This window comes from Lelliottia jeotgali, assembly GCF_977070485.1.
In genome coordinates, this window is record NZ_CDRVFO010000020.1 from 56,739 (window position 1) to 104,219 (window position 47,481).

General features: G+C 61.4%; 43 protein-coding genes and 1 tRNA gene (1 of these 44 cut by a window edge). 24 read left to right on the forward strand and 20 right to left on the reverse strand.

Annotated features, from left to right (window positions below; all coding sequences use genetic code 11):
* The 4 genes from ACW4TB_RS23495 to ACW4TB_RS23510 form a co-directional block, all read left to right on the forward strand.
* Positions 1-299: the 3' portion of a 3-hydroxyacyl-CoA dehydrogenase gene (locus tag ACW4TB_RS23495; RefSeq protein WP_012313604.1), read on the forward strand. 664 nt of this gene lie to the left of the window's left edge; 299 of the gene's 963 nt are visible here — the last part of the coding sequence; the start codon falls outside the window, past its left edge; its stop codon occupies positions 297-299.
* Between the two features lie 50 nt (positions 300-349).
* Positions 350-1,276: a BKACE family enzyme gene (locus tag ACW4TB_RS23500; RefSeq protein WP_007913166.1), complete on the forward strand. Its 927-nt coding sequence runs from the start codon at positions 350-352 to the stop codon at positions 1,274-1,276.
* 110 nt (positions 1,277-1,386) lie between these two features.
* Entirely contained in the window at positions 1,387-2,757 is a 1,371-nt protein-coding gene (locus ACW4TB_RS23505) for an MFS transporter (protein ID WP_012313605.1), read from the forward strand.
* Positions 2,754-4,280, forward strand: coding sequence for a UxaA family hydrolase (locus ACW4TB_RS23510; protein ID WP_012313606.1), 1,527 nt, complete (start codon positions 2,754-2,756; stop codon positions 4,278-4,280). The genes ACW4TB_RS23505 and ACW4TB_RS23510 overlap by 4 nt, the downstream gene beginning before the upstream one ends.
* A gap of 63 nt (positions 4,281-4,343) precedes the next feature.
* Here ACW4TB_RS23510 and ACW4TB_RS23515 read toward each other — a convergent pair whose 3' ends face one another.
* Together ACW4TB_RS23515 and ACW4TB_RS23520 are read right to left on the reverse strand one after the other, a co-directional pair.
* Positions 4,344-5,036, reverse strand: a complete 693-nt coding sequence (locus ACW4TB_RS23515; RefSeq protein WP_279933630.1) for a GntR family transcriptional regulator — start codon at positions 5,034-5,036, stop codon at positions 4,344-4,346.
* Between the two features lie 196 nt (positions 5,037-5,232).
* A complete protein-coding gene (locus ACW4TB_RS23520; RefSeq protein ID WP_039601737.1) occupies positions 5,233-6,021 on the reverse strand; it encodes an SDR family oxidoreductase in 789 nt (262 codons plus the stop codon).
* A gap of 131 nt (positions 6,022-6,152) precedes the next feature.
* Here ACW4TB_RS23520 and ACW4TB_RS23525 point away from each other — a divergent pair, with 131 nt between their 5' ends.
* The 6 genes from ACW4TB_RS23525 to ACW4TB_RS23550 all read left to right on the forward strand — a co-directional run bounded on the left by ACW4TB_RS23525 (position 6,153) and on the right by ACW4TB_RS23550 (position 14,299).
* Positions 6,153-6,941 (forward strand): glutathionylspermidine synthase family protein, encoded by a 789-nt coding sequence (locus ACW4TB_RS23525; protein ID WP_455843087.1) that lies wholly within the window; start codon positions 6,153-6,155, stop codon positions 6,939-6,941.
* A gap of 235 nt (positions 6,942-7,176) precedes the next feature.
* Positions 7,177-7,659, forward strand: a complete 483-nt coding sequence (locus ACW4TB_RS23530; RefSeq protein WP_279933629.1) for a formate dehydrogenase subunit gamma — start codon at positions 7,177-7,179, stop codon at positions 7,657-7,659.
* Positions 7,653-9,212 carry a formate dehydrogenase beta subunit gene (locus tag ACW4TB_RS23535; RefSeq protein ID WP_279933628.1) on the forward strand — a complete coding sequence of 520 codons (1,560 nt, stop codon included), beginning with the start codon at positions 7,653-7,655 and terminating at the stop codon, positions 9,210-9,212. The genes ACW4TB_RS23530 and ACW4TB_RS23535 overlap by 7 nt, the downstream gene beginning before the upstream one ends.
* Positions 9,209-12,088, forward strand: a complete 2,880-nt coding sequence (gene fdhF, locus ACW4TB_RS23540; RefSeq protein ID WP_279933627.1) for a formate dehydrogenase subunit alpha — start codon at positions 9,209-9,211, stop codon at positions 12,086-12,088. Before ACW4TB_RS23535 ends, fdhF begins: the two co-directional genes overlap by 4 nt.
* Entirely contained in the window at positions 12,085-12,288 is a 204-nt protein-coding gene (locus ACW4TB_RS23545) for a formate dehydrogenase subunit delta (RefSeq protein ID WP_012313612.1), read from the forward strand. Before fdhF ends, ACW4TB_RS23545 begins: the two co-directional genes overlap by 4 nt.
* 193 nt (positions 12,289-12,481) lie before the next feature.
* Positions 12,482-14,299 carry an ABC transporter ATP-binding protein/permease gene (locus tag ACW4TB_RS23550; protein WP_279933626.1) on the forward strand — a complete coding sequence of 606 codons (1,818 nt, stop codon included), beginning with the start codon at positions 12,482-12,484 and terminating at the stop codon, positions 14,297-14,299.
* Positions 14,300-14,315: 16 nt separating this feature from the next.
* Here ACW4TB_RS23550 and ACW4TB_RS23555 read toward each other — a convergent pair whose 3' ends face one another.
* The 5 genes from ACW4TB_RS23555 to ACW4TB_RS23575 form a co-directional block, all read right to left on the reverse strand.
* Positions 14,316-15,005, reverse strand: coding sequence for an SOS response-associated peptidase family protein (locus ACW4TB_RS23555; RefSeq protein ID WP_254467431.1), 690 nt, complete (start codon positions 15,003-15,005; stop codon positions 14,316-14,318).
* A gap of 390 nt (positions 15,006-15,395) precedes the next feature.
* Positions 15,396-16,175: a c-type cytochrome gene (locus tag ACW4TB_RS23560; RefSeq protein WP_279933625.1), complete on the reverse strand. Its 780-nt coding sequence runs from the start codon at positions 16,173-16,175 to the stop codon at positions 15,396-15,398.
* Between the two features lie 9 nt (positions 16,176-16,184).
* A complete protein-coding gene (locus tag ACW4TB_RS23565) occupies positions 16,185-17,126 on the reverse strand; it encodes a copper resistance protein B (RefSeq protein ID WP_455843088.1) in 942 nt (313 codons plus the stop codon).
* A 16-nt stretch (positions 17,127-17,142) separates the two neighbouring features.
* The gene (locus ACW4TB_RS23570; protein ID WP_279933623.1) at positions 17,143-17,442 is read right to left on the reverse strand and encodes a hypothetical protein; all 300 of its coding nucleotides are present in this window, start codon (positions 17,440-17,442) and stop codon (positions 17,143-17,145) included.
* A gap of 14 nt (positions 17,443-17,456) precedes the next feature.
* On the reverse strand, positions 17,457-19,199 hold the full coding sequence (locus ACW4TB_RS23575; RefSeq protein WP_279933622.1) for a copper resistance system multicopper oxidase: 1,743 nt from the start codon (positions 19,197-19,199) through the stop codon (positions 17,457-17,459).
* Between the two features lie 297 nt (positions 19,200-19,496).
* Here ACW4TB_RS23575 and dmeF point away from each other — a divergent pair, with 297 nt between their 5' ends.
* Positions 19,497-20,492 (forward strand): CDF family Co(II)/Ni(II) efflux transporter DmeF, encoded by a 996-nt coding sequence (gene dmeF, locus ACW4TB_RS23580; protein ID WP_012313617.1) that lies wholly within the window; start codon positions 19,497-19,499, stop codon positions 20,490-20,492.
* On the opposite strand, the gene ACW4TB_RS23585 is transcribed toward dmeF, so the two are convergent.
* Positions 20,416-21,699 carry an arsenic transporter gene (locus ACW4TB_RS23585; RefSeq protein WP_455828431.1) on the reverse strand — a complete coding sequence of 428 codons (1,284 nt, stop codon included), beginning with the start codon at positions 21,697-21,699 and terminating at the stop codon, positions 20,416-20,418. The two genes, dmeF and ACW4TB_RS23585, sit on opposite strands and share 77 nt — an antisense overlap.
* Positions 21,700-21,939: 240 nt before the next feature.
* Between ACW4TB_RS23585 and ACW4TB_RS23590 the strand changes: the two genes are divergently transcribed.
* From ACW4TB_RS23590 to ACW4TB_RS23605, 4 genes are all read left to right on the forward strand, one after another.
* The gene (locus tag ACW4TB_RS23590; protein ID WP_279933620.1) at positions 21,940-24,180 is read left to right on the forward strand and encodes a TonB-dependent siderophore receptor; all 2,241 of its coding nucleotides are present in this window, start codon (positions 21,940-21,942) and stop codon (positions 24,178-24,180) included.
* Positions 24,181-24,306: 126 nt separating this feature from the next.
* A complete protein-coding gene (locus ACW4TB_RS23595) occupies positions 24,307-24,594 on the forward strand; it encodes a hypothetical protein (protein ID WP_012313620.1) in 288 nt (95 codons plus the stop codon).
* Positions 24,591-26,111: a PepSY-associated TM helix domain-containing protein gene (locus tag ACW4TB_RS23600; RefSeq protein WP_279933619.1), complete on the forward strand. Its 1,521-nt coding sequence runs from the start codon at positions 24,591-24,593 to the stop codon at positions 26,109-26,111. The genes ACW4TB_RS23595 and ACW4TB_RS23600 overlap by 4 nt, the downstream gene beginning before the upstream one ends.
* The gene (locus ACW4TB_RS23605; protein ID WP_012313622.1) at positions 26,108-26,440 is read left to right on the forward strand and encodes a DUF3325 domain-containing protein; all 333 of its coding nucleotides are present in this window, start codon (positions 26,108-26,110) and stop codon (positions 26,438-26,440) included. The genes ACW4TB_RS23600 and ACW4TB_RS23605 overlap by 4 nt, the downstream gene beginning before the upstream one ends.
* Before the next feature lie 29 nt (positions 26,441-26,469).
* On the opposite strand, the gene ACW4TB_RS23610 is transcribed toward ACW4TB_RS23605, so the two are convergent.
* Positions 26,470-27,069, reverse strand: a complete 600-nt coding sequence (locus ACW4TB_RS23610; RefSeq protein ID WP_279933618.1) for a biliverdin-producing heme oxygenase — start codon at positions 27,067-27,069, stop codon at positions 26,470-26,472.
* A gap of 141 nt (positions 27,070-27,210) precedes the next feature.
* On the opposite strand from ACW4TB_RS23610, the gene ACW4TB_RS23615 reads away from it, so the two are divergent.
* The gene (locus ACW4TB_RS23615; protein WP_279933617.1) at positions 27,211-27,750 is read left to right on the forward strand and encodes a histidine phosphatase family protein; all 540 of its coding nucleotides are present in this window, start codon (positions 27,211-27,213) and stop codon (positions 27,748-27,750) included.
* A 57-nt stretch (positions 27,751-27,807) separates the two neighbouring features.
* On the opposite strand, the gene ACW4TB_RS23620 is transcribed toward ACW4TB_RS23615, so the two are convergent.
* From ACW4TB_RS23620 to ACW4TB_RS23630, 3 genes are all read right to left on the reverse strand, one after another.
* Positions 27,808-28,593 (reverse strand): sulfite exporter TauE/SafE family protein, encoded by a 786-nt coding sequence (locus ACW4TB_RS23620; RefSeq protein WP_012313625.1) that lies wholly within the window; start codon positions 28,591-28,593, stop codon positions 27,808-27,810.
* A 161-nt stretch (positions 28,594-28,754) separates the two neighbouring features.
* Entirely contained in the window at positions 28,755-30,635 is a 1,881-nt protein-coding gene (mcpA, locus tag ACW4TB_RS23625; RefSeq protein ID WP_279933616.1) for a methyl-accepting chemotaxis protein McpA, read from the reverse strand.
* A gap of 140 nt (positions 30,636-30,775) precedes the next feature.
* Positions 30,776-31,654, reverse strand: coding sequence for a LysR family transcriptional regulator (locus tag ACW4TB_RS23630; protein ID WP_279933615.1), 879 nt, complete (start codon positions 31,652-31,654; stop codon positions 30,776-30,778).
* A gap of 101 nt (positions 31,655-31,755) precedes the next feature.
* Between ACW4TB_RS23630 and ACW4TB_RS23635 the strand changes: the two genes are divergently transcribed.
* Complete coding sequence (locus ACW4TB_RS23635) at positions 31,756-32,184, forward strand: PACE efflux transporter (protein WP_012313628.1); 429 nt, start codon at positions 31,756-31,758, stop codon at positions 32,182-32,184.
* A gap of 14 nt (positions 32,185-32,198) precedes the next feature.
* Here the strand turns inward: ACW4TB_RS23635 and ACW4TB_RS23640 are convergent, their stop codons facing one another.
* The 7 genes from ACW4TB_RS23640 to ACW4TB_RS23670 form a co-directional block, all read right to left on the reverse strand.
* A complete protein-coding gene (locus ACW4TB_RS23640; RefSeq protein ID WP_012313629.1) occupies positions 32,199-33,260 on the reverse strand; it encodes a hypothetical protein in 1,062 nt (353 codons plus the stop codon).
* A 75-nt stretch (positions 33,261-33,335) separates the two neighbouring features.
* Complete coding sequence (locus tag ACW4TB_RS23645; protein ID WP_012313630.1) at positions 33,336-34,016, reverse strand: GntR family transcriptional regulator; 681 nt, start codon at positions 34,014-34,016, stop codon at positions 33,336-33,338.
* A gap of 16 nt (positions 34,017-34,032) precedes the next feature.
* A complete protein-coding gene (locus tag ACW4TB_RS23650; RefSeq protein WP_012313631.1) occupies positions 34,033-34,737 on the reverse strand; it encodes a FadR/GntR family transcriptional regulator in 705 nt (234 codons plus the stop codon).
* Between the two features lie 44 nt (positions 34,738-34,781).
* A complete protein-coding gene (locus ACW4TB_RS23655; RefSeq protein WP_012313632.1) occupies positions 34,782-36,092 on the reverse strand; it encodes a C4-dicarboxylate transporter DctA in 1,311 nt (436 codons plus the stop codon).
* Positions 36,093-36,379: 287 nt separating this feature from the next.
* A complete protein-coding gene (locus ACW4TB_RS23660) occupies positions 36,380-36,865 on the reverse strand; it encodes an Lrp/AsnC family transcriptional regulator (protein ID WP_012313633.1) in 486 nt (161 codons plus the stop codon).
* Between the two features lie 104 nt (positions 36,866-36,969).
* The gene (locus tag ACW4TB_RS23665; protein ID WP_279933614.1) at positions 36,970-38,034 is read right to left on the reverse strand and encodes an ornithine cyclodeaminase; all 1,065 of its coding nucleotides are present in this window, start codon (positions 38,032-38,034) and stop codon (positions 36,970-36,972) included.
* 143 nt (positions 38,035-38,177) lie between these two features.
* Positions 38,178-39,935, reverse strand: coding sequence for a sigma-54-dependent Fis family transcriptional regulator (locus ACW4TB_RS23670; protein ID WP_279933613.1), 1,758 nt, complete (start codon positions 39,933-39,935; stop codon positions 38,178-38,180).
* Between the two features lie 223 nt (positions 39,936-40,158).
* Here ACW4TB_RS23670 and ACW4TB_RS23675 point away from each other — a divergent pair, with 223 nt between their 5' ends.
* Genes ACW4TB_RS23675 through ACW4TB_RS23700 form a run of 6 tightly spaced genes read left to right on the forward strand, consistent with a single transcriptional unit; the run spans position 40,159 to position 46,077 of the window.
* On the forward strand, positions 40,159-41,253 hold the full coding sequence (locus tag ACW4TB_RS23675) for an ABC transporter ATP-binding protein (protein ID WP_279933612.1): 1,095 nt from the start codon (positions 40,159-40,161) through the stop codon (positions 41,251-41,253).
* Positions 41,253-42,350, forward strand: a complete 1,098-nt coding sequence (locus ACW4TB_RS23680) for an ABC transporter ATP-binding protein (protein ID WP_012313637.1) — start codon at positions 41,253-41,255, stop codon at positions 42,348-42,350. Before ACW4TB_RS23675 ends, ACW4TB_RS23680 begins: the two co-directional genes overlap by 1 nt.
* The gene (locus tag ACW4TB_RS23685) at positions 42,347-43,210 is read left to right on the forward strand and encodes a carbohydrate ABC transporter permease (RefSeq protein WP_012313638.1); all 864 of its coding nucleotides are present in this window, start codon (positions 42,347-42,349) and stop codon (positions 43,208-43,210) included. Before ACW4TB_RS23680 ends, ACW4TB_RS23685 begins: the two co-directional genes overlap by 4 nt.
* Positions 43,211-43,213: 3 nt before the next feature.
* Entirely contained in the window at positions 43,214-44,014 is an 801-nt protein-coding gene (locus ACW4TB_RS23690) for a carbohydrate ABC transporter permease (protein ID WP_012313639.1), read from the forward strand.
* A gap of 12 nt (positions 44,015-44,026) precedes the next feature.
* The gene (locus tag ACW4TB_RS23695; RefSeq protein ID WP_279933611.1) at positions 44,027-44,299 is read left to right on the forward strand and encodes a DUF2160 domain-containing protein; all 273 of its coding nucleotides are present in this window, start codon (positions 44,027-44,029) and stop codon (positions 44,297-44,299) included.
* 38 nt (positions 44,300-44,337) lie between these two features.
* Complete coding sequence (locus ACW4TB_RS23700; protein ID WP_012313641.1) at positions 44,338-46,077, forward strand: ABC transporter substrate-binding protein; 1,740 nt, start codon at positions 44,338-44,340, stop codon at positions 46,075-46,077.
* Between the two features lie 99 nt (positions 46,078-46,176).
* On the opposite strand, the gene folD is transcribed toward ACW4TB_RS23700, so the two are convergent.
* Entirely contained in the window at positions 46,177-47,031 is an 855-nt protein-coding gene (folD, locus tag ACW4TB_RS23705; RefSeq protein WP_012313642.1) for a bifunctional methylenetetrahydrofolate dehydrogenase/methenyltetrahydrofolate cyclohydrolase FolD, read from the reverse strand.
* Positions 47,032-47,290: 259 nt separating this feature from the next.
* Between folD and ACW4TB_RS23710 the strand changes: the two genes are divergently transcribed.
* A tRNA-Arg gene (locus ACW4TB_RS23710) sits at positions 47,291-47,367 on the forward strand.
* The last annotated feature ends 114 nt before the right edge of the window (positions 47,368-47,481 follow it).

Sequence of the window (47,481 nt, forward strand, 5' to 3'; positions counted from 1 at the left end):
ACATTGATCGGGTGCTCAAGGATGGACTCGCCCTCCGCTGGTCATTTATGGGCCCCTTCGAAACCATCGATCTCAACGCCCCTGCCGGCGTATCTGACTATGCCAAACGCTACGGTCAGCAAAATCGCGAAACGATCAATTCCGAAAATGCTTTTGACTGGTCGGAATCAGCAGTCGCTCGAGTACATGACGAGCGCCGCCAAAAACTTGAACTCGAAGGAATTGCCTTGCGATCCGCTTGGCGTGACCGCCGCCTTATGGCTCTCGCTGCGCACAAGCGTCAAGCACCAAATTCCTGACGACATCACTCCATCCTGAACACCAAAATAAAAGTAACCAGGAGATCACCATGGCTCGTAAAGTCATCATCACTTGCGCGGTCACCGGCGCAATTCATACGCCTTCTATGTCCCGTTACCTGCCGGTAACACCAGGTCAAATTGCCGAAGCGGCGATTGGTGCTGCTGAGGCTGGTGCCTCAATTGTTCACCTACACGCTCGTAATCCAATTGATGGCAGCCCCTCTCAGGATCCGGAACTATTTAAGCAGTTTCTACCCGCTATCAAAGAGGCTAGCGATGTGGTGATCAACCTGACTACAGGTGGCGCACCGACAATGTCGCTTGAAGATCGACTTCGTCCAGCACATCAGTTCAAACCGGAAGTGGCCTCACTGAACATGGGCACGATGAACATGGGTCTTTACCCAATGCTCAATCGGTTTAAGGAGTTCAAACACGCTTGGGAGGAACCATACCTCGCCGGCAGCCATGACCGCATTTTCAAAAATACATTTACCGACATAGCCCACATCCTCGAGTCATGCAGTGAGAATGGTACCCGTTTTGAAATCGAATGCTATGACATTGGGCATCTCTACACCGCTGCACATTTCATTGATCGTGGCCTCATCAAACCCCCGTTTTTGATCCAATCGGTTTTCGGCATTTTGGGCGGTATCGGCGGGCACCCTGAGGACGTCCTGCATATGCGGCGCACAGCTGATCGTCTTTTCGGAGATGACTATCAGTGGTCGGTTCTTCCAGCAGGAAAGCAGCAGATGAGCATTGGTGCTCAATCAGCCACGCTTGGAGGACACGTGCGTGTGGGTCTTGAAGACTCGCTTTGGGACGGGCCGGGCCAATTGGCAAAAAGCAACGCCGATCAAGTCTCGCGTATGCGCAAAATTCTCGAAGGGCTTTCACTTGAAGTGGCGACACCTGCTGACGCGAGGGAAATCCTGAAGCTCAAAGGTGGCGATAACGTCAATTTCTAAACGCGGGTACTCATCCCCGTAAAGCCTATCTAGAGGATATTTTGATAACTAAAGGTCGCGGCACAACACTCGCGCCTTAGCAATTTATCCTCATGAGGAGAACATGAATCATGTTAGCTACGACCCATACAAAAACACAAAAGGGACAGTCGCTGAACGCTTTAATGTTTCGCAAATTGATGCCGATGTTAATTGTTGCTTACATTATAAGCTTTCTAGACAGAACTAACATTTCACTTGCCAAAACACACATGGCAGTAGACTTGAGTATTTCCGCTGCCGCCTACGGTTTCGGTGCAGGGCTCTTCTTCCTTACTTATGCACTCATGGAGGTACCTAGTAACCTGATCATGCATCGGGTAGGTGCCCGACTCTGGATCACCAGGATCATGATCACCTGGGGGTTGTTGTCTGCCGGTATGGCCTTCATTACCGATGAGACTACGTTTTACATTGCCCGCGCACTACTGGGCGCAGCTGAAGCCGGATTGTTCCCAGGTGTAATGCTCTATTTAACCTATTGGTTTGGTCGTGAGCAAAGGGCACGTGCCAGTGGCTATTTTCTAATCGGGGTCTGTCTCGCGAACATCATCAGCGGGCCGGTTGGCGGGCTGCTGTTAGAGATGGATGGAATCTGGGGTTGGCACGGCTGGCAGTGGCTGTTCTTCTTGGAGGGAATTCCAGCTGTTCTATTCTCCGTCGTGATTTGGCGAAAGCTTCCGGACGGCCCATCTACGGCAACTTGGCTATCAAAGGAACAAGCCACTGAAGTAGAGCAAGTTCTGAAAAAAGAACATGATGAAGAAATCGCCTCCGGCAATGTTGGTCATTCTTTTAAGGGTGTTCTTAAAATCCCTCAAATTTGGCTTGCTATCGCGGTGTACTTCCTCCACCAAGTTAGTGTTTATTCAGTAATTTTCTTCTTGCCCGGCATCATCGGCACGTATGGAGGCTTGTCATCGCTACAGATAGGATTGTTAAACTCAATCCCATGGATAGCAGCAGCACTCGGCGCAGCGTTTCTTCCAAAGTATGCAACTACTCCGAAAATCTCACGCAAAATAATGTTCGGTGGTCTGCTCCTGATGTCGGCTGGATTGACCCTCGCGGCCTATACCACTCCACTGATAGCACTAATAGGATTTACCCTTACGGCATCGATGTTTTTCGTTGTTCAGCCTGTGATATTTCTCTTCGCCAGCTCAAGGCTGGCGGGAGTAGGTATGGCGGCGGGTCTGGCGTTAGTGAATACCTTTGGTATTACTGGTGGCTTCTTCGGCCCTTCACTTCTTGGCTTCGTTGAGCAAACTACTGGGAGTACGAAGAATGGACTCATCATTGTAGCGGCTCTTTTAACGCTCGCCGCATTCCTGAGTTTGAAACTACGTCAGGCACAAGAAACGATTACTACAAAAACGCGGGACAACATTGTATTGTCCCAGGTTGCGCCGTGTATTACTGATAATGCGAGGACAAAATGAAGAGTACATCCCTGGTACTTAAACTACATCCCGACGACAACGTTGCAATCGCGCGTGCTTCGATACCTCAAGGAACCGTGGTTACGGAGTTCGGTAATATCGTGGTGTTCGCCGATGTCCCCGCAGCGCACAAGATTGCCCTTGCACACGTAAACCCAGGTGATCCTGTTCTGCGTTACGGCCAGATTATTGGCTTTGCTACTAAATCCATTGAGCCAGGCGATTACGTGCATACGCACAATCTGGAGATGGCGACGTTCGAGCGAGACTACGCGTTCGGCGAGGATGCCAAAGTCGCGTCGCCTGCAGCCTCTCCTGTGACATTCCAAGGTTTCGTCCGCGCTGACGGGCGAGTAGCAACTCGAAACTACATTGGTGTAGTAAGCACGGTGAACTGCTCCTCCACTGTTACCAAAATGGTGGTTGAACACTTCTCGCGAAACGGTGTTCTGGATGCTTACCCAAACGTGGACGGTGTGGTGCCGATCACCCACAGCTTCGGTTGCTGCATAGAGCACAATGGCGAGGGGGTGAACCAACTGCGGCGCACGCTAGGCGGGTTCATCAAGCACGCCAACTTCGCTGGCGTGGTGGTCATCGGCCTTGGCTGTGAAGCCAACCAGATGGGCGCGCTGTTCATGGCCCAGGGCATCGAGACCGGCAAGCTTATCGCTCCTGTGGTCATCCAAGACGTTGGCGGAACCCGCAAGGCAGCGGATGCCGCCATTGCCGCTGTGGAATCGATGCTGCCGGTTGCCAACGAGTGCCGACGCGAGCCGGTCTCGGCGCGGCACCTGACCGTTGCGCTCCAGTGCGGCGGTTCAGACGGATATTCGGGCATCACGGCCAACCCCGCCCTCGGTGTGGCTGTCGATATGCTCGTAGCGCAAGGTGGAACGGCCATCCTTAGCGAAACGCCGGAGATCTACGGTGCTGAACACCTGCTAACTCGTCGCGCTGCAACCCGTGAGGTCGGCCAGGGTATCGTAGACCTTATCAAATGGTGGGAAAGCTACGCAGACCGCGAAAAAGGCAGTATCGATAACAACCCCACGCCTGGTAACAAGGCCGGCGGTCTGACGACCATTCTTGAAAAGTCTCTAGGCGCAGTTGCCAAAAGTGGTTCGTCAGCACTCATGGGCGTTTATCGTTACGCCGAGCCCATTACAGTCCGAGGCTTGGTGTTTATGGATGCGCCTGGCTATGATCCTATGGGTGCCACTGGCCAAATCGCCAGCGGCGCAAATCTCGTTGCGTTCACCACCGGACGCGGCTCGTGCTTTGGCGCCAAACCTGCTCCTTCGATCAAGCTTGCGACGAATACCAAAATGTACACTCGCATGAAGGATGATATGGACATCAACTGCGGGGATGTCATGGATGGTGATGCCACCCTTGAATCGAAGGGTAAAGAGATTTTCGACATGCTCATACGCGTGGCTTCTGGGGAAAAATCTAAAAGCGAGGCGTTGGGCGTCGGCAATGAAGAAACAGTGCCTTGGATGATCGGCGCTCAGATGTAATAAGCGAGCAAAAAAAGAGGCGCCCTGATACCAGAGCGCCTCTTTTAAAACATGTTGGTGGAATTAATCAGCTTCTACAGGTTTGTGCGCATCGGCAACGATCAGCGCCCCTGTATTCAGGATAAACTCGGCAGCACTTTTGATGTCATCTTGCAGTGATTCACGGGCGGCAACGGAGTCCCCCTTCTTTAAAGCATCAACCATCGCTGCGTGATGGCTGGCTTGCACTCGCTGAACCACACGCTCAGTGCCAGATCGTAGGTCATAGTTGATGATAGGCCCTATTCTCAGCCACAGGGACTCAACTATCTGGAGCAGGATGGGCATGTCCGCCTGGTTATAAATTGCGAAATGCAATTCTTTATTCAGTGTAATCAGCCGTGACTCATCGGGAGCGCCTTTTGCAAACTCCGCGCAAAATGCCTCGTGTATCTTTTCTATCTCAGCCAGCGCCTGCGAATCAACAAGCTCGGCAGCACGAGCGGCAGCTTGCCCCTCCAGATTCAACCGGATACTGGTGATTTCCCGGAATTGGCTGACTGTCAGTACAGGAACGCGAATATATCGATTAGCCGCCATTTCAAGCGCTTGCTCAGCGACCAACCTGTGAACAGCCTCTCGCACAGGCATGACGCTAACACCTAGAGCGTCCGCGAGAGATCTGAGGGAGAGCTTTTCCCCAGGCATAACGCGTCCACTTATCAGCAGATCACGCAGCTGGGCATAAACGTCCGCACTGAGGGTCTGGCGGATCATGGGCGTTACGAGTGTGGATAGGTTCATGGCTAGAATTATAGGTGGGTTCGATCAGCCGGCATAGGAAAATGAGACCTCTGTGATCACGGATGTGCTGCTATCGAATTGACAGAATTGGGGAGGACGAGCTCTCTGGCACACGCACAGCAAACGTCTCGCTACCAAGGTCGGTGGCGAGACGTGTAGGCCTGACTGATCAAAGATACTCAACATTACCGTCGATGCTGATCGCTTGTCCTGTCACATTGTTACCAGCAGGAGAGCATAGAAATAAGGCCATTGCGGCCACGTCTTCGGGTGGAGTCATCCGGCGCAATGAGATTTTCTTCAAAATTTGTTGGCGCATCTCCGGCTCGGAAATGCCTAACTGTTTGGCGCGGTCACTGATCACGCGATCCTGGCGAGGGCCCTCGACGATGCCGGGCAGCAGTGCGTTGACTCGAATGTCTTTTTCGCCCAACTCGGCTGCCAATGACTTCATAAGACCTACGATGGCCCACTTGGTCGCTGCGTATGGAGTTCGCCAAGCGTAACCTAAGCGACCCGCGACGGATGAAATATGAATGATGTGTGCGTGTTCTGACTTTGTCAGGAGGGGGACAGCATTATGAGCGAAACGATACTGCGCATTGAGATTGATGTCTATTGTCTGTTCCCATTCGGCATCGCTAATTTTGTCGATTCCGCCGGTCGGCCCTGCTATGCCTGCATTGTTGATAAGGACATCAAGTCCATCCACCCACTCCTGTTGTATCTCGAAAACTCGCTTGATCTGGGCAGTGTCGGAGACGTCAGCTAATGTGGCCAAAGCCTCAGGGTGGCGCTCACGAAACTGTACGATCGCCTGCTCGCTTACATCACAGACATGGACTCTTGCCCCAATTTCGAGATATGCAGCCGCGATCGATTCTCCAATACCTGCTGCACCACCAGAAATCAAAACCCTCAACCCGCTATAGGGTGTCAGCCGCTTCATCACGTTCATAGCTAAATGCACCTGTCTTATTTTTGTTTATGAGTTCTTCCTCGGCTACGGCCCGCATAGCCAAGAAACGCTTTCTACGTGATATGTGATCACAGATGGCTTGTCAAGATAGGAATGCCGCAGGTTTTCAGATGATTACTGGCGTGGGTGCTTACTCCTGCTCCGGTTCAGCATTCCTACCTGCGTCCCGTAGTCCATTTCTGAATCGCCCTTTCCACGCCCTTGAGCCATTGCGATGGAAAACTGAGCTCCCTAGTCTCGCTGGGCCGCTGCAAAAAATAGCGGGCGGGTCTGCAAGCCCGAACTGGCCTCAACTGCTGTTGATTTTTTCAACGGTGGTTGCCTGCGGGTGGTCTTCGGGCCATGCGGGTGTCCGCACACGGCATATCGGCCTGCACGACAACGGCCGGTTCGTCGACCTGCAGGGCCAGCCCATCCAGCGCCTGTTCAAGCTGCATGCCTGGGAGCATATCTTCCATGAGGACTTCGGCCAGGCGATCACCGGCTGCGACACGCAGTTTGTCGAGCCGCCGTGGAAGGCACTGATCTCCAACAAAGGCATCCTGCCGTTGTTGTGGGAGTGGTTTGAGGGGCATCCGAACCTGCTGCCGGCCTTTGTCGACGACAACCCGCAGACCCCGGTGCCCAAGGGCTGGGTGCGCAAACCGTACTTCTCGCGTGAAGGCGCCAACGTGGATATCCGCACCGAGGATGGCCGGCGGGTTTTTGAAGACGGGCCCTATGACGATGCGTCCTATATTCTGCAGGCTTTTGCACCTTTGCCGAAGTTCGTTGACAGTTACACGCTGATTGGTTCATGGGTGATTGGCGACAAGGCCTCGGGGCTTGGCATTCGTGAAGATGATTCGCTGATCACCAAGGACAGTTCGCGCTTCTTGCCGCATGTGGTACTGGGCTGACCGGCCCTCTGGTCGGTTTCAGGATGCGCCTGGTCGTTCGCGTGCATCCCTTCGGCGCCACAAGTGCCATGCTTGTGGAATGCCCCTGAGCCCAGTGCGCGCAGACGCACGGCCACCGGCAAGGAGGCCACCGACAACCACGCAACCGTGACGTGGGCGGTGTGCCGCAGCAGAACACGCCGGTCACCTGCCCACTACAACAACAGGCGGGGGCCGTGATGCCGAGGTCCGCTGTATGCCTGATCAATTGCCCCACCTGCCCGTGATCCAAAGTATCCTGAGTCGCCACCAGGACACCCCCGGCGCGCTCTTGCCGATCCTGCATGCCGTGCAGGAAAGCATCGGATTCATCCCCGATGCCGCCGTCGCTGACATTGCCCATGCCCTTAACCTCAGCCTGGCCGAGGTGCGCGGGGTAATCTGCTTCTACCACGATTTCCGTACCGCGCCCCCGGCCCGCCATACCCTGCGCTTGTGCCGCGCCGAGTCGTGCCAGAGCCGTGGCAGCGAGGCACTGGCCGCGCAGCTGCGTGAGCAGCTGGCGCTGGACGACCATGGCACCAGCGCCGATGGCGCCATCAGCCTGCGCCCGGTGTACTGCCTGGGCGCCTGCGCCTGCTCGCCGGCCCTTGAACTCGATGGTCAGGTGCATGCGCGCCTGACCCCTGAGCGCCTGCGCTCGCTGGTCAACGGTTGCCTGGAGGACACAGCATGCTGAAGCTGTTCATCCCCTGCGACTCGGTGGCCCGTGCCGTGGGCGCAGATCAGGTTGTCGAGGCGTTGCAGCGCGAGGCCGAGCGCCGCCAGTTGGCGCTGGATATCCAGCGCACCAGCTCGCGTGGCCTGTATTGGCTCGAGCCACTGGTGGAGTGCGAGCGCGCTGAAGGGCGGCAAGGCTTCGGCCCGGTCACCCCTGAGGATGTGCCTGCGCTGCTCGATGCATTGGCGGCAGAGCCCGGCAGCCATCCATTGGCGCTCGGGGCCGTGGAAGCGCTCCCTTACCTCAAGACCCAGCAACGTCTGCTGTTCGCCCGCGCCGGTATCACCCGGCCATTGTCGCTGGATGACTACCGCGCCCACGGCGGCTTTGCGGGCCTTGAGCAAGCCGTTGCGCTGGGCGGCGCCGAAGTGGTCGCCGCCGTGCTCGATTCCGGCCTGCGCGGCCGCGGCGGCGCAGCGTTCCCGGCAGGTATCAAATGGCGCACCGTGCGTGACGCCGGGGCAGGGCAGAAGTATGTGGTATGCAACGCCGACGAAGGCGACTCCGGTACCTTCGCCGACCGCATGCTGATGGAAGGCGACCCCTTCCTGCTGATCGAAGGCATGATCATAGCCGGCCTCGCGGTGGGTGCCGACAAGGGCTATATCTACGTGCGCTCGGAATACCCCGACGCCATCCGTGTGCTCAATGAGGCCTTCGTCATCGCCCGCGACGCCGGTTATCTCGGTTTCGACGTGGCCGGTAGCGGTCAGGCCTTCGACCTGGAAGTACGCGTGGGCGCGGGAGCGTATATCTGCGGGGAGGAAACCGCGCTGCTCGAATCCATCGAGGGCAAGCGCGGCATCGTCCGTGCCAAGCCGCCGCTACCGGCCCTGCAGGGCCTGTTCGGCCTGCCGACCCTGGTGCACAACGTGCTCACCCTGGCCTCGGTGCCCACCATCCTGGCCAAGGGCGCGGCGTTCTACCGCGACTTCGGCATGGGGCGTTCGCTTGGCACCATGCCGTTCCAGCTGGCCGGCAACATCCGCCATGGCGGCCTGGTAGAGCGTGCCTTCGGCCTGACCCTGCGCGAGCTGGTGGAAGGCTACGGGGGCGGCACCGCCAGCGGCCGGCCGCTCAAGGCTGCCCAGGTCGGTGGCCCGCTGGGTGCCTGGGTGCCGCCCAGTCACTTCGACACCCCCCTGGACTACGAGGCCTTCGCTGCCATGGGCGCGATGCTCGGCCACGGCGGTGTGGTGGTGGCTGACGACACCCTGAACATGGCCAGCATGGCGCGTTTTGCCCTGCAGTTCTGCGCCGAAGAGTCGTGTGGCAAATGCACGCCTTGCCGCATCGGTTCTATCCGCGGCATGGAGGTGGTCGACCGCCTGATCGCCAGCAGCGACCTAACCGAACGCCATGACCAGGCCCTGCTGCTGCGCGACCTGTGCGACACCATGCAATACGGCTCGCTATGCGCCATGGGCGGCATGACCGCCTACCCGGTGGCCAGCGCCCTGAAGTACTTCCCGGCCGATTTCGGGCTGACCACCACGGAGGCCGCGCAGTGATCAATTACTTTGACCCCGAGACCGATCTGGGCACCCCTGAACGCCACAGTGATGTGCAGATCAGTCTGAATATCGACGGGCGCAGCGTTAGCGTGCCGGCGGGCACCTCAGTGATGCGCGCCGCCGCCATGCTCGGCACCACCATCCCCAAATTGTGCGCCACCGACAGCCTGGAGGCCTTCGGCTCCTGCCGCATGTGCATGGTCGAAATCGATGGCATGCGCGGATACCCGGCGTCCTGCACCACGCCTGTGAGCGAAGGCATGGTGGTGCGCACGCAGACGCCACGTCTGGCCGACCTGCGTCGCAATGTCATGGAGCTGTATATTTCCGACCACCCGCTCGACTGCCTGACCTGCTCGGCCAATGGCAACTGCGAACTGCAGACGGTCGCCGGCCAGGTCGGTCTGCGCGAGGTGCGCTACGGCTATGACGGCGCCAATCACCTGGCTGAGCAGAAGGACGTATCCAACCCGTACTTCGATTACGAGCCCAGCAAGTGCATCGTCTGCAGCCGCTGCGTGCGTGCCTGTGAGGACATCCAGGGCACGTTCGCCCTGACCATCACCGGGCGCGGCTTCGAGTCGCGGGTGGCGGCAGCCGGTGGTGACAACTTCCTCACCTCCGAATGCGTGTCGTGCGGCGCCTGCGTGCAGGCCTGCCCGACGGCCACCCTGACCGAAAAAAGCCTGGTGCAGATCGGACAGCCGGAACGAGCGGTGATCACTACCTGCGCCTACTGCGGCGTGGGCTGCTCGTTCCGTGCGGAAATGAAGGGCGACCAGTTGGTACGTATGGTCCCCGACAAGAACGGCGGCGCCAACCACGGGCATGCCTGCGTCAAGGGCCGCTTCGCCTGGGGCTATGCCACCCACCCTGACCGCATCACTAAACCGATGATCCGCAAGCATCTGGATGACCCTTGGCAAGAAGTCAGCTGGGACGAGGCCGTCGCCTACGCGGCCAGCGAGTTCCGGCGCATCCAGCTCAAGTACGGGCGCGACTCCATCGGTGGCATCACCTCCAGCCGTTGCACCAACGAAGAAGCCTACCTGGTGCAGAAGCTGGTGCGCACGGCGTTCGGCAACAACAACGTGGATACCTGCGCTCGGGTTTGCCATTCGCCCACCGGCTATGGCCTCAAGCAGACCCTTGGCGAGTCGGCGGGTACCCAGAGTTTCGATTCGGTGATGCAGGCCGACGTGATCCTGGTGATCGGTGCCAACCCCACCGATGCCCACCCGGTATTCGGTTCGCAGCTCAAACGCCGCCTGCGCCAGGGCGCGCGGCTGATCGTCATCGACCCGCGGCGCATCGACCTGGTGGATTCGCCCCACGCCCGTGCCGAGCTGCACTTGCAACTGCGCCCGGGCACCAACGTGGCCATGCTCAACGCCTTGGCCCATGTGATCGTTAGCGAGGGGCTGCTGGCCCAGCGCTTCATCGACGAGCGCTGCGAGAGCGAGGCCTTCGCCCGCTGGCGCGACTTCGTCAGCCTCGCGCAAAACGCCCCTGAAGTGCAGGGCCCCGTGTGCGGCGTGCCCGCCGAGCAGATCCGCGCCGCCGCCCGGCTGTATGCCACAGGCGGCAACGCGGCGATCTACTACGGCCTGGGCGTGACTGAACACAGCCAGGGCAGCACGGCGGTTATGGGCATCGCCAACCTGGCAATGGCCACCGGCAATATTGGCCGCGAAGGGGTAGGGGTAAACCCCCTGCGTGGGCAGAACAACGTGCAGGGCTCGTGCGACATGGGTTCGTTCCCGCATGAGCTGCCAGGCTACCGGCATATCTCCAACGAGGCCGTGCGTGCCGAGTTCGAGCAGGCCTGGGGCGTAACCCTGCAGCCCGACCCGGGCCTGCGCATCCCCAACATGTTCGAAGCGGCGCTGGACGGCAGCTTCAAGGCGCTTTACTGCCAGGGTGAGGACATCGCCCAGAGCGACCCCAACACCCAGCACGTCACTGCAGCGCTGCGGGCCATGGAATGCGTGGTGGTGCAGGACATCTTCCTCAACGAGACGGCCAAGTTCGCCCATGTGTTCTTGCCGGGCAGCTCGTTCCTGGAAAAGGACGGCACCTTCACCAACGCCGAGCGCCGCATTTCGCGGGTACGCAAGGTGATGCAGCCGCTGGCCGGCAAGGCTGACTGGGAGGCCACCGTGGCCTTGGCCAACGCCTTGGGCTACCCGATGAGCTACCGCCACCCGTCCGAGATCATGGACGAAATCGCCCGCCTGACACCGACCTTTCACCGTGTCAGCTACGCCGAAATCGACCGCCATGGCAGCCTGCAGTGGCCGTGCAACGACGCAGCCCCCGACGGCACGCCGACCATGCACATCGATCAGTTCGTGCGGGGCAAAGGGCGCTTCATGCTCACCGGCTATGTGCCCACCGACGAGAAGGTCAACAGCCGCTACCCACTGCTGCTGACCACCGGGCGCATTCTCAGCCAGTACAACGTCGGCGCCCAGACCCGGCGCACCGCCAACGTCGCCTGGCATGCTGCTGACTGCCTGGAGCTGCACCCCACCGACGCCGAAAGCCGCGGCATTCATGATGGCGACTGGGTCGGCATCGGCAGTCGTGCAGGGCAGACGGTACTGCGCGCCAAAATAAGTGAGCGCGTGGCGCCGGGGGTGGTGTACACCACCTTCCACTTCCCCGAGTCCGGCGCCAACGTGATCACCACAGACAATTCCGACTGGGCCACCAACTGCCCGGAGTACAAGGTCACGGCGGTGGAGGTGGTCAAGGTGTTCCACCCGTCGCAGTGGCAAAAGCGCTACCAGGACTTCAGTGATGAACAGCGGCGCCTGCTCAAGGAACGTCGCACGGCCGACAAACCCGAACAGGCCGAGGTACGCCGATGAGCATCGAAAACCTGGTCAAGATGGCCAACCAGATTGCCCATTACTTCGACAGCGAGCCTGATCATGCGTTGGCGGTGAAAGGAGTGCAGCAGCATTTGCAGAACTTCTGGACCCCGGCGATGCGCAGGCAGTTGGGGGAATGGGCCCAGGCCCATGCAGGGGAGGGCTTGGACCCCAAGGTGGTGGCGGCCTTGGCTTAGCGTTTGTCTGCGCTGCCCCCGTCGCCAGCAAGCGATGGCACTCCTGGACTGCCCTCGGATTGAGTGCAACTCCTGTGGGGCCGGCTTGCCGGCGATAGGGGCGGTGCCGACAAAATGAAATGTCCGTCATGAATGCCTGACCAAAGCCGGCGCAATGCTACGCTCGCGGAAACACTCGGCACGGATACCCACCATGGACATGAACTGGCACCAGGCCCTGCAAGAGAGCCTGAGCTGGCTTGCAATCGCTTCGTTCATCACCCTGATCGGCTTCACTGCCGCCGCTGCGCTGGCTGTGCGCTACACGCGCTGGGGTAGGCAGTTCTGGCAGCTTGCCGGGCCCTATTTCTCCCTCAGGCGCAGTTGGCGACCGCTGCTGGTGTTTGCCGCACTGCTGGTGCTGACCCTGTTTTCGGTACGCATGAACGTGCTGTTCTCGTTCTGGTACAACGGCTTCTACAGTGCCCTGCAGGCCCTTGACCAAACCGCCTTCTGGTATTTGCTGGGTGTGTTCGCGGTATTAGCCACCCTTCATGTGCTACGTTCGCTGTTCACCTTCTACGTGACCCAGGCCTTCAGCATCCGCTGGCGGGTCTGGCTGACCGAGCGGCTGACCAACGACTGGCTGCACGGTGACGCCTATTACCGCGGCCAGTTTCTTGCCGAGCCCGTAGACAACCCCGACCAGCGAATCGAACTGGACGTCAACGCCTTCGTCACCAATTCGGTAACCCTGGCGCTGGGCGCGGTCAGCGCGCTGGTGTCGCTGGTGGCGTTCACCGCCATCCTTTGGGGGCTGTCGGCGCCGTTAGCGGTCGCAGGTGTGGAAATCCCCCGGGCCATGGTGTTTGCCGTGTATGTGTATGTGCTGATCGCTACCTGGATCGCCTTCCGTCTCGGGCAGCCGTTGATCCGTCTGAACTTCCTCAACGAAAAACTCACCGCCAACTTCCGTTATGCGCTGATGCGCCTGCGTGAAAACGCTGAGAACATCGCGTTCTACCAGGGCGCGCAAGTGGAGCGGGGGACCTTGCTGGGGCGCTTCGGGGCATTGATCGTCAATGTCTGGGCACTGGTGTTCCGCAACCTGAAGTTCAGCGGTTTCAACCTGGGCGTCAGCCAGGTTGCGGTGGTGTTCCCGTTCATCCTACAGGCGCCGCGCTTCTTCAGCGGCGCGATCAAGCTGGGCGATGTCATGCAGACGTCCCAAGCGTTTGGCCAGGTGCAGGATGCGCTGTCGTTCTTCCGCGAGTCCTACGACACCTTTGCCCAGTACCGCGCCACGCTCGACCGTCTGACCGGATTTCTTGATGCCAACCAGCAGGCCAGCACCTTGCCACGTGTCAGCACCGAGGAACAGGCGCAGGCCCTTGCTATCTCGGGCCTGCAAGTGATGCGCCCCGACGGCCACGCGCTGATCGCCGACCTCGACTTGCAGCTGCAGGCCGGCCAGGCACTGCTGATCAAGGGCCCGTCGGGTAGTGGCAAGACCACCTTGTTGCGTGCCTTGGCAGGGCTGTGGCCTTACGCCGAGGGTGAGGTCAGGCGGCCCACCGGCACTGAGGCGCTGTTCCTCTCGCAGCGCCCGTACCTGCCACTGGGTGACCTGCGAACCGCCATCGCCTACCCGGCTGACAGCAAGCCGGAGGACGAGGCGCGCATGCAGCAGGCGCTGCGCCAGGTCCACCTGGCCCACCTGGCTGAGCGGTTGGCGGTCAGTTGCGACTGGTCGCATATTCTCTCGGTCGGGGAGCAGCAGCGGCTGGCGTTTGCCCGGGTGCTGTTCAACCGGCCGCAGGTGGTGTTCCTCGACGAATCCACCTCGGCGATGGATGAAGGCCTGGAGCATGCGTTGTATTCGCTGCTGCGCAACGAAATGCCACAAACCTTGCTGGTGAGTGTTGGCCATCGCAGCACGTTGGCCGGGTTCCATACCCACCGGCTGGAAGTGGACGGGCAGGGTGGTTGGTCGCTGCTGGAGCAAAAGCCGGAGGTAGAGATGCAGGTCTAGGAGGCCTGTACCCTGTTCAGGGCTGCATCACGATCAACTGCGCGCCTTCATTACGGACATTCCCCACGGCCTCGCCCACCGCAAACCATTCAAAGGCTTCCACCGGCAGGCCCCGCTCCCGTGCCAGCCGCTCGGCCTGATCGGCAGGCACTTCCAGGTCTATCCATGCCCGTGCATCCACCGGCCCCAGTGCCAGTGGCCGGCGGTCATGGATATCGACCATCCCCGCATCGCTCGCTGCAGTAATGATCACAAACCCATCCCCTTCGTTCGGCTCCAACCCTGCACGTACCTGAGCCAGCGCGGCCATGAACATCGGTGCCTGGCTTTTCAGGCGGATGAAGTAGGGCTGCTTGCGCTTGGGGTCGTGCGGGTCGCTCACCCATTCGTACCAGCCGTCGGCCATGACCAGGGCCCGCCCTTGAGGCCAGAATGCCTTGAAGAACTTGCCCGTGGTCACGGTTTCCACCCGTGCGTTGATCGGCGCAGGCCTCGGGCCCTTGGCCCAGAACGGTACCCAACCCCAATGGCAGGGGTCGATGCGCAGGCCATCGGCGGCGTTGTGCAAAACCTGTACGCGGCTGCCAGGGGCCACGTTGTAACGGCCAATGGGCACGTTGTCGTAACCGCTGATCACATCCTGCCCGGCGTTCAGCTCACGCAGGTAATCGGCCTGGCCTTGATACTGGGCGAAGCGTCCGCACATGGCATGTCCCCCATTCGTCAAATGTCGCGCATCCGATTGACCCGCTGCCGGTTTGCTTGTACGGCTTACATCGTCGGCCGCCGATCTCGCAGAGCTCCCCATCTCGCGGGACGAGTTGTTCGAACTGCGTGCGCCGCACATGTATCTGGTCAGGATAGACGGCGACGGCATGCCTGGGAGGTCGATCCTTTAAAGGGTTTGCGCTGGCGATCTGGTTAGACAGCTTCAACGTGGTCAACGACCAAGAAGTCGTTTGCTTCCAGGTGTGCTATCCATTTCCTGCAAGCAACCGCAACTCGCGTCCCGGTGCACATCAATAGAGAGGACGTCAGCTTAGGCTGCTGGGGCGCTCAGTATGGTCGCACAGGTGCTCAGCCGGGGACGGTGTGTTTACTTGGCCTGGGTGTGCGCCTTCCCGTCTTCATGCACATGGTTTTTGGAGGAATGGCCTGTTCGATGGTCTGAAGGTGCCTCAGTGGCCTGGTGGCCGCCGTGGTGCTCCGTGAGAGACACCGGTTCTGAATGCGCACTTCCACGGTCATGACCTTCCTCAGCCATGCCATGGCCCGTTGTGGCCTCACGGGTACCTTGTTCGGACTTGGCACTGCCGTGTTGACCTTCATGGTCATGCATATCGCTCTCGCCACCGCCATGCTGGTGGCCGCCACTGGAGGCGACCATCGCTTGATACTCCTCGGCATTGAGTTGCGGGAGCTGATCCAGAAAGGCGACGATCCCCCAGATGTACTGGTCTTCCATGCTTTTGCCCCATGCTGGCATGCCGGTGGCCTTGATACCGTGCTTGATTATCCAGAACGCAGTTGCTGGGTCGCCGCTTACGCCGCTCTTGCTGAGGTTGGCAGGTGCTGGGTATAGCGCTTGGCTGAGTTCAGTTTTCTGCAGGCCTGGAGCGAGATGGCAACCGATACACATGGCGTTGTAGTTACCTGCTCCGGCCTTGACCAGGGCGGGGTCTTTCAAATTCGGCACCTTGATGTTGCGTGCTCGAACTTCGATCGAGCGATCACGCGCCATGGCCAAAAACGCATGGACAGCCGGGAAGTGCGGATCATCCGCGCCTACGTTCACGAGACCGAAGTAGGCCGCGCCCAGAACTGCCGCGCTACCTACGGCACCTATCGACAACAGCGTTGTAATTGTTCTTTTCATGTCGAGTTCTCAAAACCACATGCGGATGCCGGCAACGAAGCGCGCTTCGTTCACGTCCCCGCCTTCATCACGGATGAAGTTGGCGGTTTTGCCGTAGGAACGACTCCAGGTAACGCCTATGTAGGGTGCAAACTGGCGGACAATTTCGTACCGTAAGCGCAGTCCGACTTCGGTGTTGGCCAGGCCAGTGCCGACCCCGCGTTGCGGATCGTTCTTGCCATAGAAGTTGGCCTCAGCGGTTGGCTGAAGGATCAAACGATTGGTCAGCAGAATGTCGTACTCACCTTCCACGCGTGCCGCAGTCTGACCGTTCTCACCTATGAAAGCCGTCGCTTGCGCCTCGAAGTCGTACAGCGCCATGCCCTGGATACCGAATGCTGCCCAGGTCTGGGGCGATTGGGGTTGGAAGTCCTGCCGCAGACCGGCGACCACATCCCACCATGGGCTGATCGAGCGGCCGTACAGGAGCTGCAGCTGCGCATCTTCAGTTACCCCGTTGGTGCGCTCGCCCTCCGCGCGAATCCAGAGCCGGTTGACGTCGCCGCCCACCCATCCTGATGCATCCCAGGCAAGCGTGCTGCCGTCATCGGCGTTTTGGTATTCCAGCTGGTCCAGCAAGAAAAAACCGTTGATCCCGCTGTCATCCATTTTGTGCCCGTCGAGCTGGGGGAAGGCAGTCTGGCGGTCGGCGTCGGTCAGCACGGGGATCGGCGTGCGGCTGGTCGAGGCAGGCGAATCGGCCTCCCCGTGTTTCATGTTGGAATGATCCATCGCATCATGGTCCATGCCCTTCATGCTTGCAGGGGCCATCTTGCTGTGGTCCATTGAGGCGGGTTTGGCTTTAGGCTGGCTGTGGCCCATTGCCGAGTGATCCATCCCGGAATGATCCATTTCAGCGGCGATGCTGGGCGAAACGCCCAGCACGCCGAGAAAAACGCTCAATGCCAGCAACGATGGTCGTACAACGCTATTGGCCATTTTTCCCTGCCTTGGCTTTGTCGCTACCCTGTGATTCCATCATTTTGCTGTGGTCCATGCCCTCCATCGAATGATGGTCCATACCTTCCATGGCACCGTGGTCCATGCCTTCATGGTTCATGCCATGGGCTTGCTTGCTCTTTGGCGCGTTCGGCTGCGCTGCATCGGGCGACTTTTGCGTGTGCTGATCATGATGCTCACTGGACCAGGAAGTTGGTGGATAAACCGCGAGCAGGCCGACCATCGCGGCACTGAGGAAAAAGGCGCTTCGTTTCATTGGTTTGCTCATCTCGTCTCTCCCGTTCATTCGTCTACGCGCACTTCTCGGAACATGCCCGTTTCCATGTGGTACATGAGGTGGCAGTGATAGGCCCAACGCCCTAGCGCATCGGCGGTTACGCGATAGCTTCGTTTCGAGCCGGGAGGCATATCGATCGTGTGCTTTCGGACCATGAAGTTGCCATCCTCGTCCTCCAGGTCGCTCCACATGCCGTGCAGGTGGATGGGGTGAGTCATCATGGTGTCGTTGACCAAGGTGATGCGCAGGCGCTCGCCGTACTTGAGCCGCAGCGGCTGGGCGTCAGAGAACTTGATGCCGTCGAACGACCAGGCGAACTTTTCCATATGTCCGGTGAGGTGCAGTTCGATGGTCCGGCCCGGTTCACGGCCATCCGGATCGATGAAGGTGCTTCGCAAATCCGAATAAGTGAGCACACGGCGGCCATTGTCACGAAGCCCGATTCCTGGGTCGTTCAGCTTGGGAGTCGGGGTCATGGTCTGCATGTCGACCAGCGGGTTGTTTGTTTCCGAGGCGGGATGGCTTTGCATGGCACTGCCAGTCGCCATACTGCCGTGATTCATGCCGGCCATGCTGCCATGGTCCATACCCGCCATATTGTTGTGCTCCATGCCGGCCATGTTGCCGTGGTCCATCCCCATGTCGCTCATGGAGATCAAAGGCCTTGGGTCTAAAGCAGGCACCGGGCCCTGCATGCCCTCGCGAACAGCGAGGGTCCCTCTGGAATAGCCAGTGCGATCCATGGATTGGGCAAAGATGGTGTAAGCCTGCTCGTTTTCAGGCTCGACAATGACGTCGTAGGTTTCGGCAACCGCGATGCGGAATTCATCGATCGACACAGGCTTGACGTACTGCCCGTCGGCTGCGACAACCGTCATCTTCAAGCCGGGTATACGCACGTCGAAATAGGTCATGGCGGAGCCGTTGATAAAGCGCAGCCGGATTTTCTCGCCTGGCTTGAAGATTCCAGTCCAATTGCCATTGGGCGCCTTGCCGTTCATGAGGTAGGTGTAGGTATACCCACTCACGTCAGCAAGGTCGGTTGGGCTCATCTTCATCTCAGCCCACATCTTCCGATCGGCCACAGCGCCAGACCAGCCTTTCTCACTCACGTCATCGACGAAGTCGCCAACCGTCCGCTTGTGGAAGTTGTAGTAGTCCGACTGTTTCTTGAGCTTGGACAGGACCTGCGCCGGATTTGCGTCGGTCCAGTCGCTGAGCATGACGACGTAGTCACGGTCGTAGGTGAAAGGCTCTGGATCCTTCGCATCGATCACCAGCGCACCGTAAACACCGACCTGCTCCTGCAAGCCCGAGTGGCTGTGGTACCAGTAGGTGCCGTTCTGGTGGACCTTGAACCTGTATTCATACATGCCATCCGGAGCGATGCCATGGAAGCTCAGGCCCGGTACGCCGTCCATGTTTGCCGGCAGAATGATCCCGTGCCAGTGGATGGACGTGTCCTGTTTCAAGCGATTGCGCACACGCAGCGTGACTGTGTCGCCCTCTCGCCAGCGAAGAATCGGTCCCGGCAGCGAGCCGTTGATGGCCATTGCCGTACGCGCTGCGCCGGTAATGTTCACCGGGAGCTCCCCGATGTACAGGTCAAAATCGGTGCCGGTCAGTACGTTGGGTTGGCCAGGGCTGGTCACGGCCCAGACCGGCGTGCGCCACATGCCCAGCCCACCCAGTAGTCCGGTAGCAGCGAGGCCCGTGACGAATGAGCGTCTCGTGGTTTTGCTTTGCATGCCGTTGCGTCCAGTCAGGTAGATCACTGATATCCAGGCTGCGACTTGGGCAACCATCCCGTTTCAATTGAGCTCTCACTCCGCCTGATTGGCGCTGGTCTCAGGTTCAGGCTAGCTACCGGGCGCTGTCAGCAAGCTGAGCCCGACATTACTTTTCCGTCAGCTTCTGGTTGGTTGCCATTTTTGTTGCACACTGAAGGGCAACCAAGAGGGGATAGGCCTGACCGGCCTGGAGCGCGCACAAGACGTTGAAGAACCATTCGATGCCGATTCGGCGGTATTCAAAGTGAGCAGGCCATGAGCACGACTGATTTCGAACATAGCCACAACTTCTTGGGCACCGCCCACGATGACAATGCCAAACGAACATTGTGGGTAGTGATGCTCACCGTAGTGATGATGGTCGGTGAGATTGCCGCAGGCTATGTAACTGGGTCGATGGCGCTTTTGGCAGATGGTTTCCATATGGCAACCCATGCGGGCGCGCTGGGGATTGCCGCTGCGGCCTATGCTTACGCCCGCAAGCATTCGGCAAGTTCCGCCTACAGTTTCGGTACCGGTAAAGTGGGTGACCTCGGAGGGTTCGCTTCTGCGTTGATTCTTGGCCTTGTCTCGTTAGGCATCGGCATCGAGTCGGTTCTGCGGCTATTTCAGCCTACCCAAGTGCAGTTCGGGATGGCGACCATGATTGCGATCGTCGGTTTGCTGGTCAATATTATCAGCGCTCTTCTTCTGGCCGGCGGCGGTCATGATCACAGCCATTCGCATGGGCATCACACCCATTCGCATGGAGATAACAACTTGCGGTCGGCTTACCTCCATGTGCTCGCCGATGCGGTCACGTCGGTCATGGCGATCGTCGCGCTGCTGGCCGGTAGATACCTTGGCTGGGTATGGCTCGATCCAGTCATGGGGATCATTGGCGCTGTTGTGATTGCACGCTGGGCGTGGTTGCTGATGAAGGATACTGCGGCCGTATTGCTTGATAAGACCGATAACCCTGTCGCCGAAGAAATCAGGGAGTTGCTTGGCCAAGCCGGCGATTTGCAGATCACCGACCTGCATGTTTGGAAAGTGGGGCCTCAAGCGCATGCTGCCATCGTCAGTGTGCATGGCCCAGAGCTGCTTTCTGCCGATGACGTTCGGGCTGCGTTGACGCCTGTACATGAAGTCACTCACCTCACGGTCGAATACCGGACAGTGGCCTGCGGCGTTTTCAAAGGCTCAGGCGCACCGCCAACGCTGCCAAGGTCACCAGCAACACCGGCACCGTCAACAACACCCCAACCTTGAAGTAATACCCCCAGCCGATGGTCACGCCCTTGCGCGCCAGCACATGCAGCCACAACAGCGTGGCCAGGCTGCCGATCGGGGTGATCTTTGGCCCCAGGTCGCAGCCGATCACGTTGGCATAGATCATCGCCTCGCGCACCACCCCCTGCGCCTCGCTGGCATGAATCGACAGCGCCCCGATCAGCACGCTGGGCAGGTTGTTCATGACCGACGACAGCAGCGCCGCAATCAGCCCGGTACCCAGCGAGGCTGCCCACAGCCCGTGCCCGGCCAGCCAGCTCATCACGTTGCCGAGCGAGTCGGTGAGGCCGGCATTGCGCAAACCGTAGACCACCAGGTACATCCCCAACGAAAACACCACGATCTGCCACGGTGCCTCGCGCAGCACGCGGCGGGTGGAGATCACATGGCCCCGGGCGGCGACGGCGAACAGTACCGCCGCGCAGGCTGTGGCCACGGCACTGACCGGGATACCCATGGGTTCGAGAACGAACAGGCTGGCCAGTAATGCCAGCAGCACCGCCCAGCCGACACGGAACGTTGCGCGGTCGCGCACGGCCATTGCCGGCACCTTGAGGTCCTCGGTGGCATAGCGCAGCGGAATGTCGCGGCGAAAATACAGCCACAGCACCAGCAGCGTTGCTGCCACTGCTACCAGGTTCACCGGCACCATCACCGAGGCATAGGCGTTGAACCCCAGGTCGAAGTAGTCCGCCGAGACGATGTTCACCAGGTTGGATACCACCAGTGGCAGGCTGGCGGTGTCGGCAATGAAGCCTGCACCCATGACGAAGGCCAGGGTCGCTGCCGGGGAGAAGCGCAGCGCCAGCAGCATCGACATGACGATCGGGGTGAGGATCAGCGCCGCGCCGTCATTGGCGAACAGCGCCGACACCGCCGCGCCCAGCAGCACCATGAAGGCGAACAGGCGGCGCCCGTCCCCTCGCGCCCAGCGCGCCACATGCAGCGCCGCCCATTCGAAAAAGCCCGCTTCGTCCAGCAGCAGGCTGATGACGATGAGGGCGATGAAGGTGGCGGTGGCGTTCCAGATGATGGCCCATACCGTGGGGATGTCATGCAGCGATACCACGCCGAACACCAGGGCCAGCACGGCGCCGAGTGTGGCGCTCCAGCCAACGCCGAGGCCTTTGGGCTGCCAGATGACCAGGGTCAGGGTGAAAAGGAAGATCAGAGCGGCTGGGAGCATGGAAACGCTGTCTCGTCTCATGAGGAGGGCAGAAGTGACTGTACACGGGCTGGCTACGCATCGGAAAAGTTCCGGTGCAAACATGTAAGTTTCGTAAATAAGATTTAAACCCATTTGAGAATCACTATATTTACCAACCCTGTTGGCCCCCGAACAGTGTTTGCGAGGCCGGTGGGCGCGGGCCTTCCGGCTTCCTGGCAGGGATGTGCCCTTCGCTTACCCATCGCAGGAGATGTGTCAATGCAGTGCAGAACTTCACCCAACAGCCTGGCCCTGGCGTTCGTCGCGTTGGCGTCACCGGCCATGATGGCGACCGCCGCTGAAACAGTGGAGCGCAGCCCTGGTGAGGTGCTGGAAATGCCGGTGGCCGACGACGCACTGGTGATCCAGGACACCCTGGTCACTGCTGAACGCGAAGCGCGTCAGGCGTTGGGTTCGTCGATCATCACTGAGGAAGACATCAAGCGTCGCCCGCCGGCCAACGACCTGTCCGACATCATCCGTCGGGAGCCGGGGGTCAACCTGACCGGCAACAGCGCCAGTGGTGCGCGTGGCAACAACCGGCAGATCGACCTGCGCGGCATGGGCCCGGAGAACACCTTGATCCTCATCGACGGCAAACCGTCCAGCGCGCGCAACGCCGTGCGCTACGGCTGGAACGGCGACCGCGACACCCGCGGCGAAACCAACTGGGTGCCGGCCGAGGCGGTCGAGCGCATCGAAATCCTGCGCGGCCCGGCGGCGGCGCGCTACGGCTCGGGCGCCATGGGCGGGGTAGTGAACATCATCACCAAGCGGCCCACCGAGGCGTTCAAGGGCAGCCTCAACCTGTTCACGCAAATGCCGGAAGACAGCGCCGAGGGTGTCAGCCGTCGTGCCAACTTCAACCTCAGCGGCGGGCTTACCGACAACCTCGGTTTCCGTTTGTACGGTGGCCTGGCCAAGACCGACGCCGATGACCTGGACATCAACGCCGACCACGCCAACAGCACGCTGGTCGCCGGCCGTGAGGGCGTGCGCAACAAGGACATCAACGGCCTGCTGAGCTGGAGGCTCAACGACGAGCACCGCCTCGAAGCCAGCGCCGGTTATAGCCGCCAGGGCAACATCTATGCCGGCGACACCATGAACAGCAACGGCGGCAGCAATGTCGACCTGATCTCCAGCCTGTATGGCCACGAGACCAATGTCATGCAGCGCAACACCTATGACCTGACCCACCTTGGCGATTTCAGCTGGGGCACCAGCAAGACCAGCCTGGCTTACGAATACGTACGCAACTGGCGTCTCAACGAAGGCCTGGCCGGTGGCCCGGAAGGAGCGATCAACGACAGCGGTGCAGCCATGTCGCGGCTGCGCAACACTCGCCTGAGCAGCGAGGTGAACCTGCCGTTTGCCATGGGCAGTGTTGAACATGTGCTGACCTTGGGCGGCGAGTACCTGTACGAATCGCTCAACGACCAGGGCTCGTTCCGCCCCCAGAGCTTCGACCCCAGTGGCGGTGGCAGTGACGTCATCAGTGGCTTCGACCGCAGCAACTCGAAGATGACCGCCAAGAGCTACGCGCTGTTCGCCGAGGACAATATTGTGCTGGGCGACACCACCGTCACCCCAGGCCTGCGCTTCGACCACCACGAAACCTTTGGCGACAACTTCAGCCCCAGCCTCAACCTGTCGCACAAGCTGACCGACGCTCTGTCGATCAAGGGTGGTATCGCCCGGGCCTATAAGGTGCCGAACCTGTATCAGTCCAACCCCAACTACCTGCTCTACAGCCGTGGCAACGGCTGCAGTGTGCAGCAGAGCAACTCCGGGGGCTGCTACCTGCAGGGCAACGCCGACCTCAAGCCGGAAATCAGCGTCAACAAGGAAATCGGCCTGTTGTACGACCGCGGCACCTGGCGTACCAGCGCGACGTACTTTCGCAACGATTACAAGAACAAGATCATCGGTGACACCGATGTGCTTTACACCATCAACAGCGGCCGCCGCGTGACCCAGTGGGAGAACGCCGGCGAGGCACGTGTGGAAGGCATCGAGGGCAATCTGTTCGTCGAACTGACCCCGGTACTGGACTGGAACACCAACCTGACCTGGATGCTCGACAACGACAACCGCGAGACGGGCGAGCCGCTGTCGGTGATCCCCGAGTACACGGTCAACAGCACCCTGGACTGGCGCGCCACCGACAAGCTTTCGTTCCAGGTGGCCGGTACCTACTACGGCAAGCAGAAGTCGCCGACCTACAACTACCGCACCGAGGAGAGCTACGACGCCGAGGCGCAGCAGGATGTCGAGGCATACGGGTTGGTGGATGTCAGCACCGGGTACAAGTTCAACGCCAACTATGACGTGCGGGTGGGCGTGAACAACGTGTTCGACAAGCAGATCTATCGCGGTGGCAATGCCAGTAGCTCGGGTGCCAACACCTATAACCAGCCGGGACGTGCGGTGTTTGCTTCCTTGAATATCTCGTTCTGATGCTTGGGCCGCTCTGCGGCCCATTCGCGGGGCAAGCCCGCTCCTGCAGATACCCCACTGGCGCAAGAGAAGTGGAGTACCTGAGGGAGCGGGCTTGCCTCGATGTGACTACCAGGAAATACCCCAATGAACAATAAAATCGCCTGGCTGCTGATCCTCTCCCGCAGCAGCGCCGCGCTGTTGGGCGGCTACGCGCTTAGCTATGCGGCCACCGCCTGCCTGGCGCGGCTGCTGCCCCTGTCACCTGCCGATGCGGTCATCGTCGCGACCCTGCCAGCCTTCATTTTCTACACCGCAGCCATCCTCTGGGCCTTTGCCAGCCGTGATGCGGTGCGCGCCTGGCTACCGCTTGCCCTCGCTGTGCCCTTGGCATTGATCGGCTTCTGGCCCCAGGCGCTGGAGTGGCTGGCATGAAGAACACCTTCACTCAATCGATGGCCTGGCTGCACACCTGGGGCGGGCTGATCTTCGGCTGGCTGCTGTTTGCCATCTTCGTCACCGGTACCCTGGCGGTGTTCGACAAAGAGCTGAACCACTGGATGCAGCCGGAAATCCCGACCAGTGAAGTGACCCAGGCCGATGCCGCGCGGCGCGCCATTGCCTACCTGCAAACCCATGAGCCGCAGGCCGGCAACTGGGGCGTCAGCCTGCCCACCGATCGTTCGCCCGGGCTGCGGGTGTCTACCGGTGAGCGGCGCCATGGCGGCGGCGTACAGCTTGACCCGCAGACGGGCGAGGCCATCGAGGTACGCGACAGTGTCGGCGGCAATTTCTTTTTCCGCTTCCATTTCACCCTCGACCTGCCGCGCAACTGGGGCATTTTCGTGGTCGGTGCACTGGCGCTGGTGATGCTGGCGGCGCTTGTCACCGGCATTGTCATCCACAAGAAGATCTTCAAGGAGTTCTTCACTTTCCGGCCGAACAAGGGCCAGCGCTCCTGGCTGGACTTTCACAACGCCAGTGCAGTGCTGTTGCTGCCATTCCACCTGATGATCACCTACACCGGGCTGGTGATCTTCATGCTCATCTACATTCCTGCAGGTGTCGATGCGCTGTTCGCCGGGGACAACCGGGCCTACTTCAAGGCCCAGGGCAACGCCCGCCTGGAGCAGCCAAGGGGCATGGCCAGGCAGCCCGCGGAGCTGGCCGATGTGGTACCGCTGCTAGCCCAGGCGCAGGCACGCTTGGGGCCCATAGCCGGTTTCAATATCCGCAATCCCAACACTGCCGGGGCACGGATCGAGGTCCGCCCTGAGCTGGGTAATCGCATCGCCCTGTCCAAAGGGCAGGCCATGGTATTCGATGGTGTCAGCGGGCAGTTGCTCAGCGATGTGACCGAGTGGCGTGCGGCCCCCTTGACCCAGCGGGTCATGGTCGGTCTGCATTTTGCCCAGTTTGGCGGGTACCCGATGCGTTGGTTGTACTTCGTTTGTGGCGTTATCAGCTGCGTGATGATCGCCAGTGGCCTGGTGCTGTTTTGCGTTAAGCGTGGGCGCAAGTACGCCAGCGCCAGCGCGCAGCTGTCGGCGCGGCGTTGGTACCGGGTAGCCGAGGTGTGCAATGTCGGTTTCGTTGCCGGTTTGCTGCTGGCCTGTGTCGGCTTGCTGTGGGCCAGCCGCCTGCTGCCGGTCGAGCTGGTACAGCGCGAACCCTGGGAGGTTCGGGCGTTCTTTGGTGTATGGCTGCTGGCGCTGTTGTATGCGGGTATCAGGCCTGCGCGCCGGGCGTGGGTGGAGCAGTTGGGGCTGACGGCACTGCTGTGCATGGGCCTTGGGCTGTTCGGTGGGCTGGAGGATGCCTTGCGCCTGGGCGTGGCGGCTTGTGCACTGGTGCTGGGGGTATTGCTTGGTGTGGTGGCGTGGCGCGTGCAGAACGCCGAGCCGGCGCCGCTTTCACGCAAGGCAGGGCGCAGCGTGGAGGCAGGCGCATGATGACGCTGATCGCGGGCGGCGCGCTGTTCGCCTATGCCGGTATGCTTGGCCTTTGCCAAGGCCTGGAGCGGCACTACAAGCAGGTATGGCAGCGGGCTTGCCCGCAGTCATTGCGCGTGGTGCTGCGTGGCGCTGGCTGGCTGGCACTGATGATCAGCCTTCTGCTTTGTGCCCAGGTCTGGGGCTGGGCCATGGCGCCGGTAGCCTGGTTGGCGATGATGTCGCTGGGGGCAATGCTGCTGGTCGTGCTGTTGCCGTATTGGCCGCGGCTGGCGGTCGGGCTGGCGGGGTTGGTGCCGGTGTGGGGGCTGCTGCAGCTGTTTGCCTGAGCAGGCCCATCGCCGGCAAGCAGGCCTCTTTAGCCGGGTTTTGGGTTCAGCACGTTGCGTTGCTCAAGCCAGCGCTCGAAGCTCTGGAATGTTTCAATGGCCGCCTGCACGGTGGCGGCCTGCGCTACAGGTGCGGCTGAAGCCTGGCCAAGGCGGTCGAGAAAGCTGCGCCAGTAGTTGCCGGTCCGCGCGCCATACACATCGAAAAAGCCTGTGCCGCTGGCCGGGTCGAGACCCAGGCGCTCAGACATCGCCTTTTTGAGTACCTGGCCGCCCAGGGTCGAGCCTTCCAGAACGTACATCACACCCAGCGCACTGGCCTCATCGTCGATGCCTGGCAGCGCCTGGCACAGGGGCAGGGCATCGATGTCGGCGGCGCTCAGGTGCAAGGCTTGCAGGTCCAGAGTGAGAGCCGGTGTCTTGGCCCTCACGGGTTCCTGATAATCGCCCAGCCGGGCTTCGAGAGGGGCGTGGAACCCGTAATAGGCTTGCAGTAGCCGGCTGTAGGCAGCGGCATCGAAGTTCGCTGCAAAAAATGGCAGGCGTGCTTCGAGCGACTTATGGCAGTCGCGGGTGCCTTCGCGCAGGGCAAGCAGCAAAGTGCTGGGGGAGGAGGGACTGGCTGGCATTCGGGTCGGCTCTAGTGGCATTTCGCCTAATTTGGACTGACCATCGTAACGTAGTGTTCCTCCTGGGCTGCGACATTGTTGCGGAAAAAATAATCTCGGCGTGCTAAACCAGTCGGCCGTCCCCCGCAAAGAAGCCGCCTGGTGAAAGCCGTACACCTGACCTTGATCTGTCATGCCCTGACCACGGCCCAGAAGACCGGGCGCTTGCACCGCCCTGACGACGGCATCTTGCCGCTGCACGCCCAGCCGTTCGCCGTGGCGCCTGAAACGCGCATGCTGACCGCGCCGGAGCGGCGTGCGTGGGCAACGGCGGCAGGGTTTTCGATGCCGGTGCAGGTCGAGCCAGCGTTGGCCGATTGCGACCTGGGGTGCTGGCACGGGCTGGCATTGAAGCAGTTGCAGGCTGAGCAACCGCAGGCGCTGGCGTTGTGGCTGGACGACCCGCACAGTGCGCCGCATGGTGGTGAGTCGTTTGCCGAGCTGTGCCAGCGCATGGCGGGGTGGCTGGCGGCATTCGATAAACCGGGCGAGTGGGTGGCGGTGACGCATCCCATGGTCATTCGTGCGGTGCTGGTGCAGGTGCTTGGTTGCCCCCTGGCTGCTCATCGGCAGATTGATGTGCTGCCTTTGTCATGTGTGCAGTTGAGCTTTACCGGGCGATGGCGCTTGCGGCTCGGGTGAGGTATGGCTTGTGATGGCGTTAGGGCCGGCCAACCCGTCTCACGCCAAACCCTTCCCTCAAAACGCCAGCTTGTACCCGATCAGCAACAGCATCCCCGCCAGGCAGGGCCGCAGCACGCGGTCGGAGATCCGCCCGGTGAGGTGGCTGCCCAGATAGATGCCGGGCAACGAGCCGAGCAGCAGGTAGCCCAGTAGCGACCAGTCCATGTTGCCCATGCCGGCGTGGCCCAGGCCTGCGACCAGGGTCAACGGCACCGCGTGGGCAATCTCGGTGCCCACCAGGCGCCGGGTGACCAGGAACGGGTAGAGCAGGAACAGCGCCACGGTACCCAAGGCACCGGCACCGATCGAAGTGAGGGTGACCATGACACCCAGCACCACGCCGGTGAGTACGGTAAGGATGTTTAGGCTACGGTCGCTGAGTTGGTAATGGTCACCGGCATGGCGGTTGGCGAACGCTTGCAGCCGCGACTTGAACAGGATTGCCAGTGCAGTGAGGATCAATACTACCGCCAGGCCCTGCTTGATGATGCCATTGAGCGCCGAGGTGTCGGTGTGCAGGGTACTCAGGAACCACAGGGTCAGCGCTGCTGCCGGGACGCTGCCCAGGCTGAGCAGGCCGGTGATTCTCCAGTCGATGTTCTTGTTGCGGCTGTGCACCCACACGCCACTGGCCTTGGTGATGGCGGCATAGAGCAGGTCGGTGCCCACAGCGGTGGCCGGGCTGATGCCAAACCAAAGCAGAATCGGCGTCATCAGCGAACCGCCACCGACGCCGGTCATGCCGACGATGAACCCCACAACCAGCCCGGCTATGGTGAAACCGAAAGAACCTACATCCATACGCTACTCGACTGCCCAGCTTTGCCCGTGATCGGATGGGTGCCAGCATATAGGTAGTTTATATAGCCAAATAGACTTGTTCGTTATTAGGTTATAACTGTCTGGGGTTCAGCGCCGGCACGCTCGCTACCTGCAGAAGGCGAGCGTGCCGGCGCATTACCTCAGATGCGGAAGCTGCCCACCAGTTGCTTCAAACGCCCAGCCTGCTGCGCCAGCGCATCGCAATGTTGCAGCGTCTGGTTGAGGTTCTCTACCCCTTGCTGGTTGAGCGCATTGATCTGGGTGATGTCCAGGTTCAGGCTCTCGACCACGGCGGTCTGCTCTTCGGTAGCGGTGGCCACCGACTGGTTCATGCCATCGATCTCGCCGATGCGCTGGGTCACGCTGGCCAGGCGTACGCCGGCCTGGTTGGCAACCTGCACGGTCTGTTCGCTGGACACCTGGCTGGTGTTCATGGTGTGCACCGCCTCGCGTGAGCCGACCTGCAGGCTGGTGATCATGCGGTGGATCTCTTCCGCCGATTCCTGGGTGCGGTGCGCCAGGTTGCGAACCTCGTCGGCCACCACGGCAAACCCGCGCCCGGCTTCACCAGCACGGGCCGCTTCGATCGCGGCGTTGAGCGCCAGCAGGTTGGTCTGCTGGGAGATGCCCTTGATCACGTCGAGGATCTTGCCGATTTCGTCGGTGCTGGCATTGAGCGTTTCGATCTGTTCGCAGGATTCGCTGATGCGCTGCGACAGGGCGGTCATGGCGTTGATCGCTTCTTCCACCACTTCGCGCCCGCCATTGGCCTGCTCGCTGGCGCCGCTGGCGTGCTGCGAAGCGTCGGCAGCGTTGCGTGCGATTTCCTGAGTGGCGGCACCCAGTTGGTTGATGGCCGCAGCGACACTGTTGGTGCGCATGCTCTGCTCTTCAGAACCGATGATCGAGGCATTGGAGGCATTGACCACCTTTTCCGACAGGTCGTGCACCAGCCGCGTGGCCGACGACACTTCGCTGATCGAGGTGTGAATGCGTTCTACAAAGTGGTTGAACGAGGTGGCCAGTTCGCCGAACTCGTCCTTGCGCTGCACGTCAAGGCGGCGGGTCAGGTCGCCTTCACCTTCGGCGATGTCGCGCATGGCGCGACCCATGGTGGTCAGCGGGCGCATCAGCACCGGGATCAGCAAGCCCAGCAGCCCGGCGATGGCCGCCACGGCAATGACCATGGCGATGATCGCCGAGGTGCGGAACTGGCCCAATGCGGCATAGGCCTTGTCCTTGTCGATCGACAGGCCGATATACCACTGGGCAGACGGCAAGCCCGCCACCGGGGCAAAGGAGATCAACCGCTGCTGGCCATCGAGGGTGACATCCTGCATGTCAGCCGCCACGCGCAGGCCGGAGCCTGGGTAGATGTCCTTGAGGTTCTTCATCACCTGGTCTTTGTCGGGGCTGACGATCACCTGGCCGCTGCTGTCGGCGAGGAAGGCGTGGCCGATGCCGCCGAAGTCGACCGAATTGATGATCTGCACCAAGGTATCGAGGGTCAGGTCGCCACCGACCACTCCGAGCATTTCGCCGTCACGCTTTACCGGCGTGGCGATGGTCACCATCAGGCCACCGACGGCGCCTTGGTAAGGGGCGGTGAGCACGGTCTGCCCGGCGTTTGCGGCGGCGCCGTACCATGGGCGCTGGCGTGGGTCGTAACCGGCCGGCATCTGGGCATTGGGGCGCTGGGTGAACACACCATTGGCCTGGCCCAGGTAGGTGAACAGGAAATTTTGCGTGTAGGTAGGCTGCTCGATCAGCCCGGCCAGGGTATCGCCCGCCCCTTGTTCAGCAATGTCCTGGGCCAGGTTCTCAAGCACCAGGATGCGCCCGCTCATCCAGTTCTGCACGCTGCTGGCAGTCAGCGCACCGGACTGTTGCACCGATGACTCGATGTTCTGGGCGATGGTCTTGCGTTGCAGGTAATCGTTGTAGAGCGTGAACAGGGCAAAAGCCAGTACCACCACGCCGCACGCGCTGAGGAGGATTTTGTGGCGAAATTTCAGGTTCATGTTTCGAGACCTTGAGCCATGGAGGGGAGGGCACTGCGCGCTTGTGGCGCGATGGGCCTGTCCACTCTGATATCGGCAAATCTCATAAAAAATTGAAGCACTTACGTCATCAGGCTGAGGCGATTTCGACGGACGGTGCGCTAGCAGTTGGCTAGCTGTTCGATCAGCAGACGCGCCGCTTGGCGCAGCGGTTGCTGCCTGCGCCAGAAGGCATGAATCGGCAACTGAAGTTCGTTGCGGGTATTGCCAAAACGCAGACGTACCAGGCGCCCGGCAGCGATCAGTGGCGCCACTCTGGCCAAGGGCAAATCGCCCCAGCCAAGGCCTGCTTCGACCATTTGCACGGCGAAGTCGAAACTGTCGGTGGACCAGTGCGTGGCGCCGATCAGCGCGCGCGGGTCGGCCAGGGGCAGGTCGCGGCTGCGCACCAGGATCTGGCGCACGTTGATCAGGTCTTCCAGATAGCGGATGCGCCCGTCGCGCAGTGCCGGGTGCGCCGGTGACAGGGTGGCAACCAGCGATTCTGTACCAATGTGCTGGAACCCCCGGCGGGCATCGACGTGCAGGCCGGCGAAGGCCAGGCACAGGTCGGCACGGCCGCTGTCGAGCAACTGCAATGCGTCTTCCTGCGGGGCGCTGAGCAGTTGGATGTCCAGCAGCGGGTAGCGCTCGCCCAGGCTGGCGATGGCGGCAAACAGCGGGCGCTGATCGATGTCCGGGACCACGGCGAGGGTCAGGCTGCTTTCCAGCCCTTGCGACAACTCCAGTGCGTGCACCTGCAATAGCCCCAGTTGCTCGGCGATCAGCCTGGCGTGTGGCTCTAGCGCCAAAGCCTGGGCGGTAGGGCGAACCTCGCGCGGGCCGCGTTCGAACAAGGCGTAGCCAAGTTCGGCTTCAAGGTTGCCGATGGCCATGCTGACGGCGGAAGGTACCCGGCCAAGGGTGCGTGCCGCAGCGGAAAACGAACTCCGGTCGAGCACGGCGAGGAACAGCTGGATGTTGTCACTGGAAAAGTTCATGTCGGCCTCCTGTCAGTGAATCTGAAAGCTACCGACTTTGTCTGTCAATAAATTTGAAGCATTCTCGCGCCCTTCGCTTAATTCCACATGAGGTAAACCCGGTGCAGGGACTGAAACGCAAACTGGTCTACGTGACTTTCTACGAGCTGATTGGCTTGTGCATGTCGACGCTGGGGCTGGCTTATTTGTCCGATACCCAGGCTTCGCATACTGGGCCGCTGGCGGTGATGATCACCACCATCGCCATGCTCTGGAACCTGATTTACAACAGCCTGTTCGAGTATTGGGAGAGCCGCCAGGCCAAGCGCGGCCGCAGCGTGGCGCGGCGGGTGGTGCATGCTGTCGGTTTCCAGCTGACCCTGGTTGTGTACCTGATCCCGCTGATTGCCTGGTGGCTGGGGATGAGCCTGGTCGAGGCGTTCCTGGTGGACCTTGCCTTTATCATCCTGGTGCCTTGCTACACCTTTGCCTACAACTGGGCGTTTGACCGGATATTCGGGTTGCCGGCATCGGCCATGGCCACCGCCTGAGGGTGTCGGTACCGCTATGGCGGCAGGCGAATCAACAAGGGTTCCTGCCGCGCAGGTTGTTCCGGTTGCACTGCCTGGTCCACTGGCCGCGGCGCACTGGCCAGCAAACTGTCCTCGACCTGCCCTGACAGGTAGTACACCCCCGCCATGGCGCCGCTCTGGCGGTTCTCCATCAATTCTTGCCATTCCTGATTGAGCGCCACGTTGAGGATCACCCGCAATTGCTCGACCATCTCCGGGTGATCGCGATCATGAGTGATCATGCCGTAGCCTGCCGCCGCCACCGAGATCATTGCCCCGGCCACCTTGCCTACCGCACTGGCCACTGCGCTGGCAATGCCGCGAGGGGCCAGGGTGGCGCCAAGCTTCTCGCTGGCGCGGGTGGCCACCGACGACAGGCCTACGTCGGTCTGCCCGGGGCCCTTGGCCGCTTGCCGGTGCAGGTGGTCGCGCAGGGCGAGCCAGGCGGGTTGCTGATCGAGCGGCTTGGCTTTGAGCAATTGATAGAGGCTGGCGTTGCGCGCCGGCGGCGGCCCCAGGGCAATGGCAGGGACCCGGTTCAGGCGCTGGCTGAGCTGATCGGGCGGGGCGTTGTAGCGCTGGATGATGGCCGGCAGTTGCTGGCCGAACAGTTGCAGGTACAACTCGCAGGCCCGGTCGCGGATGACTTCGGGGTTGATCTGCTCGGCCACCGGCTCGATCACGCGGTTCTGGTACTGCTCCTGCAGGTACAGGGCCAGGCGTTTTTCCGCAGGCTCGCGACCCTCACCGCTGTTGAGCTTGTACCAGGCGACCTTGAGGGTCAGCCATTGCTGGGTCCAGTAACCGGTGAACCAGGGAATGAAGTCGCTTTCGGTACGTTGCTGTACCTGTTCTTTCCATACCCGCATCGAGCGCCGCGCATAGTCGTTGGCCGAGCCTGCGGCCCCCACTGACGCATCGATCAGTTCCTGGTCGATGCGTTGCCAGGCGGCGGGGGTGAGCACGGCGGGCGGCGGCGGCGCAGGCGGACGCTTGCCGGCGCAGCCGCCGAGGGCCAGCAGAAGGCAGAGCAGCACGAGGATGCGTGGGTTCACACGACCGCCTCCCGGGTTTCGAGGCTGGGTGGTTAACCGAGTATAGGGCCGGTGATCGGCTACGCATGCGCCCTGTCAGGCGAGGTCGAGTTTTTCTTCCAGGCGGTCCAGGTGCTCGTCCATCAGTGCAAGCGCCGCTGCCGCGTCACCAGCCTCCACGGCATCGATGATCGCCGCGTGCTCTTGCCAGGCACAGTGGTCGCAGCAGGGTGATTCATAGCGGGCGATGATCAGTGAGGTCATCGGCACCAGGCCATTGAGAAAACGTGCCAGCGGTGCATTGGCGGCCACCTGGGCAAGCTTGAGGTGGAATTCGCCGCCCAGGCGGATTGCCGCGCAACGTTCGCCACGCTCGTGGTGCTGTCGCTCGCGCTCCACCAGCGAACGCAATTGGCGGATCTGCGCCGGCCGCGCGCGTTGCGCTGCTAGGCTGATCAGGGTGGTTTCGGCCAGGCGCCGGGCGCTGAGTACCTGGCGCGCCTGTTGTGGATCAGGGGCGGCCAGGTGCGCGGTGTGGCTGGGGCGCTGGACCACCACTTGCTGGTCCGAGAGGCGCCCGAGTACCCGGCGGATCACCGTGCGGCTCACGCCGAAGGCGTTGCCCAGTGCCTGCTCGGGCAGCAGGCTGCCGGGCGGCAAGCGCTGCTCGAGAATGGCGTCGAACAGGCGAGGGTAGATCTGCTCGGCCGACAAGCGGGTTTCGCCGGCGGCGAGCAGGGCAGGCAGGTGGGGGGCGGCGTGGGCGCAGGCGGTCATGGTCGCTCTCCTGGGGTCATTGGCGCGGATGGTCATCCGGGATGTTCAGTTCGATGCCCATACGCTGCCCTTCGGCAAGGATGTGCTGGCGCATCTGGGCGCTGGCCTGGGCACTGTTGCGGTCGCGAATGGCGCGTACCACGGCTTCGTTTTCCTTGAGCCGAGCAGCAAGGTGTTCGGGTGAGTTGCGCAGCATGTTGGCGCTTTGCTTGAGGGCATTGCCGGTCTGCTGTACCACGCTCTGGAAAATCGGGTTGGTGGTCAGTGCGAACAGCGCCTCGTGGAAGGCGATGTAGGCCTTGGCCCCGGCATCGCTGTCATCGGCATCCAGCGCTTCGCGCATGTCCATCAGGGTCAGGCGTAGCTGGCCGATGTCCTGGCTGTTGGCCGATTGCGCCACCAGTCCGACGATGAACGGTTCGAGGGTGTAGCGCAGCTCCAGGACATCGGCCAGGCTCGCTGCAGTGCTGCTGTCGACGCCTGGTTCCAGCACGGCCGGTTCGGCATCCAGCACCAGCACGCCCTTGCCCGGCATGGAGCGCACCAGGCCGAGGGTCTCCAGCACGGTCACGGCTTCGCGCAGGCTGGGGCGGCTGATGCCCAACTGTTCGGCCAGCTCGCGCTGGCCAGGCAGCATGTCGCCGGAGCGCCACTGGCCGCGGGCCAGGGCCTGGCGCAGTTTTTCCACCACTGAGTTGACGACGGTCGATGAGCTGATCACGGTTTTCTCCTGAAAGGGCCGGCGTCAGCGCCGGCCACGTGGGCTCAGAATTCCTGTTGATGGGCGTTGGGCTGCTTGCGAGGCGCATGGGCAAAGCCGGGTTTGCCATCGAGTACGTTCTGCGCACGCTCCAGATCGATGTCTTTTTCCCAGCGGGCGATGGCCACGGTGGCCACGCAGTTGCCGATCAGGTTGGTTAGCGCCCGGCCGATGCCCATGAACCAGTCCACTGCCAGTACCAGTACCAGGCCTACCACCGGGATCGCCGGCACGGCGGTGAGGGTGGCGGCGAGTATCACCAGCGCCGAGCCTGGGATGCCGTGAGCGCCTTTGGAAGTCACCAGTGACACCAGCAGGATGGTCAACAGGTCCGTCATCTCCAAGGGGGTGCCCGTGGCGTTTGCGATAAACACGATGGCCAGGGTCAGGTAGATGGAGAAACCGTCGAGGTTGAACGAGTAGCCGGTCGGGATCACCAGGCCAACGGTGGAGCTGCCAATGCCCAGGTGCTCGAGCTTGCGCATGATCTGCGGCAGCACGGCATCGGAGGAGGCGGTGCCAAGCACGATGGTCAGCTCTTCACGCAGGTATTTGATGAACGGCAGCAATTTCAGCCCCGAAAGGCGCATCACAGTGCCCAGGATGATCAGCACGAAGCCCGCGCAGGTCAGGTAGAACAACGCCACCAGGCCACCCAGGTGCTGCAGCGACTCCAGGCCATATTTGCTGGTGGTGAAGGCGATGGCGCCGAAGACGCCGATCGGCGCCAGGCGCACGATCATGCCCATGATGCGGAAAATCACGTGGCTGAGTTCGTTGATCAACCGCGAAATACCGGCGGCCGAGTCACCCACCAGGTTCAGCGCGCTGCCGAACAGCACCGAGAACAGCAAGACTTGGAGGATGTTGTTGTCGGCGAAAGCGCCCACCACTGAAGTGGGGATCAGGTCCATGAAGAACGCAGTGGCGCCATGGATATGCTGGCCGCGCTCGGCCAGGCCGTTGGCGTCGGCAGCAGAGAGCTGATCCAGATGGATGTTGGCGCCGCTGCCGATGCCGCTGGTAAAGGCGAACACCAGGCCGATCACCAGGGCGATGGTGGTCAGCACTTCGAAGTAGATCACCGATTTCAGGCCGATGCGCCCGACTTTCTTCAGATCGCCAGCGCCGGAAATGCCGCTGACCACGACACAGAAGACGATGAGGCCGATAAGCATCTTGATCAGCTTGATGAAGCCGTCGCCGAGGGGTTTGAGCTGCAGGGAAAGGTCGGGGAAGCTGAGGCCGCAGGCGATGCCGAGGGCAAGGCCGAGCACGACTTGCAGGAAGATCGAACGCGAGCACCATTTGAGCATGGGAGTGATCTCTGATCGGTGTCCTTGCTTCGGTGCCGCACGGGGCGAAAGAGCGCAGGACTTATTTATTTTTGTGGTCTTACCGGTTTGTTCAGCGCGAAGTCATAAAAGCGCGAAAAATCCCAATATGCAAGGTTTTTTGGCCTTACCGGTCTGACCAGTTGTGGGGCATTTCGGCTTGCCGGGCTCTAGTTCGGTGCGTGCTGCAGATTGAGGTGATGCGCCGTTGGCCGGTATTTGCCAATACCTGCAGGGTGTTAGCAATCTGCCTGCCAACTTCTACCCGATCAGGGCTGCGGGGCGATGCTTTTGACCGAAGCCAGTTCAGGGTGGGCCACCAGCTTGTCGATGTGCAGGGCGCCGTCGTTCATCCAGCTTTCGCTCAGCACCCGATAGTGCTCCATGTCGCGACAGCGCACGCGCAAGCTGTAATCGAAGTGGCCGCTGATCAGTTGGCATTCATGAACGTCAGGGCAGGCCAGCATGGTTGCCTCGAACGCCTTTTGTGCGGACCGCCCGCTCAGGTTGGACAGGGCTACGAGTACCAGCAGTGACAGCCCTGGTGCGACCTTCTGCGGGTCGATGATTGCGCCATAACCGCGGATCACGCCGCGCCGTTCCAGCTTGCGTACCCGTTCCAGGCAGGGGCGTGGAGTCAGATGGACCAGGGTCGAGAGCTTTTCGAAGGTGATGCGGCCATCGACGCGCAGTATGTCGATGATGGCTTGGTCGATGCGGTCCAGCGGGGGAGAGGTGGCGTCCTTGGTGTCCATGCGCGGTGCTTCTTTTTTGAAGGCGGGGCATGGACAGGTTAGGCGTTTATCGGGTGATCGTCGTCACGCGCGGGCGATTGGGCTGCGCAGCAGCCCAAGGTCCGTCAGGCGCAGGCGCTGCCGGCCCGGTGCACTGAACGAACCGCCACCACCCGAGGTTGCAGCAGTGCATACAAGTCCTTGGGGTTTTCCAGAGCCGGCACCAGCCCGATATCCTGGCCGATCCCTAACGTGAGCGCTGTATCGAGCACATAGCGCAGCGCCGAATAATCTTCCAACGCAAAACCTACCGAATCGAACAGGGTCACCTGATCGGCATTTTCACGGCCTTGAACAAGGCCTGCGACCACCTGCCAGAAAGCGAAGACCGGCGAATCGGCGGGCATTTGCTGGATTTCGCCTTCGACCCGGCTTTGCGGCTCGTACTCAACGATCACCCGGGCCCGCTCGACGATGTCGCGGTGCAGCTCGGTCTTGCCCGGGCAGTCGCCGCCCACGGCGTTCAGGTGCACGCCCGGTTCGATCATGTCCGGCGTGAGGATGGTCGCGTACGTCTTGTCCGCCGTGACCGTGGTGACGATATCGGCACCGCGCACGGCTTCGGCGACGCTGTGGGCGACGATCACCTTGAGCCCTGGGCGGCCCGCCAGGTTGGCCACCAGCTTCGCCGTGGCTGCAGGGTCGATGTCGAACAGGCGGATCTCGTCGATGCCCAGCAAGGTCTTGAAGGCGATGGCCTGGAATTCGCTTTGCGAACCGTTGCCGATCAGCGCCATGCTGCGGCTGTCTTCACGCGCCAGGTAGCGGGCGGCGAGGGCCGAGGTGGCGGCGGTACGCATCGCTGTGGTCAGGGTCATCTCGCTGAGCAACAGCGGCGCGCCGGAGCCGACGTCGCTCAAGGCGCCGAAGGCCATCACCGTGGGCAGGCCGAGGCGGGTGTTCTTCGGGTGGCCGTTGACATACTTGAAGGCATACCGGCTGGAGTCGGAAACCGGCATCAGTTCGATCACGCCGTCCGCCGAATGATTGGCCAGGCGCGGGCACTTCTCGAAATCGTGCCAGCGCAGGTAGTCCTGACGAATGTACTCGGCCATCTCCACCAGGCAGCTGGCCAAGCCTTTGCGGTTGACCAGGCGGGCGAGGTCTTGCACATCGATGAAGCGGGTCATGGCATCTCCCTGCAACTTGCGGGTTGGGCTGTAGGGATATTGTCGGGCGATCAGGGCGGGAATGCCGGCTGAAAAAGGCGGTGCGGGCAGCGGGTCCGGCTGACTTAAGGGCCAGGGCAGCCGAGTCGGCTGTCGGCCCCCGGTCATTGCTCGCGAAGGCGTTTATACAGTGTCGTTCGGCTGATCCCCAGGCTCCGCGCCACGGCCGAGAGGTTGCCATTGGCCCGTTTCAGCAGGCTTTGCAGGTCCGCCTCATCGTCACTGCAGTCGCTCACCACCGCGCATCCTTGTGCTTCGGCCAGAAAGCCGGCGGGCAGATGTTCGACGCCGACCGGTCCATCGCCTGCCAACGCCAGCGCCACCTGCATCACACTCACCAGCTCGCGCAGATTGCCCGGCCAGGGGTGGCGATCAAGCAGCTCAAGGATAGGCTGCCCCAAGCGCTGGGGTTGGTAAGGGTCGCGATAACGTGCGTGGATGTGCTCGATCAATTCTCGCCGGTCAGTGCGCTCGCGCAGCGCCGGCAACACGACCGCCATTGCGGCGATGCGGTAGTAGAGGTCCTGGCGAAAGCGCCCCGCACGTACCTCTTCGGCCAGGTCCCGATTGCTTGCCGAGACTACGCGGATATTCACCGCTACCGGTTCGCCGCTGCCCAGTGGCTGAATGCTGCGCGATTGCAGCACGCGCAGCAGGCGGGCCTGGGTCGGCAGCGGCATGTCGCCGATTTCGTCGAGGAACAGGACGCCCTTGTCGGCCTTGCGGATCAGCCCGGGGTTGCCCTTGTGATGAGCACCGGTGAAGGCGCCTTTGTCATAACCGAACAACTCCGATTCCACCAGTTCTGCAGGAATCGCCGCACAGTTGACCGCGATCAACGGCTGGCGGGCACGGCTGCTGGCGCGGTGCAGGGTCTGAACGAAGACTTCCTTGCCGACGCCGGTTTCACCCTGGACCAGCAGCGGGATGTCTTTTTCCAGCATCAAGCTGGCCTGGGCCAAGGCCTTTTCCATGCGTGGATCGCCACTGTGAAGCATTGAGCGCGGGGTGCTTTGCCAGGGGGCTTGCCACTGGCAGTGGAAGCGGTTGCGCCCGGCCGCCTGCAAGGCGAATGGTTGCTGCTGGGGGTGGGCCAGCAACTGGTAGAGGGGGATCTGGAACAGTTGTTCGACGTTCTGCTGCAGCGGGTTGCCGCCCAGCAGGCTGTCGGCTCGATGATTGGCGGCGAGTACCTGGCCACGCTCATCGAATACCAGCAGCCCGGCCCAAGGGCTGTCGAGGTTGTCGCAAGCGCTGTTGAACAGCAACTGCGCGTGCTGCTCGGCATGCTGCGCAAGGATCAGGCGATTCTCCAGGCTCTGGCCCATCATGCGCACCAGGCCGAGGGTCTGGGTGGCTGGCAGGTAGCCGTCGCTGGCCACGTCGAGCACGCCGACCAGTTGCCGCTGGGCATCGTACAGCGGGGCGGCGGCGCTGGCCATGTAGCGGTTCTGGCGCAGGAAGTGTTCGTCCTGGCCAACATGGACGGGCTCGGCGCAGACCAGCGCGGTGCCCAGCGCATTGGTGCCCACGCCCCGTTCGTGCCAGTGGGCGCCGGCACTGAAACCGTGCTGGTGCTGGGGGCAGACGAAGCGTCGCGATCCCCAGGTCTCGAGCAGGCAGCCGCTGGCGTCGGCGAGCATCACCAGGTAGCTGGCATTGCCCAGCAGGTGCGCGTACTGCGGCAGCACGGCATCGCGGGTGTGTTGCAACAGTGCCTGGCGCCGCTCCAGCAGGGCGCTGAGTTCGGCCCTGGTCAGGCAATCGAAGTCGGGGGCGCTTTGTGGCTGCAGGCCGTGATCGCGGCAGCGCGCCCAGGAGGCCTGGATCAATTGGGCATGGGTCGAAGTGGCGGTGGCCATGGGCCTGTCCTGTGTGATTGTTGTTATCAGCCGACCGCTGTTGAGTGTCGTCCACCGTTGTTCATTGTCAAACCCGCCGCTGTTCAGATGTTCAGCGAAAGTGTTCAGTTGTGAATCGCTGCTGGCCTGCCGGCACCGTCAATGCCGCAGGCCAGAGGGGCAGAGTGGAACTGGCACGGAACTGGCTGTCTGTGCCGGACAACCACAATAACAAGGTCCTGCCATGTCTCTGGTGCTGGAACAGGTCAGCCGCAGCGTCGATAACCAGCCCTGGATCATCGACGCGTCCCTGCAGTTCGAGCCGGGCTCGTTCAACGTGCTGCTTGGCCGAACCCTGGCCGGCAAGACCAGCCTCATGCGCCTGATGGCCGGGCTCGATCGCCCCGACCGTGGCCGCGTGCTGATGGCGGGTGAAGATGTCACTGGCGTGCCGGTGCGTCGGCGCAATGTGTCGATGGTGTATCAGCAGTTCATCAACTACCCGACCCTGAGCGTTTACGAGAACATCGCTTCACCCCTGCGCCAGGCGCGCATGCCCGAGCCCCAAATCCGTCGACGCGTGCAGGAAACTGCCGAGATGCTGCGCATAGAGCCCTACCTGCAACGCTTGCCGCTGGAGCTGTCTGGCGGCCAGCAGCAGCGCACGGCGATGGCCAGGGCGCTGGTCAAGGATGCCGGGTTGATTCTGTTCGATGAGCCGCTGGTCAACCTCGACTACAAGCTGCGCGAAGGGCTGCGCCAGGAGCTGCGCGAGCTGTTCGCCGCGCGCAAATGCATTGCCGTGTATGCCACCACCGAGCCCAACGAAGCGCTGGCGCTGGGTGGTACCACCACCCTGGTGCACGAGGGGCGAATCGTCCAGAGCGGGCCTACAGCAGAGGTCTACCAGCGGCCCGGCAGCGTGCTGGCCGCCGAGCTGTTCAGCGAGCCGCCGATCAACCTGATCCCGGGGCGTATCAGTGGCAATGAGGTGAGCCTGGCCCAGGCCGTGCACTTCGCCCGCAATGTCGACCTGCAACGGCTGGTGGATGGCGATTACCGCTTTGGTGTACGCCCCAGTCACCTCACCCTGGTGCCGGCGCACGATGACGACCTGGAGCTGACGGTGCGGGTGGAACTGGCCGAGATCAGCGGTTCCGAGACATTCCTGCACGTGCGTAACGAGCACTGGCGGATGGTCCTGCACCTGCCGGGGGTGCACGAGTATCAGGTGGATACGCCTATCCGCGTCTTCATACCCACCCACAAGCTGTTCGTCTTCGACAGCGCCGGGGCACTGGTACAGGCACCGGGCCTGCGCCAGGCAAGGAGCGCCTGATGGCCGAAATCCGCCTGCGCCAACTGGCGCACAGCTATAGCCGACAACCCGCCACCGAGGGCGACTACGCACTGCATCAACTGGAGCACGTGTGGGAGCAGGGCGGTGCCTATGCTTTGCTCGGGCCTTCCGGGTGTGGCAAGTCGACCTTGCTGAACATCATCTCTGGGCTGCTCACGCCGTCCCATGGCCAGGTGCTGTTCGACGGCAAGCCGGTCAATGACCTTTCGCCGCAGCAGCGCAACATTGCCCAGGTGTTTCAGTTCCCGGTGGTGTACGACACCATGACGGTGTTCGACAACCTGGCGTTCCCTTTACGCAACCAGGGCCTGGACGAAGGCAGGGTGCGCACGCGGGTCGAGGAAATCGCCGAAGTGCTCGACCTGGGCGCAGTGCTGAAGAAAAAGGCGCGCAACCTCAGCGCTGACGAAAAGCAGAAGGTGTCCATGGGCCGTGGCCTGGTGCGCGATGACGTCTCGGCCATTCTTTTCGACGAGCCGTTGACGGTGATCGACCCGCACCTGAAATGGAAGTTGCGGCGCAAGCTCAAGCAGATCCATGAGCAGTTCAACATCACCATGATCTACGTGACCCACGATCAACTGGAGGCTTCGACCTTCGCCGACAAGATCGCGGTGATGCATGGCGGGCGCATCGTCCAGTTCGGCACCCCGCGTGAGCTGTTCGAGCGGCCACGGCATACCTTTGTCGGCTACTTCATCGGCAGCCCGGGGATGAACCTGATCGACGTGCGCGCCGACGTGGCGGGGGTAGTGTTCGGCGATGTGCACCTGGCACTTCCCGAAGGCCTGCACGAACGCCTGGCGGCGACGAGCGGCGGGCGCCTGCAAGTGGGCATTCGCCCGGAGTTCGTGCAGCTGTGGGACAGCCCGTTCGAGGGCGCCTTGGCTGCGCAAGTGCTGGACGTTGAGGACCTGGGTACCTACCGCATCGTCACCCTGCTGCTTGGCGGCGTGTCGCTCAAGGCGCGCCTGGCAGAAGATCGCCCGGTGCCGGTGGCACATGCCTGGGTCAGCCTGCCGACGCAGTGGCTGCTGCTGTACGTCGACGATGTGCTGCTGGAGGCCGTGCCATGAACAAGGTGCCGAACAACAAGGCCTGGTGGCTGGTGCTGCCGGTGTTCCTGCTGGTGGCGTTCAGTGCCGTGATGCCGATGATGACGGTGGTCAACTATTCGGTGCAGGACATTTTCGACCAGTCCAGCCGCTACTTCGTCGGCGCCGACTGGTACCGCCAGGTGTTGCGTGACCCGGCATTGCACGATGCCTTGCTGCGCCAGTTCATCTATTCCGCCTGCGTGCTGCTGATCGAAATTCCGCTGGGCATCGGCATTGCCCTGACCATGCCGACCAAGGGGCGCCTGGCGTCGATATGCCTGATCGTCATGGCCATCCCGCTGCTGATCCCGTGGAATGTGGTCGGTACCATCTGGCAGATCTTTGGCCGCGCCGATATCGGTCTGCTCGGTGCAACGCTGGCCAAGCTTGGCGTCAGCTACAACTATGCCGGCGACCCGTTCGACGCCTGGCTGACCGTGCTGGTGATGGATGTATGGCACTGGACATCACTGGTGGCACTGCTGTGCTACTCGGGCCTGCGGGCCATCCCTGACGTGTACTACCAGGCTGCGCGTATCGATCGGGCCTCGGGCTGGGCGGTGTTCCGGCATATTCAGTTGCCCAAGCTCAAGAACGTGCTGCTGATCGCGGTGATGCTGCGCTTCATGGACAGCTTCATGATCTACACCGAGCCGTTCGTGCTGACCGGAGGCGGGCCAGGTAACGCCACTACCTTCCTAAGTCAGACCCTGACACGCATGGCGGTCGGGCAGTTCGACCTGGGCCCGGCGGCGGCGTTTTCGCTGGTGTATTTCCTGATCATTCTGCTGGTGTCGTGGCTGTTCTATACCGCCATGACCCACGCCGACAAGGACTAGGCCATGAGCATACGCAAGACGCTGGCCCTGCTGCTTTACTTCTTCTTCCTGCTGGTGCCGATCTACTGGCTGCTGAACATGTCGTTCAAGAGCAACACCGAGATTCTCGGTGGCCTCACCCTTTGGCCGCAGGCGTTCACCTTAGACAACTACCGGGTTATCTTCACTGATGCCAGTTGGTACAGCGGCTACATCAACTCGCTGTACTACGTGTGCCTCAACACACTGATTTCACTGCTGGTGGCGTTGCCGGCGGCCTACGCCTTCTCGCGCTACCGCTTCCTCGGTGACCGCCACCTGTTCTTCTGGTTACTGACCAACCGCATGGCGCCACCTGCGGTGTTTCTGCTGCCGTTCTTTCAGCTCTATTCGTCCATCGGTCTGTTCGATACCCACATTGCCGTTGCCCTGGCCCACTGCCTGTTCAACGTGCCGCTGGCAGTGTGGATTCTCGAAGGGTTCATGTCGGGCGTGCCGAAGGAAATCGATGAAACCGCCTACATCGATGGTTACAGCTTCCCGCGTTTCTTCGTGAAGATCTTTATCCCGTTGATCGGCTCCGGCATCGGCGTGACGGCGTTTTTCTGCTTCATGTTTTCCTGGGTCGAGCTGTTGCTGGCGCGCACCCTGACCTCGGTGAATGCCAAGCCGATTGCCGCCGTGATGACCCGCACGGTGTCTGCTTCGGGCATCGACTGGGGCGTACTGGCGGCGGCGGGGGTGCTGACTATCCTGCCGGGCATGCTGGTGATCTGGTTCGTTCGCAACCATGTGGCCAAGGGCTTTGCCCTGGGCCGGGTGTGAGGAGGGCAACGTATGGAATGGATGGCCTGGACCTTGCCCACGGCGCTGTTCTTCGGCGCAGTCGGCGTACTGCTGCTGTGCATGACCCTGTTCGAACTGCGCTGCCCCTGTGTGGAGCGGCGCGGCTTTCTGCCGATCGTCACCAGCCGTGGCGACCGGTTGTTCATCGGCCTGTTGGTCAGCGCCTACCTGCACTTGCTGGTAGTCGGGGTCAGCGCCTGGCCTTTGTGGGTGGCCTCGCTGCTGTCGCTGGGCTGGCTCGTGGTGGTGCTGCGCTGGGGCTGAGCGACGGCTCCGGGGAATAACTCAATCGGGAGATCACAATGTTCCATAACAAACACAACCGGCGACATTTGACCCTGGCCGCGATGCTGGTACTGGCCGGCGTGCACGGTGCGGCGTGGGCCGATCAGTACGAGGATGCGGCATCGAAATGGATCGGCAGCGAGTTCAAACCTTCGACCCTCACGCCGGAGCAGCAGTTGGCCGAGCTCAAGTGGTTCATCAAGGCCGCAGAGCCGTTTCGCGGGATGAAGATCAATGTGGTGTCGGAAACCATCACAACCCATGAGTACGAGTCCAAGGTGCTGGCCAAGGCCTTCAGCGAGATCACCGGTATCCAGCTGACCCACGACCTGCTGCAGGAAGGCGACGTGGTAGAGAAGCTGCAGACGCAGATGCAGTCGGACAAGAACATCTACGACGGCTGGGTCAACGACTCCGACCTGATCGGTACGCATTTTCGCTACGGCAAGGTGGAGTCGATCACTGATCTGATGGCCAACGAAGGCAAGGATTACACCTCGCCGACCCTGGACCTGAAGGACTTCATTGGCATTTCGTTCACCACCGCGCCGGATGGCAAGGTTTATCAGTTGCCCGACCAGCAGTTCGCCAACCTGTACTGGTTCCGCGCCGACTGGTTCGAGAGACCCGAGCTCAAGGCCAGGTTCAAGGAAAAGTACGGTTACGAGTTGGGCGTGCCGGTGAACTGGTCGGCCTATGAGGACATCGCCAAGTTTTTTACCGAGGACGTCAAGGAGATCGACGGCAAGCGTGTCTATGGCCACATGGACTACGGCAAGAAGGATCCTTCATTGGGGTGGCGTTTCACAGATGCCTGGTTCTCCATGGCCGGCGGCGGCGACAAAGGCCTGCCCAATGGCTTGCCGGTGGACGAGTGGGGCATCCGCGTGGAGGATTGCCACCCGGTAGGGTCCAGCGTGACCCGCGGCGGCGACACCAATGGGCCGGCGGCTGTCTATGCCACGCAGAAGTACGTCGACTGGATGCGCGCCTATGCGCCCAAGGAAGCGCAAGGCATGACCTTCTCCGAGGCCGGCCCGGTGCCGGCGCAAGGCAACATCGCTCAGCAGATCTTCTGGTACACCGCGTTTACCGCCGACATGACCAAGCCGGGGCTGCCGGTGGTCAATGCCGACGGCACGCCGAAGTGGCGCATGGCGCCCTCGCCCAAGGGGCCATACTGGGAGGAGGGAATGAAGCTGGGCTATCAGGACACAGGGTCCTGGACCTTCTTCAAATCCACCCCCGAGAAGCAGCGCCTGGCCGCTTGGCTGTACGCCCAGTTCGTCACCTCCAAGACCGTGTCTCTGAAAAAGACCATCGTTGGCCTGACGCCGATCCGCGAATCGGACATCAACTCCCAGGCCATGACCGACCTTGCGCCCAAGCTTGGCGGGCTGGTGGAGTTCTATCGCAGCCCGGCACGAGTGCAATGGACCCCGACCGGTACCAACGTGCCGGACTATCCTCGGCTGGCACAGCTGTGGTGGAGCCATATCGCCGAAGTGGCCAGTGGCGAGAAAACGCCGCAAGAGGCGCTGGATGGCCTGGCCCGGGATCAGGACCGTATGATGGAGCGGCTGCAGCGGTCCAATGCCCAGGCTACCTGCGCGCCTAAGCTGAACCCTGAAAAAGACGCACAGTACTGGTTCGATCAGCCGGGGGCGCCAAAGCCGAAACTGGCCAACGAAAAGCCCAAGGGCGAAACGGTCAGCTATGACGAGCTGCTGAAATCGTGGGAGGCGGCGCGCAAGTGATCGGCTAGAGCCCCAAGTGGGTACATCGTCGGCAAGCTGATGAATTCAAGGCAAAAAAAACGGCACCTGCAAGAGGTGCCGTTTTCATATCACGCCAACTTACTTATGCAGCTCTTCTGCCGCATACAGCGTGTTTTCCAGTAGGCAGGCCCGGGTCATCGGCCCGACGCCGCCCGGTACCGGTGTGATCCAGCCCGCGCGGGGCAGGGCGGTCTCGTAGACCACGTCACCGACCAGCTTGCCGTCTTCCTGGCGGTTGATGCCCACGTCGATGACGATGGCGCCTTCCTTGACCCACTCACCCTTGACCAGCCCCGGCTTGCCGGCAGCCACTACCACCAGGTCGGCACGGCCGACATGGCCGGCCAGGTCCTTGGTGAAGCGGTGGCAGACGGTCACGGTGCAGCCGGCCAGCAGCAACTCCATGGCCATCGGGCGGCCAACGATATTGGAAGCGCCGACGATTACGGCGTTCATGCCGTACAGGTCCTGACCGGTGCTTTCGAGCAGGGTCATGATGCCTTTAGGGGTGCACGGGCGCAGCAGCGGAATACGCTGGGCCAGGCGGCCGATGTTGTAAGGGTGGAAGCCATCGACGTCCTTGTCCGGGCGGATGCGCTCAAGCAGCAGCGATGCATCCAGGTGCGCCGGCAGCGGCAGTTGCAGCAGGATGCCGTCCACTGCCGGGTCGTCGTTGAGGCGGTCGATCAGCTCGGTCAGGGCTTGCTGCGTGGTTTCGCTGGGCAGATCGAAGGCCTGCGAAATGAAGCCGACCTCTTCGCAGTCCTTGCGCTTGTGCGAGACATAGACTTGGGAGGCGGGGTCGGTGCCGACCAGGATCACCGCCAGGCCCGGCGTGCGCAGGCCTTGCTGGCGACGCTCCTCGACACGTTGAGCGATCTGCTTGCGCAGGTTGGCGGCGATCGCCTTGCCATCGATTAGGTGTGCAGTCATAGACGCGTGATTAACCATCGAGAAAGGAACAATAAAGAGGGCGCATTCTCGCACGACACGGCCCGAGGGCAAAGGCGGGTGGTCGGGCAAATCCCCTAACCCCTTAAATAATTTAAATTTTTTATAGAAAGGTGTTGACGCTTATACGGGTCGCCTATAAGATTCGCCGCACTTGTCGGGCACAGCCTAGCACTGGTTGGCGAAGTCGGGCAGAATGAGTGGTTTTTGTATTGCTCATTCGGTTAGGCTTTACGCTTATGCGCCCGTAGCTCAGCTGGATAGAGCATCCGCCTTCTAAGCGGATGGTCGCAGGTTCGAGTCCTGCCGGGTGCGCCATTAGGCAGCTTGGGCAAGCAAGTAAGGCAGTAAAGCGATATGGTGGGCGTAGCTCAGTTGGTAGAGCGCCGGATTGTGATTCCGGTTGTCGTGGGTTCGATTCCCATCGTCCAC

Bases quoted from the DNA above. Each gene is read 5' to 3' on its own strand.
- ACW4TB_RS23545 (WP_012313612.1), top strand. From the start codon at position 12,085: ATGAGCATCGAAAACCTGGTCAAGATGGCCAACCAGATTGCCCATTAC.
- mcpA (WP_279933616.1), bottom strand. From the start codon at position 30,635: ATGAACCTGAAATTTCGCCACAAAATCCTCCTCAGCGCGTGCGGCGTG.
- ACW4TB_RS23575 (WP_279933622.1), bottom strand. From the start codon at position 19,199: ATGCAAAGCAAAACCACGAGACGCTCATTCGTCACGGGCCTCGCTGCT.
- folD (WP_012313642.1), bottom strand. From the start codon at position 47,031: ATGACTGCACACCTAATCGATGGCAAGGCGATCGCCGCCAACCTGCGC.
- ACW4TB_RS23520 (WP_039601737.1), bottom strand. From the start codon at position 6,021: ATGAACGTGATGAAGCGGCTGACACCCTATAGCGGGTTGAGGGTTTTG.
- ACW4TB_RS23620 (WP_012313625.1), bottom strand. From the start codon at position 28,593: ATGGATGTAGGTTCTTTCGGTTTCACCATAGCCGGGCTGGTTGTGGGG.
- ACW4TB_RS23695 (WP_279933611.1), top strand. From the start codon at position 44,027: ATGGAATGGATGGCCTGGACCTTGCCCACGGCGCTGTTCTTCGGCGCA.
- ACW4TB_RS23595 (WP_012313620.1), top strand. From the start codon at position 24,307: ATGAACAATAAAATCGCCTGGCTGCTGATCCTCTCCCGCAGCAGCGCC.
- ACW4TB_RS23530 (WP_279933629.1), top strand. From the start codon at position 7,177: ATGCCTGATCAATTGCCCCACCTGCCCGTGATCCAAAGTATCCTGAGT.
- ACW4TB_RS23560 (WP_279933625.1), bottom strand. From the start codon at position 16,175: ATGAAAAGAACAATTACAACGCTGTTGTCGATAGGTGCCGTAGGTAGC.
- ACW4TB_RS23535 (WP_279933628.1), top strand. From the start codon at position 7,653: ATGCTGAAGCTGTTCATCCCCTGCGACTCGGTGGCCCGTGCCGTGGGC.
- ACW4TB_RS23570 (WP_279933623.1), bottom strand. From the start codon at position 17,442: ATGAGCAAACCAATGAAACGAAGCGCCTTTTTCCTCAGTGCCGCGATG.
- dmeF (WP_012313617.1), top strand. From the start codon at position 19,497: ATGAGCACGACTGATTTCGAACATAGCCACAACTTCTTGGGCACCGCC.
- ACW4TB_RS23630 (WP_279933615.1), bottom strand. From the start codon at position 31,654: ATGAACTTTTCCAGTGACAACATCCAGCTGTTCCTCGCCGTGCTCGAC.
- ACW4TB_RS23665 (WP_279933614.1), bottom strand. From the start codon at position 38,034: ATGACCCGCTTCATCGATGTGCAAGACCTCGCCCGCCTGGTCAACCGC.
- ACW4TB_RS23670 (WP_279933613.1), bottom strand. From the start codon at position 39,935: ATGGCCACCGCCACTTCGACCCATGCCCAATTGATCCAGGCCTCCTGG.
- ACW4TB_RS23585 (WP_455828431.1), bottom strand. From the start codon at position 21,699: ATGCTCCCAGCCGCTCTGATCTTCCTTTTCACCCTGACCCTGGTCATC.
- ACW4TB_RS23555 (WP_254467431.1), bottom strand. From the start codon at position 15,005: ATGTGCGGACGCTTCGCCCAGTATCAAGGCCAGGCCGATTACCTGCGT.
- ACW4TB_RS23645 (WP_012313630.1), bottom strand. From the start codon at position 34,016: ATGACCGCCTGCGCCCACGCCGCCCCCCACCTGCCTGCCCTGCTCGCC.
- ACW4TB_RS23525 (WP_455843087.1), top strand. From the start codon at position 6,153: ATGATTACTGGCGTGGGTGCTTACTCCTGCTCCGGTTCAGCATTCCTA.
- ACW4TB_RS23660 (WP_012313633.1), bottom strand. From the start codon at position 36,865: ATGGACACCAAGGACGCCACCTCTCCCCCGCTGGACCGCATCGACCAA.
- ACW4TB_RS23680 (WP_012313637.1), top strand. From the start codon at position 41,253: ATGGCCGAAATCCGCCTGCGCCAACTGGCGCACAGCTATAGCCGACAA.
- ACW4TB_RS23685 (WP_012313638.1), top strand. From the start codon at position 42,347: ATGAACAAGGTGCCGAACAACAAGGCCTGGTGGCTGGTGCTGCCGGTG.
- ACW4TB_RS23510 (WP_012313606.1), top strand. From the start codon at position 2,754: ATGAAGAGTACATCCCTGGTACTTAAACTACATCCCGACGACAACGTT.
- ACW4TB_RS23600 (WP_279933619.1), top strand. From the start codon at position 24,591: ATGAAGAACACCTTCACTCAATCGATGGCCTGGCTGCACACCTGGGGC.
- ACW4TB_RS23550 (WP_279933626.1), top strand. From the start codon at position 12,482: ATGGACATGAACTGGCACCAGGCCCTGCAAGAGAGCCTGAGCTGGCTT.
- ACW4TB_RS23610 (WP_279933618.1), bottom strand. From the start codon at position 27,069: ATGCCAGCCAGTCCCTCCTCCCCCAGCACTTTGCTGCTTGCCCTGCGC.
- ACW4TB_RS23655 (WP_012313632.1), bottom strand. From the start codon at position 36,092: ATGCTCAAATGGTGCTCGCGTTCGATCTTCCTGCAAGTCGTGCTCGGC.
- ACW4TB_RS23590 (WP_279933620.1), top strand. From the start codon at position 21,940: ATGCAGTGCAGAACTTCACCCAACAGCCTGGCCCTGGCGTTCGTCGCG.
- ACW4TB_RS23505 (WP_012313605.1), top strand. From the start codon at position 1,387: ATGTTAGCTACGACCCATACAAAAACACAAAAGGGACAGTCGCTGAAC.
- ACW4TB_RS23500 (WP_007913166.1), top strand. From the start codon at position 350: ATGGCTCGTAAAGTCATCATCACTTGCGCGGTCACCGGCGCAATTCAT.
- ACW4TB_RS23605 (WP_012313622.1), top strand. From the start codon at position 26,108: ATGATGACGCTGATCGCGGGCGGCGCGCTGTTCGCCTATGCCGGTATG.
- ACW4TB_RS23515 (WP_279933630.1), bottom strand. From the start codon at position 5,036: ATGATCCGCCAGACCCTCAGTGCGGACGTTTATGCCCAGCTGCGTGAT.
- ACW4TB_RS23690 (WP_012313639.1), top strand. From the start codon at position 43,214: ATGAGCATACGCAAGACGCTGGCCCTGCTGCTTTACTTCTTCTTCCTG.
- ACW4TB_RS23675 (WP_279933612.1), top strand. From the start codon at position 40,159: ATGTCTCTGGTGCTGGAACAGGTCAGCCGCAGCGTCGATAACCAGCCC.
- ACW4TB_RS23700 (WP_012313641.1), top strand. From the start codon at position 44,338: ATGTTCCATAACAAACACAACCGGCGACATTTGACCCTGGCCGCGATG.